The 57671-nt window shown below is 71.7% G+C and carries 42 protein-coding genes (1 of these 42 running past the window's edge); 28 read left to right on the forward strand and 14 right to left on the reverse strand.

All coding sequences use genetic code 11. The features are described from left to right. Nucleotides 1-534: 534 nt before the first annotated feature. Complete coding sequence (locus AQJ84_RS39440; RefSeq protein WP_107082776.1) at nt 535-2061, forward strand: FAD-dependent oxidoreductase; 1527 nt, start codon at nt 535-537, stop codon at nt 2059-2061. Here the strand turns inward: AQJ84_RS39440 and AQJ84_RS39445 are convergent. Continuing rightward, nucleotides 2051-2851 (reverse strand): AfsR/SARP family transcriptional regulator, encoded by an 801-nt coding sequence (locus AQJ84_RS39445; protein WP_030045471.1) that lies wholly within the window; start codon nt 2849-2851, stop codon nt 2051-2053. The two genes, AQJ84_RS39440 and AQJ84_RS39445, sit on opposite strands and share 11 nt — an antisense overlap. A gap of 985 nt (nt 2852-3836) precedes the next feature. Here AQJ84_RS39445 and AQJ84_RS39450 point away from each other — a divergent pair. Further along, nucleotides 3837-4751: a DUF4097 family beta strand repeat-containing protein gene (locus AQJ84_RS39450; RefSeq protein ID WP_051870308.1), complete on the forward strand. Its 915-nt coding sequence runs from the start codon at nt 3837-3839 to the stop codon at nt 4749-4751. Between the two features lie 114 nt (nt 4752-4865). Here AQJ84_RS39450 and AQJ84_RS43340 read toward each other — a convergent pair whose 3' ends face one another. Further along, nucleotides 4866-5156, reverse strand: a complete 291-nt coding sequence (locus AQJ84_RS43340) for a PqqD family protein (RefSeq protein ID WP_030045473.1) — start codon at nt 5154-5156, stop codon at nt 4866-4868. Continuing rightward, entirely contained in the window at nt 5153-5938 is a 786-nt protein-coding gene (locus tag AQJ84_RS43345; protein ID WP_157874994.1) for a hypothetical protein, read from the reverse strand. The genes AQJ84_RS43340 and AQJ84_RS43345 overlap by 4 nt, the downstream gene beginning before the upstream one ends. Before the next feature lie 642 nt (nt 5939-6580). Between AQJ84_RS43345 and asnB the strand changes: the two genes are divergently transcribed. From asnB to AQJ84_RS39475, 3 genes are read left to right on the forward strand one after another with little or no spacing between them, the layout of a single operon-like run. After that, complete coding sequence (gene asnB, locus AQJ84_RS39465) at nt 6581-8746, forward strand: asparagine synthase (glutamine-hydrolyzing) (RefSeq protein WP_051869646.1); 2166 nt, start codon at nt 6581-6583, stop codon at nt 8744-8746. Further along, a complete protein-coding gene (locus AQJ84_RS39470) occupies nt 8743-9924 on the forward strand; it encodes a diiron oxygenase (RefSeq protein WP_053192277.1) in 1182 nt (393 codons plus the stop codon). Before asnB ends, AQJ84_RS39470 begins: the two co-directional genes overlap by 4 nt. After that, complete coding sequence (locus tag AQJ84_RS39475) at nt 9921-11201, forward strand: MFS transporter (RefSeq protein ID WP_030038887.1); 1281 nt, start codon at nt 9921-9923, stop codon at nt 11199-11201. The genes AQJ84_RS39470 and AQJ84_RS39475 overlap by 4 nt, the downstream gene beginning before the upstream one ends. A gap of 134 nt (nt 11202-11335) precedes the next feature. Here AQJ84_RS39475 and AQJ84_RS39480 read toward each other — a convergent pair whose 3' ends face one another. Beyond that, a complete protein-coding gene (locus AQJ84_RS39480) occupies nt 11336-11863 on the reverse strand; it encodes a GNAT family N-acetyltransferase (RefSeq protein WP_030038886.1) in 528 nt (175 codons plus the stop codon). 215 nt (nt 11864-12078) lie between these two features. Here AQJ84_RS39480 and AQJ84_RS39485 point away from each other — a divergent pair, with 215 nt between their 5' ends. Continuing rightward, the gene (locus AQJ84_RS39485; protein ID WP_225889278.1) at nt 12079-12687 is read left to right on the forward strand and encodes an O-methyltransferase; all 609 of its coding nucleotides are present in this window, start codon (nt 12079-12081) and stop codon (nt 12685-12687) included. A 162-nt stretch (nt 12688-12849) separates the two neighbouring features. Here the strand turns inward: AQJ84_RS39485 and AQJ84_RS39490 are convergent, their stop codons facing one another. Continuing rightward, nucleotides 12850-14616, reverse strand: coding sequence for an FAD-dependent oxidoreductase (locus tag AQJ84_RS39490; protein WP_053192279.1), 1767 nt, complete (start codon nt 14614-14616; stop codon nt 12850-12852). An 881-nt stretch (nt 14617-15497) separates the two neighbouring features. Here AQJ84_RS39490 and AQJ84_RS39495 point away from each other — a divergent pair. The 14 genes from AQJ84_RS39495 to AQJ84_RS39560 all read left to right on the forward strand — a co-directional run bounded on the left by AQJ84_RS39495 (nt 15498) and on the right by AQJ84_RS39560 (nt 29615). Next, nucleotides 15498-17003, forward strand: a complete 1506-nt coding sequence (locus AQJ84_RS39495) for an FAD-binding oxidoreductase (protein ID WP_053192281.1) — start codon at nt 15498-15500, stop codon at nt 17001-17003. Next, a complete protein-coding gene (locus AQJ84_RS39500) occupies nt 16987-17979 on the forward strand; it encodes an aspartate/ornithine carbamoyltransferase family protein (RefSeq protein ID WP_053192283.1) in 993 nt (330 codons plus the stop codon). Before AQJ84_RS39495 ends, AQJ84_RS39500 begins: the two co-directional genes overlap by 17 nt. 29 nt (nt 17980-18008) lie before the next feature. Further along, nucleotides 18009-19253 (forward strand): acyl-CoA dehydrogenase family protein, encoded by a 1245-nt coding sequence (locus AQJ84_RS39505; protein WP_107082777.1) that lies wholly within the window; start codon nt 18009-18011, stop codon nt 19251-19253. Nucleotides 19254-19301: 48 nt separating this feature from the next. Further along, nucleotides 19302-20348, forward strand: a complete 1047-nt coding sequence (locus tag AQJ84_RS39510) for a phosphotransferase (RefSeq protein ID WP_030038878.1) — start codon at nt 19302-19304, stop codon at nt 20346-20348. Beyond that, nucleotides 20335-21150: a hypothetical protein gene (locus AQJ84_RS39515; protein WP_030038877.1), complete on the forward strand. Its 816-nt coding sequence runs from the start codon at nt 20335-20337 to the stop codon at nt 21148-21150. Before AQJ84_RS39510 ends, AQJ84_RS39515 begins: the two co-directional genes overlap by 14 nt. Before the next feature lie 76 nt (nt 21151-21226). Then, complete coding sequence (locus tag AQJ84_RS39520) at nt 21227-21505, forward strand: hypothetical protein (RefSeq protein ID WP_030038876.1); 279 nt, start codon at nt 21227-21229, stop codon at nt 21503-21505. A 25-nt stretch (nt 21506-21530) separates the two neighbouring features. Then, on the forward strand, nt 21531-23174 hold the full coding sequence (locus tag AQJ84_RS39525) for a carbamoyltransferase N-terminal domain-containing protein (RefSeq protein ID WP_030038875.1): 1644 nt from the start codon (nt 21531-21533) through the stop codon (nt 23172-23174). Between the two features lie 21 nt (nt 23175-23195). Continuing rightward, a complete protein-coding gene (locus AQJ84_RS39530; protein WP_030038874.1) occupies nt 23196-24254 on the forward strand; it encodes a pyruvate kinase in 1059 nt (352 codons plus the stop codon). A gap of 107 nt (nt 24255-24361) precedes the next feature. Further along, complete coding sequence (locus tag AQJ84_RS39535; protein ID WP_030038873.1) at nt 24362-25435, forward strand: pyruvate kinase; 1074 nt, start codon at nt 24362-24364, stop codon at nt 25433-25435. 2 nt (nt 25436-25437) lie between these two features. Continuing rightward, on the forward strand, nt 25438-25983 hold the full coding sequence (locus AQJ84_RS39540; protein WP_157874995.1) for an NUDIX hydrolase: 546 nt from the start codon (nt 25438-25440) through the stop codon (nt 25981-25983). 74 nt (nt 25984-26057) lie between these two features. Beyond that, nucleotides 26058-26792 (forward strand): hypothetical protein, encoded by a 735-nt coding sequence (locus tag AQJ84_RS43350; RefSeq protein ID WP_053192285.1) that lies wholly within the window; start codon nt 26058-26060, stop codon nt 26790-26792. Beyond that, on the forward strand, nt 26789-28132 hold the full coding sequence (locus AQJ84_RS39550; RefSeq protein WP_051869633.1) for a flavin-containing monooxygenase: 1344 nt from the start codon (nt 26789-26791) through the stop codon (nt 28130-28132). Before AQJ84_RS43350 ends, AQJ84_RS39550 begins: the two co-directional genes overlap by 4 nt. Before the next feature lie 8 nt (nt 28133-28140). Further along, nucleotides 28141-28833 carry a hypothetical protein gene (locus AQJ84_RS39555; RefSeq protein ID WP_030038869.1) on the forward strand — a complete coding sequence of 231 codons (693 nt, stop codon included), beginning with the start codon at nt 28141-28143 and terminating at the stop codon, nt 28831-28833. Between the two features lie 26 nt (nt 28834-28859). Beyond that, nucleotides 28860-29615 carry an aldo/keto reductase gene (locus tag AQJ84_RS39560; RefSeq protein ID WP_225877152.1) on the forward strand — a complete coding sequence of 252 codons (756 nt, stop codon included), beginning with the start codon at nt 28860-28862 and terminating at the stop codon, nt 29613-29615. Nucleotides 29616-29648: 33 nt separating this feature from the next. Here the strand turns inward: AQJ84_RS39560 and AQJ84_RS39565 are convergent, their stop codons facing one another. The 6 genes from AQJ84_RS39565 to AQJ84_RS39590 all read right to left on the reverse strand — a co-directional run bounded on the left by AQJ84_RS39565 (nt 29649) and on the right by AQJ84_RS39590 (nt 34990). Further along, on the reverse strand, nt 29649-30395 hold the full coding sequence (locus AQJ84_RS39565) for a response regulator transcription factor (RefSeq protein ID WP_030038867.1): 747 nt from the start codon (nt 30393-30395) through the stop codon (nt 29649-29651). Between the two features lie 91 nt (nt 30396-30486). After that, complete coding sequence (locus AQJ84_RS39570) at nt 30487-30750, reverse strand: hypothetical protein (protein ID WP_053192289.1); 264 nt, start codon at nt 30748-30750, stop codon at nt 30487-30489. Nucleotides 30751-30938: 188 nt separating this feature from the next. Then, on the reverse strand, nt 30939-31157 hold the full coding sequence (locus tag AQJ84_RS39575; protein ID WP_128092207.1) for a hypothetical protein: 219 nt from the start codon (nt 31155-31157) through the stop codon (nt 30939-30941). A 230-nt stretch (nt 31158-31387) separates the two neighbouring features. Further along, nucleotides 31388-32734, reverse strand: a complete 1347-nt coding sequence (locus tag AQJ84_RS39580) for a lysine N(6)-hydroxylase/L-ornithine N(5)-oxygenase family protein (RefSeq protein ID WP_030038865.1) — start codon at nt 32732-32734, stop codon at nt 31388-31390. 65 nt (nt 32735-32799) lie between these two features. Continuing rightward, entirely contained in the window at nt 32800-33636 is an 837-nt protein-coding gene (gene ddaH, locus AQJ84_RS39585; protein ID WP_030038864.1) for a dimethylargininase, read from the reverse strand. A 118-nt stretch (nt 33637-33754) separates the two neighbouring features. Beyond that, nucleotides 33755-34990 (reverse strand): arginine deiminase, encoded by a 1236-nt coding sequence (locus AQJ84_RS39590; RefSeq protein ID WP_030038863.1) that lies wholly within the window; start codon nt 34988-34990, stop codon nt 33755-33757. 218 nt (nt 34991-35208) lie between these two features. On the opposite strand from AQJ84_RS39590, the gene AQJ84_RS39595 reads away from it, so the two are divergent. Continuing rightward, a complete protein-coding gene (locus AQJ84_RS39595) occupies nt 35209-35862 on the forward strand; it encodes an FMN-binding negative transcriptional regulator (RefSeq protein WP_030038862.1) in 654 nt (217 codons plus the stop codon). A 155-nt stretch (nt 35863-36017) separates the two neighbouring features. On the opposite strand, the gene AQJ84_RS39600 is transcribed toward AQJ84_RS39595, so the two are convergent. The 3 genes from AQJ84_RS39600 to AQJ84_RS39610 all read right to left on the reverse strand — a co-directional run bounded on the left by AQJ84_RS39600 (nt 36018) and on the right by AQJ84_RS39610 (nt 39289). Beyond that, nucleotides 36018-37202, reverse strand: coding sequence for a serine hydrolase domain-containing protein (locus tag AQJ84_RS39600; protein WP_030038861.1), 1185 nt, complete (start codon nt 37200-37202; stop codon nt 36018-36020). Nucleotides 37203-37364: 162 nt separating this feature from the next. Beyond that, complete coding sequence (locus tag AQJ84_RS39605; protein ID WP_030038860.1) at nt 37365-38465, reverse strand: AfsR/SARP family transcriptional regulator; 1101 nt, start codon at nt 38463-38465, stop codon at nt 37365-37367. Nucleotides 38466-38542: 77 nt separating this feature from the next. After that, nucleotides 38543-39289, reverse strand: coding sequence for a thioesterase II family protein (locus tag AQJ84_RS39610; RefSeq protein ID WP_037802395.1), 747 nt, complete (start codon nt 39287-39289; stop codon nt 38543-38545). A gap of 557 nt (nt 39290-39846) precedes the next feature. On the opposite strand from AQJ84_RS39610, the gene AQJ84_RS39615 reads away from it, so the two are divergent. The 7 genes from AQJ84_RS39615 to AQJ84_RS39645 form a co-directional block, all read left to right on the forward strand. Then, complete coding sequence (locus tag AQJ84_RS39615; RefSeq protein ID WP_030038858.1) at nt 39847-40062, forward strand: MbtH family protein; 216 nt, start codon at nt 39847-39849, stop codon at nt 40060-40062. 430 nt (nt 40063-40492) lie between these two features. Beyond that, nucleotides 40493-41086, forward strand: coding sequence for an LmbU family transcriptional regulator (locus AQJ84_RS39620; RefSeq protein WP_225889282.1), 594 nt, complete (start codon nt 40493-40495; stop codon nt 41084-41086). A 300-nt stretch (nt 41087-41386) separates the two neighbouring features. Further along, nucleotides 41387-42973 (forward strand): amino acid adenylation domain-containing protein, encoded by a 1587-nt coding sequence (locus AQJ84_RS39625; protein WP_030038856.1) that lies wholly within the window; start codon nt 41387-41389, stop codon nt 42971-42973. A gap of 35 nt (nt 42974-43008) precedes the next feature. Continuing rightward, the gene (locus tag AQJ84_RS39630) at nt 43009-43245 is read left to right on the forward strand and encodes an acyl carrier protein (RefSeq protein WP_030038855.1); all 237 of its coding nucleotides are present in this window, start codon (nt 43009-43011) and stop codon (nt 43243-43245) included. A gap of 92 nt (nt 43246-43337) precedes the next feature. Next, the gene (locus tag AQJ84_RS39635; RefSeq protein ID WP_030038854.1) at nt 43338-44525 is read left to right on the forward strand and encodes an NAD(P)/FAD-dependent oxidoreductase; all 1188 of its coding nucleotides are present in this window, start codon (nt 43338-43340) and stop codon (nt 44523-44525) included. A gap of 40 nt (nt 44526-44565) precedes the next feature. Next, nucleotides 44566-52329, forward strand: a complete 7764-nt coding sequence (locus AQJ84_RS39640; RefSeq protein WP_030038853.1) for a non-ribosomal peptide synthetase — start codon at nt 44566-44568, stop codon at nt 52327-52329. 10 nt (nt 52330-52339) lie between these two features. After that, nucleotides 52340-57671, forward strand: partial view of a non-ribosomal peptide synthetase gene (locus AQJ84_RS39645; protein WP_053192291.1) — the 5' portion only. It continues 2462 nt past the right edge of the window; only the first 5332 of its 7794 coding nucleotides appear in the window; the start codon lies at nt 52340-52342; its stop codon lies beyond the right edge, outside the window.

Raw genomic sequence — 57671 nt, forward strand, 5'->3', positions numbered from 1 at the left:
ACACCGGCCCCACCACGGGGCCCCTCCACAACGGCCCCACCAGCGGCCGCGTACCGGCACGCCCCCTTACCTTGGCTGCCGGGCCAACCCACCCCGAACTGCGGGAGAACCCGCGCCACCCACACCACAAGGCGACCGTGCGATGCCGCCGCCCTCGCGCCCATTCCCCCGGCCCCCCATTCCCCGGCTCTCCTTTCCCCGGCGGCCTTTCCCGCCCGCGCATTTACCGCCGCTCCCGGCCAGGCGCACGCCCGCCGCCCCCGTCCTCACCGCCACCGTCACCGTCACCGTCACCGCGACGTCGCCCGTTCCTTTTGGCCGGTTGGCGGATAAGGGGGCCGGACGGCTGTCCTGTTGCCGGGACAGCCGTCCGCCCGTGCAGGCACCCGCACCATGCGGCCCGCGCGCAGAGGGACAGGACGCGGGCGAAGGCCCGGATATAGATGCCGTATAGATCCGGCTGCCACAGTGGTCGAACGGACCTGAAAGAAACCGGGCAGGTTCACAAATGAACACGGGAACCGAGGTGCTGACGTGCGTGCGAAGAGCCCCGAAAGGGTCGTGATCGTTGGCGGAGGCGTCACCGGCTGGATGACCGCCTCATATCTGAAAGCCGCGCTGGGCGACGACGTCGCCCTCACCCTGGTGGCCCCCGGCGAGACGGCCGCCCCACCGGACGAGACGAGCCTGGGCGATCTGGCACAGTTCTTCGACGTCCTGCAACGGGCCGAGGAGGACTGGATGCCCGCCTGCGACGCCACCTACAAACTGGCCGTCCGCTTCCAGGACTTCAGCCGCCCCCGACACCACTTCTACCTGCCCTTCGAGCAGATGCCGCAGGCCGACGGCTTCCCCCTGACCGAATGGTGGCTGCGCATGCAGCCCAGCGGGCGCTTCGACCGCGACTGCTTCGTCGCCGCCTGGCTGTGCGACGCCCAGCGCAGCCCCCGCCACACGCCCGGCCCCACCCCGGGCCAGGACGCGGCGCGGCCGCCCTACGGCTACCACCTCGACGCGCAGGCACTCACCCGCTACCTCACCGCCTACGCCGTCGAGCGCGGCGTGCACCACCTCACCGACGAGGTCCACGACGTGCGCCTGGACGCACGCGGCTGGATCGACCACGTGATGACCGCCCGGCACGGCGCCGTGGACGGCGACCTGTTCATCGACTGCACCGGCACCCGGGGACTGCTGCTGCGCCGGGCACTGAAGGTCCCCTTCGTCTCCTACCAGGACACCCTGCCGGGCGACAGCATGGTCACCCTGCGCGTGGACGCCGACATGAAGGCGCACGGCATCCCGCCCTACACCGCCATCACCGCGCAGGCCGCGGGCTGGACCTACAGCATCCCCCTCCTCACCCGCATCGCCACCGGCTACGTCTACGCACAGGAGTACTGCACCCCCCAGGAGGCCGAACGCACCCTGCGCGAGGCCGCCGGCCCGGAAGCGGCCGGCGCCCCCGCCACGCACACCACCCTGTCGTTCGGGCGCAGCCTGCACGCCTGGAAGCACAACTGCGTCGCCGTCGGAGCGGCCGCGGGCCGCGTCCAGCCGCTCCAGGCCACCGCGATCTCCTACGTCCACCACGCACTCCAACAGCTCGCACCGCTGGTGGCGCCGGTGGCGCAGGCCGTGCGCAGCGGCGGCCCGCACACCGACCTCCAGGAGCACTACAACACCGCCCTCGCCCAGGAACTGGACGCGGCACGGGACCTGTCGACCCTGCACTACCTGGGCGCCGCACGCCAGGACACACAGTTTTGGCGCGACGCCCAGACCTGCCCCCTGCCCGACGCGCTGGCGCAGGCGATCGAACGCTGGCGCGTCCGCCCCCCGGGCACCGAGCACCAGCCCGGCCCGAAAGGACTGCCGCAGCACGCGCACACCTCGATCCTGCTGGGCACCGGCGCCCTCGCACTGCCCCCCTCGACCGCCCTGTCCCCTCTCGACGACCGGGCCGCCCGCCAGGAGTTCGCGGCGCTCAAGCAAAGGGCACAGACCCTGGTCAAGACACTGCCCACCCAGTACGACTACTTCAGCCAGATCAGTGCCTGACCCCGGCCCCTGGGCCGTCACCGGCCCCGGCCCGCCACTGGCCAAGGGGGCGGTGCAGACAGGGATCCGAGGCGAGGACGGCGCGGTGGACATCACGCAGCAACGCACCCGGCTCGATGCCCAGTTCACCCACGAGAAGCCGCCGGCCCCGGTCGTAGACGGCTAGCGCCTCGGCCCGCCGGTCACACCGGTACAGCGCCGTCATCAACTGGGCGCGGAAACGTTCATGCACAGGGTGGCGGGCCACCAGCCGGGTCAGCGCCGGCACCAGCCGCGGATGCCGGCCCAGCGCCAGGTCCGCCTCCATCAGACCGGCCAGGACCGCCACCCGGGCCTCCTCCAGCGCAGGACCCTCCGCCCGGAGCAGGTGCTCCGAGACGTTGGCGAGCACCGGCCCCCGCCACAGCACCAGCGCGTCACGCAACAACCCTCCCGCCTGCCGGTAGTCGCCGGCACCGAGCGCCGACTGGCCGTGCGCGGCCAGCTGCTGGAACTCACCGAAATCCAGCCGGGCGGCACCGGTGCGCAGCCGGTAGCCCTGCGCACGGCGGGTGATGGCCACCTGCGCCCCCAGCCGGCGGCGCAACCGCGACACCTGGGTGTACAGCTGCGCGCTGAGCGTGGCGGGCGGATGATCCCCCCACAAAAACCAGCTCAGTTCGGTGTCCGCGAGGTACGAGTCCTCCGCCATCAGCAACGCCGCGAGCACGGTGCGCTGCTTCGCGCCCTGAAGCGGTATCTCCACTGCGCCGTCACGTACCTGTACGGGGCCCAGAATGCGGAACTCCATCGAAAACCTCGCAGATGTCCAGGACGAGAGGGGCAGGATCTCGCGGGCGCCGCACACCGTGGCCGGCCGCTGTCCCGTCGACGGGACGGGGCCCGCCACCACCCCAGCAGCAGGGGGGGCGGGCACGCTGCGGCTGCGTGACTGCGCCACCGGACGGACCGAAAAGCAAGAGACCTCGCCCGCCACCCACATACGGCCCCACACCGGCGACCTCGGCTCCCTCGACGACCTTCCGCGGCCTCAGCGACTTCCGCGGCCTCAGTGACTTCAGCGGCCTCCGGCGGCCTGGGCGACTTCGAAGACTTCGGCGACTGCGCGACCGGGGGAGCGGAGAGGCGGACGGCAGGGACGGCGTCGCCGGCATCCCCGCCGGGAAGGCCCCGTGCGCTTTCCGTGGACCGCCCGTGCGGCGCCTGCCTCGTCAGGGCCACTGCCGACACTACCGCCGCCACCCGCCCGCCGCCGTAGTGCACCGCGCCCGGGGGCCCACTGGCCCACGCCCTCCCCGCCGTCGCCGCAGCCGGCCTCCCGTCCACCGGCCTCCCGTCCACCGGCCTCCCGGCCTCCCGGCCCCCCGGCAGAGCCGCCCCCCGGCCCGCAGGACGGCCTAGCCCTGCCACAGCCCCGCGCATAGGAGGCGGACGGGTGGAGCGGCAACGGCGCCCGCGCCCCGGCCGGGGCTGACCCCCACACCACCGTCAGCGTGGGTCCCGCGGCGTGGCCCGACCGGCAGCTCAGGGCGCCTGCGCGCGGATACGGAACCGGCGCTACCACGGCGATAACGGGCCGATAGGCCGCCCTCGTAGCGTCGTGGCCGCAGCGAAGGAAGAGGCGAAAGCAGCCGTGCGAAGCAAGCCGTGCGAAGCAAGCGGCCGCGGTCTGCGCCAGGCCCCGGCCCGCTGCCCCCAGCACCTCCACTCACCCGCCCCCGCAGCCCGTGGCGCCCCCTGCGCGCGATGGGCTGCGCCATCCGTTGAGGCAGCCCATGCCGGTCTTCGACACACCCGAGCCGATCCTCGTCACCATCGAACTCGGCGTCGGCACCGTCCACGTCGTCGCGAGCGACCGCACCGACACGACCGTCCACGTGCGCCCCGGCGACCGCGCGGACTTCGGTGACGTGGTGACCGCGGCCGAAGCCGTCGTCGACTACGCGGACGGCGAACTGCTCGTGTCCGTGGGCAGACCGCAAGGCCTGCCCCGCGGCGGCGGAAGCGTGATCGTCGACATCGAGGTCCCGACCGGCTCCGGCGTGCAGGGCGACGCCCTCGCCGCGGACTTCTCCTGCGAGGGCCGGGTGGGGGAGTGCCACATCACCACGGCCTGCGGCCACCTGCGCTTCGCCCGGACGGGATCGCTGTATCTGAGCTCCCTGCTCGGCAACGTCACCGCACAGCACGTGTCCGGCGACGTCGAAGCGGTCACCGAGTGCGGCGACGTAACCCTCCACACGGTCGAGGGCACGGTACGGCTCACCAGGACCCTGGGCGCCACACACCTCGGCGAAGTCGCCGGCGCCACCCACGTGTCGGCGCACAGCGGCCAGGTCCGCATCGGCCGGGCGCACGCCGCGGTCGAGGCCCGCACCGTGCAGGGCGACATCCGTATCGACGAGGCCCTGCGGGGACCGCTGGCACTGGAGAGCGAGGCCGGCGGCCTCGATGTCGCCATCGCCGACGGCGCCGGCGCCCGCCTGGACCTCGACTCCGCCTCCGGGACCGTCTACCGCTCCCTCGACCTGCTCGACACCCTGGCCGCCGTCCCGCCCGCGGCCGCCACCCGGATGGTCGAGGTGCGGGCCCGCACCCGCACCGGCGACATCGTGCTGCGCCGGGCGGCCCTCGCCCCCGACGACGGCTCCCAGGCCTCCCAGCGCTTCCAGCACCCCTGGGGCTCCTAGAACTCCCGAAGCCTGCAGGGCTTGTGGGGCTTGGGGCTGGACGCAGCCGTACACCGCGCACCCGTGGGCGAACACCTCACGCAGGGGCCCTCACCGGCGGGCCGCCGCCGGGCGTCACGGCGAGAACTCGATGATCTTCTGGGCGGTCAGGTCGGCCAGGAAATCGCTGACATCGGCGAGGGCCTCCTCCTCCTCGATGCCGTACTCGTGCGCCAGCAGCCGCGCGAGGACGCCGACGCTGCGGGTGCCGTCGACAGCCCTGTAGATGAGTGCCCCGGCCCCCTCGAGAAGCAGGGCGTTGTCCTCGAAACCGAGCAGCACATCCTGGCCCGAACGCCGGATGCGGATACCGAGCACGCGACGGGGCACCTCGCACGGGGCCAGGACGGGCACCTGGTCGCTCACGGGGTCTCCACGCGCAGGGAGACGTCCTGGCACAGGGTGAGGACTTCCCTGATCCACGGTTTCGCGTCGGCGGCGTCGTAGCCTTGCATCGTCTCCAGCGCCCAGTACCGCTCGAAGGGCAAGAACGAGGGCGCCACGATCCGCAGCCGGTTGGGCCGCCACTTGGGCATGTGGCTGCCGAACTCGCCGTGGCTTTCCAGCAGCGCGTCCACCGCGTGGCCGAAGGCCCGCCGAGCGGACAGGGTCGCACTCTCCATGTCTCCCGCCTCCATCTGGCCCAGCGCGTCCTCGACGGCGTCGTCCGCCAGGTTCAGCGAGCGCACCACGAGAAACGACGTGAACGCGGAGTCGGCCAGACGCTTACGGCTGCCTTGCACCCAGTCCTCTCCCAGCAGGGTCAGACAGTTGGCGATGCGCCCCAGCGACACCTCCTCGCGCGGCGTCAGCGCCTCTCCGGCCAGACCGCGCTCGTACTCCTGCCAGGACACCTTCGACAGCAGCTGGTCGATCTGACGGTCCAGCCAGTACGTCACCTCCCAGCGCCGGCCGTCCTCGTGGAACGTCTCGCTGCGCACGCCGGGCGGGTCCAGGGGCACCGGGATCGGCCTGCTGGTGGAGGTGTCCCACGCACGCGTGGTGACGACGTACACGTCATGGTCGCTGCGCGCGTTGCTCCATCCCCGGGCAGCGGATCCGACGACCAACGCCGCCAGACAGTCCGCCGGTATCAATTCCCTCTGGCGCAAAGGCTCCAGCCATTCCTCAGTGCTGACCTGCCGCATCTCTCAAGCCTCCCCGAAATTCACTGCCCATGCCTTTCGCGGCGCCCGGCGCCACGGATTGCGCAGATCGTAGTCACACGCCCGCACCCGCCAAAGCCCTCCACCGCAGGCAGCGACGGAAGACAACCGGGCACCACAGCCGCCGAATCCCGATCGATAACGGATCGAAAAGAGACGCGACTAGTTTTTTCCTCAGCAGCACACACCCGGTGCTCACCCAAAGCCCCACCCAACAAAGGTGGTCGTCATGCAGAAGTACACCAAGCCCTCGGCGAAGAGCGTCAAGCCGGCTTCGGTCCTCAAGGGCCTGACCTGATCGGTCGCTCGTCCCACACCCCTACCAGACAAAGGTGGTTGTCATGCAGAAGTACATCAAGCCGTCGGCGAAGAGTGTCAAGCCGGCTTCGGTTCTCAAGGGTCTGACCTGATCGGTCGCTCGTCCCACACCCCTACCAGACAAAGGTGGTTGTCATGCAGAAGTACATCAAGCCGTCGGCGAAGAGCGTCAAGCCGGCTTCGGTCCTCAAGGGCCTCACCTGATCGACCTCTGTGGGTGGGCGGCCCCTTCGAAAGGGGCCGCCCACCCACAGCCATTTTTTTTCGCCGTTTTCACATAAGGCACCGGCAGGTTGAGGAGATTCCATGTGTGGCATTGCGTGCATAGCCCGGCTTGATGGCCGGGAGCTGGGGCCGGAGACGGACTTCGTGCTCCGTGAGATGGCGGACATCCTCGACCACCGGGGCCCCGACGACCGGGAGCTGATGCGGGAGGGCCCCGTCGGCATGGCCTTCACACGGCTCTCCCTCGTCGACCCGGCAGGCGGCGGCCAGCCGCTGGTCAGTGACGACGGCTCACTGGTCCTCATCGCCAACGGCGAGGTCTACAACCACAGGGAACTGGCCGCCAACCTGCCACGCCACGCCCGGCTGCGGACCGGATCGGACTGCGAGGTGCTGCTGCACCTCTACCAGCAGCACGGACTGGACTTCTTGCGGGACGTACGCGGCATGTTCGGTGTCATCCTGTGGGACCGGAAGAAGGGACAGCTGATCCTGGCCCGCGACCGGTTCGGCATCAAGCCTCTGTACTACCAGCGCGACCGTGAGCGGATCGTGCTGTCCTCGGAGATCAAGGGCCTGTACGCCGAGCCCGCCACCCCCTCCGGCTTCGACTGGGCGCGCTCCTTGTCGGTGGCGATGCTGCCGGCGTCCCCGCGCCTGGCGGAGCCCGAACTGTGCACGTGGTTCGAGGGCGTCGAGAGCGTCCCGGCCGCCACGGTCATGCGTATCGACCTGCGCGACGGCCACACCACCCGCCACCGCTACTGGCAACTGCCCACCGAACAGGACGAGTCGGCCGACGCGCGGGAACTGACCGGCCGCTACGGGGAACTGCTGGAGGCCTCGGTGGCCGAATGCGCCACCGCCGACACGGAACTGGGACTGTTCCTGTCCGGCGGCATCGACTCCGGCGCGGTGCTGGCACTGGCGGCCGGACGCCTGGACACCCTGCACACCTTCACCGCCCTGAGCGGCGGCACCCACGACAACGGCGACGCCCACAACGCGCAGTGGATCGCCCGCGAGCTCGGTGTGCCCAACCACCAGGTCGTCTTCCCGCCCGGCCACACACCGTCACCGCAGGAATGGCTGCGCCTCGTGTGGCTCACCGAGACACCGCTGTGCGGCCCCGAGGCCTACTACAAACACGAACTGCACCGCTTCGCCCGCCAGCAACGCCCGCACCTGCGCGGCATGCTCCTGGGCGCGGCCAGCGACGAGTTCAACGGCGGCTACTCACGCGACCTGTCCGGCGACGGCGACTGGGAGTCCTTCCTGGGCGCCCTGACCTACCTCGACCACCACACACGCCTGGAGCAGCATCCCGCACTGGCCCGGTGGTGGGCCGGCGGCGAGTCGCTGATCAGGCTGCCCGCCCTGGAGCGGGGGAGTGCAGCGGCGTCCCACGACGTGTACCGGGCATACGTCGAGTCCGAGTACCGCAAGGTGCAGCAGTACAACGTGTGGCACGAGGACCGCACGGCCGCCGGCAGCGGCATCGAGGCCCGGGTCCCCTTCCTCGACCACCGGCTGGTCGAGCTCGTCACGAGCGTTCCCCACCGGCTGCGCCCGAGCCTGCTGTGGGACAAGCGCATCCTGCGCGACGCCATGCGGGGGCGCATGCCCGCACGGATCGCCGAGCGCCCCAAGGGGCCCTTCTTCTACGGCACCGGCACCCGCCACGCCTACCGCATGATCGTCGGCATGCTGCGCGCCGACGGCCACCATCTCGTGGAACGCGCCCTGTCGGCCCCCGGCGCGGACGACTTCATCGACGCCGACGTCCTGCGGCGGCGGCTGGCCGCCCTGGGCGACGGCGACACCGACTCCCCGGACGTCGAGATCATCCTGCGGGTCGTCAACATGGGGCTGCTGGCCGAGATGGCGGCGAAACCGCCCCGGCTCGAAGACCTCCCCACCGGCCCGCCCCCCTCCTCGCTGCAGGGCCCGCCGGCCGACCACGTCCAGCTGTTCTCCCCGCGCCGTGACGTCGACACCAGCGGCGTCCTGCGCCTGGCCGACGACACGATGCTGCTCACCGACGAGGCGGGCGCATGGTTCCTGCTGCGGGAGGGCCAGATCGAGTACGTCTTCGACCAGGACACGCCGATCCTGCGCCTCCTGCGCCACCTGGACGGCCAGGCACCCCTGAGCGGCGCGCTCAGGGCCGCCGCCGCAGACCTGGACGAGGTCCGCACCGAGATGGACGAGCTCCTCACCCAGCGACTGCTCGGCTGGGCCTCATGAGCGCGGCGCACCGCGCGGCGGCACCCCTGCAGACCACCAACGTCCTGCCGCTGCCGACGGCGCCGGGCGGCCCCTACCAGCGGCTGGCGCGCGCCCAGCTGGTGCCCGCCACCCCCACGGCCCGGACCGTGCAGAGCACCTACGCCAGCCGCTTCGGCCGCTGGGACGACCTGGCCGGCGTGCGCCGCAAGCCCCAGCGCCGCCTGCTGGAAGCGGCCGACCTCTACTTCCCGCCCGAGCTGTATCCCGTGGTCGGCCACCCCCTCGTGGCCGCACGCGGACCGGCCGCCGTACGGACACTGCTGCTGAACCGCCTCTACGACTACCTCGACTTCACCACCGAACTGGAGAACCTCGCGGTCATCCCGGTGGCGTCGAAGATCGCCCGCGGCACCTCCGGACTCCTGCTGCCGCGCCAGATGCAGGCCGACGCCTTCAAGATCGTCACGGACGAGGCGTGGCACGCCCAGTTCTCCTTCGACTTCACCCAGGAGCTCGAACAGGTCACCGGCGTACCGCACGCAGCGGGCGGCGCCCCCGTGTTCGTGCAGCGCCTGGACGAGATAGCCGCCCAGCTTCCCCGCCAGGTCGCGGGCCTGGAGGCCCTGCTCTTCGCGATCGTCAGCGAGACGCTGATCTCCGGGCTGCTCTCACACCTCCCGCGGGACGAGAGGCTGCCTAGCCCGGTACGCGACCTGGTCCGCGACCACGCAGAGGACGAGGGACGCCACCACGTGTACTTCCGCTCCGTGCTGCGCCACCTGTGGCCGGCGCTGACCCTGCGCGAGCGGCATGCCGTCGGCCCGCAGATACCGGCGATCATCCAGGCGTTCCTCACCCCCGACCACGCACAGGTGGCGACCCGCCTGGCAGCCGTCGGACTGTCGAACGAGGAGATCCTCCAGGTCATCACCGAGAGCTGGCCCGAGCACGAACTGATGGGCGAGATAGCCCAGTCGGCGGCACCCGCCGTCCGGTACTTCACCGAAGTGGGAGCCCTCGACGACAGCCGCACACGGGACGCCTTCCTGGAGGCCGGCCTGCTCGCCCCCGCCCCCGACACCGATACGGGTGCGGGTGCGGGTGGGGGCTGCGCGGCCGGCCGGCCGGAGCACCTCACACCAGGGGCGCCGAAGACGCCACAGGACGCGAACACACCGGGGAGCACACGGCCATGACCGACGTCATCACCCCGGCGGCGACCCGCTCGCCCTCCCTGTTCTGGCGCTTTTGGACGGCGACGGCCATCAGCGGCGCCGGCTCGGCCGTCACCCTCGTCGCTCTGCCGCTGGTGGCGGTGAGCGTGCTCGACGCGTCGGTCACCCAGGTCAGTCTGCTCGCCGCCGCCGGACAGGTGGGCTGGCTCGTCCTGGGCCTGCCCGCGGGCGTCATCGCCCAGCGCTGCCCCCTGCGCACCCTCCAGGTCGCCACCGACCTCATCCGCCTGATCGCCCTCGCCTCCATCCCCCTGGCCTGGTGGCTGGCCCAGCTCACCTACGCGCACCTGGTCGTGGCGGCCCTGGCCGTCGGCCTGGCGACGGTGGTGTTCGACGTCGCCAACGCCACGTTCCTGCCGGCCATCATCGACACGAAGGACCTGACCGCCCGCAACGGCCTGATGTCGTCAACCCTCGCCGTGACCCAGACCGGCGGCCCCTCGCTGGGCGGCCTGCTGGTCCAGCTGTCCGGACCGGTGGGCGCCCTGTGCGTCGACGCCGTCAGCTACCTCCTGTCGGCGCTGACCCTGCGCACCCTGCCCCATGCGCCGCCCGTCGCCCCTGCCCCGACCGCCCGGGCGCCCTTCACCCGGCAGATCCGCGAGGGCTGGCAGTTCGTGGTCAGGCACCCGGTGATGATGCCGTGCATGTGGTGGGCGACCGCCACGAACTTCGCGGCCGGCGCGCTGCTGGCCCTGACACCCACCTACCTGGTGCGCGAGGCACACCTCTCGCCCTTCATGGTGGGGCTGCTGATCGCGGCCGACGGGCTCGGCGCACTGGCCGGCTCCCTCGCCGCGGCCCGGCTCGCCGCCCGCTTCGGCACCGCCCGCATCATGATCGCGGCCTCGCTGACCGGCGCCGTGCTGGCCCTGGCCATGCCGCTGACCGCGGGGCCCTCCAGTGCCGTCCTCTTCGCCGTGGGCAACGCCGGCTTCAACGCCGGAGTCGTCATCGGCAGCATCGTGACCCGCACACACCGCCAGACCCACACACCCCCGCACCTGCTGTCGCGGGTGATGGCCACCGTCCGCTTCGTGTCGTGGGGAGCCTCCCCCCTGGGCGCGGCGCTCAGCGGCCTGGCCGCGGCCACCGCGGGAGTGCGGCCCGCGCTGTGGCTGGTGTGCGCGTGCGCCTTCGCCGGGCCCGCCATCCTCCTGACGAGCCGGATCCGCGGCCTGCGGGACCTGTCGCAGCACACCGAGCCGCACCCCAAGGCCCCCGCCGCCGCCCACTGACCCGCCGCCGCCCACTGACCGGCCCGGCACCCACTGACCCGCACCCACTGACCCGCACTCACACCCACTGCCGTGCCCCGGCTGCCGTGCCCCGCCGGCGCGGGGCCCGCGGGCCGCTGCCTGGGGCCGCAGGGTCAGAGCGTGATCCAGTACCGCCGTTTCACACCGATCGGGGTGGTGCGCACGTCCTCCAGGACGCCGCCGTTCGCCTCGATCGTGCGGGCGGAGGGCGTGTTGCCGTCATCGCAGGTCAACAGGACCCGCTCAAGGCCCAGCCGGCGTGCCCGGGGCAGGACGCCGGCCAGCGCCCAGGTGGCGTGTCCCCGGCGGCGGGCCGAAGGGCGCACGCTGTAGCCGATGTTGCCTCCGCCCTCCAGGAGGAAGGCGTTGAGGTAGTGCCGGACGTCGATCGCCCCCAGATAGGTGTCGTCCTCGACGATCCACAGGTGCGTCGCGTGCACGCTGCCCTCCGGCATGGGCAGCGACCGGTCGGCCTGCGCCCGCAGGCGCTGCACCCACTCCTCGAAGCCCGCGACGCTGTCGAGATCCGTCCCTGCCAGCCGCAGCCCGCTGCCGTCCTGATGAGCGTCTGGGCCCCACTCCTGCCGTGCCTTCATCCAGGAGGCCCGTAAACGGGCGGTGGGCTCGATAAGTTGGAGCATGCCGAGGAGATTAACACCCCCCGCATTCCCCAAACAGGCCACTTCGGCCCGGCTCTTGATCCGGCCGGACGCAATATGACATGACTGTGGTGTCGTGAACGCCCGACCACGGGCGGCCGGGGGCTGATCAACACCCCGAGAGCGGTTCATTTCGAGAGAGGCCCACAGTCATGAGGCAAAGCACTCTTCTGATGTCGGCAGAACTGCACACGTACATGACGGCGCACAGCGTCCAGCCCGACGCCGTCCAGGAGCGCCTGGCCCGACAGACCCGCCGGTTCGCGGAGGTCGCCCACTGGCAGACCGCCCCCGAGCAGAGCCCGTTCCTGACGATGCTGGTCCAGACACTGGGCGTTCACAAGGCAGTTGAGGTCGGCACGTTCACCGGAATGTCGGCGCTCGCGATAGCCCGGGGCCTGCAGCCGGGCGGCACGCTGCTGTGCTGCGACGTCGACGACACCTGGACCCCCCTCGCCCGCCAGGCGTGGCAGGACGCCGGCGTCGAGGACCGTATCGAATTGCGCATCGCGCCCGCGCTGGAAACCCTGCGCCTGCTGCCGAATACCGCGGACGTGGATTTCTCATTCGTCGACGCGGAGAAGACCGGATACTGGGACTACTTCAACGAACTCGTCGTCCGCACCCGGCCCGGCGGTCTCCTGGTATTCGACAACGTCTTTCGCAAGGGGCGGGTCCTGCATCCCTCCAGTGAAGTCGACGACGCCATCATCGAATTCAACAAGCGGCTCGCCGGGGACGACCGCGTCGACGTCGTCATGCTGCCGATCGCCGACGGGATGACCATCGCGCGCCGCAAGCCGTAACACCCACCCCACCCGGGCCCGGCCGCGCCCCCACCCGGGCTCAACCCGCCCCCACGTGGCTCACCTCGCCCCCCGGCCCGGCTCGCCCCGCCCCCCACCCGGGCCCGGCCCGGCGTGGGGTGGCCGGGCTGCCGGGGCCGGGGCCGGGGCCCGGGGGTGGTGTCAGCGGTGCAAGACCGCCGCCAGGGCCCGGCCCAGCCCGGCGGTCGCGCGGCCCGGATCGTCCACCGGCGCCGCATGACGCCAGGCGATGACGCAGTCCGGGCGCACCAGCAGACAGCCCCGCTCGTCCAGGCCCTCACTCACCCGCTGCCAGGCACCGTAGACGTCGCGGGCGCCGTCCTCGTCGACGCGAACCACCCGCAACTCCACCCCGAACCGCGCCGCGCACACCCGTGCGGCCTCCACCCAGGCCTGCCCGGCGAGTCCCGTCACCACGCTGAAGCCTCCGCCGCCGACCAGGTCCAGGGTGGAGAGGCGATGCCCCGCGGTGTCGACGAGCCAGGCGTGGGGCAGTTTGGCGCCCGGCCGGGTGGAGGGCTGTGCGTACAGGTCGCGGTCGCGGCGCCACTCCTCCTCGCCCTCACCGTCGGCCAGCACGGCCGAGGAGAGGTAGCGCTGGTTCATCTCCACCCCGTGGGCGCTGAACTCGTAGTGCTTGAGCTGCATGGCGTCGGCCAGTTCCCGTCTGCGGCGGGCCCCCTCGGCCGTCGGCAGACGCCCGCGGCGCACTCCGGCCACGGCGTCCTCGCACGCCAGTCCATCGCCCAGGCCCAGCGCCTTGAAGAGCGGCACGAACTCGCCCGTGCTGCGGTTGGCGCGGGTGACGACCTGCTCGCCCACCGGGGCGCGTTCGGCGCTGTAGGTGTCAAGGAGCGCCGCTCCGGCCTGGCCGCGCAGGACCAGCGCCACCTTCCACGCCAGGTTGTAGGAGTCCTGGATCGAGGTGTTCGATCCCAGGCCGTTGGACGGCGGGTGGCGGTGGACCGCGTCACCGGCGCAGAAGACCCGGCCCCGCCCGTAGGAGGTGGCGTACATGTCGTTGACGGTCCACAGCGACGTCGACTCGATCCGCACGTCGACGTCCGCGTCCCCGAGCAGACCGCGCACGATGCGCAGCGCCTGCGCGTGGTCGAGCACCGGGCCGGGGCCGTTGATGTCGTAGCCCCACACCGCCATCCACTTGTTCCACGGCCGCACCATGCGCAGGGCGCCCATGCCGATGCCGCCGATCCCCTCGCCAGGGCGCAGCACCCAGTACAGGACGCCGGGGCGATGCTCGACGTAGCGGGTGAGGTCGGCCTCGAAGACGATGTTCATGCTGCCGCCCTTGCCCTCCTCGCCGACGAAGGGCAGGCCGATCTGCTCGGCGACCCGGCTGCGGCCGCCGTCCGCGCCGATCAGATAGCGGGCCCGCAGGGTGAACTCGTCCCCGCGCAGCCCGTCGCGCAGACGCGCCGTGACGCCCTCGCCGTCCTGCTCGAGGCTGAGGAACTCGGTGTCGAAGCGGACCTTGGCACCACGCCGGGCGGCGTTGCCGATCAGCACGGGCTCCAGATACGGCTGCGGCAGATCGAGCATCGGGGAGGGGCTCGCGGCCGCGTACTCCGTCAGCCGCTCGTCCTCCGTGCCCCAGGTGCGGATGCGGGCGATCTCCTCACCGGCCAGGCTGGTGCAGAACACGCTCTCACCCATCAACTGCTGCGGGGTGCCCACCGACAGGGCCTCGTCCTCCACCCGCAAATCCCGCAGCACCTCCATGGTCCTCTGGTTGGTGATGTGGGCGCGGGGACTGTCGGCGACCCAGCCGTACTTGCCGATGACCGTCGTGCGGACGCCGTAGGTGGCCAGCGCCAGCGCGGCGGCCCCGCCGGCCGGGCCACCGCCCACGACCAGGACGTCCGTGTCGAACGCGCCGTCACTTCGCATACGCTGCTCCCGTCGAGACGTGTGGATGCGCTGCGCATCCAGAAAAGCCGGAAAGCCAGAAAAGCCGGAAAGCCCGCAAAACCGGAATCCCGGAAGCCTGGAAGCCCGGAAAGCCGGAAGCTCGGAAGCCCGGAAAGCCGGAAGCCCGGAAGGCCGGAAGCCCGGGAAAGAGCGTCGGCGGCATTTTTCCCGCATACGCTTTCCCTGCGCGGACAATGCCGCAACAGACATGCCGGGGCGCGCGCCCCTGAACCCGTGAACACGTGCCGGGGCACAGTCCCCTCGCACCCCCGGGACGAGCCGGACCGCGTTGTCGCCGGCAGCCACTGCCTTTATCCGTGCCGTCCGGATCCGCATTGCGCCCCCGTCGACGGGACGTGGCGGCAAACCCGCCACACGTCCGTGCCCGCCCCGGCCGGCGCCTGCCCGGCGCTCGCCGCACCGCCCGCCCCTACCCGGCGGATGCCGGGTGGACGTGCCCGCAGGCGGGTGTTTTCCGGTTGTATCACGGCGTCAGGCGGCGGCGGCAGGAGCGGTGGGCCCGGCCGGGCGGGGTGCGATGGTGTCCCGTCGACAGGACACCGCCGCACCCCGCGCCAGGCTCAACACCGCATTACCGGCACGGAACTCGTCTCCATTCCTCGTCCCGGTTCCCCATTTCCCGGCGGCCCGGTATGTTCGGCAGCGGTCGGAACCTCGAAAAGAAACACAGAAGGACGTTCCCATGCCACCTTCCCTACCTCGCGAAAACACGGCCGGCTCCTCCGGCGGTTTTGCTGTGGAGCGATCGGTACTTGAATGGCTGCGCACGGAACTCGAAGATCCCGAAGTCGTCGGCTTCGGTCCTTTCCCGCAGCCGGCGCCGAACCATGGGCGCTGAGATGACGCGCGTCGCCTCGCCGGCTCCCGGCGCGGTGGACGAAGAGGTGTGGGCCGCCTGCCTGCGGGCGGCCGGCCCCCACCGGTGCCGTGTGGTCACCCCGCGCCACCACGACGGGAGGGCCGGCAGCGGCGCATTCCGTGACCGAGGCGCCCATATCGTGCTCTCACCCACCTCCGTCGACGAGGTCCGCTCGCTGCTGCCCGGCCTGGCCGCCCACGAGGGCCGGCACGGCGCGATCCATGTGCAGCCCTGCAGCACCGGCCTCAACTGGGGCTTCGGCGCCGACCAGCCGGCCGACGACGGCGGCGTCCTGATGCACCTGCGGGGCCTGAAAACCATCCGGCACCTGGACACGGACCACGGCATCGCGGTCGTCGAACCCGGCGTCAGCCAGGGGGCGCTGGCCGAAAGACTCCAGGGCAGCCCCTACCTGCTCAACGTCACCGCCTCCTCCGCCCACACCAGTGTCGTCGGCAACGCCCTGGACCGCGGCGTCGGCCTGCACCGCCAGCGCACCGAAGACGTCCTGGGCCTCGAAGTGGTCCTGGCCGACGGCACACTCCTGCACACCGGCCGCTGGCCCGGCCCGCGCACCGCGCCGGCCCCCTACGCCCACCAGGTCGGCCCCGGCCTGACGGACCTGTTCCTCCAGTCCGGCCTGGGAGTGGTCACCGCCGCCGCCCTGCGCCTGCTGCCGCGCCCCGAGACCTCCCGCGTGCTGCGCCTGGCCTTCGCCGCCGCCGACCTCGGCGAGGCGACCCGGTTCCTGGCCCGGGTGCACGCCGACCGGCTGTCATCCGCAGTGATCAAGGTGTACAGCGCGCAGGCGGCCGCCGCCTACGGCGGCACATCCGACACCGGCTACCTCGCCTACGTGCACCTCGCCGGCGCCCGGCCGATGGTCGAGTGCGCACGCGAGACGGTCACCGAACAGGCCGCCCGGGCAGGGGTGTTCGCACCACCCCGGGTCTTCGGGCCCGACGAGGAGGGCACGACCCTCGCGGAACACGCCACCCTGCGCGCCTACGCCGGTGACCCGAGCGCCAACGACGCCATGGTGCAGGACATCTTCCAGGTGCCCGTGGGACAGACCGAACTACGGGGCACGGCAGGCTGGCTGTTCTTCACCCCGGTCCTCCCGCTGGACGCCGCGGCCCTGCGCCAGGCGGCCGCACTGCTGGATGCGGCGGCCGCCGGCCTGGACGCCGGCATGGTCGTCGGCCACACCTTCAACCTGATGCCCGGCGGATGGGTCGACATGGTCGTGTCCCTGCGCTTCTCCCACGACGCCGACACCTCACGACGGGCCCACACCCTCCTGGACACCCTGCACGAGCGCTTCGCGCACGCCGGGTTCCTGCCCTACCGCCTCGACATCGACCACGCGGACGCGGCCGCCACGCTGCGCGACGAACCGGAGGTGGACCACCTGCTCGCCCGGCTCAAAGGCCTCCTTGACCCACACCACTTGATATCCCGGGGACGCTATGCAGCCCACCGATGACTTTCCCCGTCACCTCCTGGCCACCGCCGACCTGGCCACCACACACGTCGAGCAGCTGCTGGCGAAGGCCACGGCACTGCGCCACACGCCCGCGAAAGACACCCGAACCCTCCTGGACGGCGCGCTCGTCGCCACCCTGTTCTTCCAGCCCAGCACCCGCACCCGGCTCGGTTTCGAGGCGGCCGCGCTGCGCCTGGGCGCCCGCGTGACGGGCTTCGCCGACCCGAGCACCTCGCGTTCGGTCGACTACATCGGCGAGAGCCTGGAGGACACCGCCCGGGTCGTCTCCGAACTCAGCGACGCCCTCGTGCTGCGCCACTACGTCACCGGAGCCGCCCACCGGGCCGCCCACGCCGCCGTCTGCCCCGTCATCAACGGCGGTGACGGCTCCAACGAGCACCCCACGCAGGCGCTCAGCGACGTGTGGACGATGACCCGCCGCCTGGGCGGACTGAAAGGAGCCGTCGTCGCCCTGGTCGGCGACCCCGGCACCCGGGTACTGCGCTCGCTGGTGCACCTGCTCGCACGGCTGGAGGTGAAACGGCTGCTGTTCCTCGTTCCGCCCGCCGCACCCCTGATCATCGCGGGCGACGACGCCGTCACCCACACCTCCCTGCCGGCCGACCTCGCCGCCGTCCTGCACGAGTCGGCCACCGCCTACGAGTTCCGCTCCGACGTCGCCGAACTGCTCGCCGAGGCGGACGCCATCGAGATGATGCCGATCGACGTCCCCTCCCTGGAGAGCGACCCCGCCGACCTGAGCTCACACCTGTACGTGACCCCGGAGCGCTACCGGATCACCGCCGCCAAGATCCGCGCGGCCGGCTCCAAGGCGCTGATCCTGCACCCGGGACCACGCAAGGACGAACTGCACCCGGACGTGGACACCACCGAGGGCGGCCTGTACTTCGAACAGGTCAAGGACTCCCTGTACCTGCGGATGGCCGTCCTCACCCAGGTGGTGGGGGAGCGGTGACGACGACATGGACGACATGGGGGACGGACATGAGCACACCCACGATGCCCCGCCCGGACGCCGACCCGCTCGGCCCGGCCGGAACCGGCACAGCCGGAACCGGCACGGCCGGGATCGGTACGGACGGGCTGGGACTGCAGGAGATCCTCGGCCGGGTGCGTGCCCTGGCGCCGCGGATCACCGCCCGGTCCCAGGAGATCGAACAGGCCCGCCGCCTGCCGGGCGACCTGGTGGAGGCGCTGCGCCAGTGCGGCGTCTTCCGGGCGACGATGCCCGCCGAGTGGGGCGGACCCCAGCTCACCTCGATGGAGCAGATCGCGCTCATCGAGGAGGTCTCCGCCGCCGACGCCGCCGTCGGATGGTGCGTCATGATCGGTATGGACTCGGGCATCTACGCCGGACACCTCACGCCCCAGGCCGCCGCGGAGCTCTACCCCCGCCTCGACCTCGTCACCGCGGGCTGGGTCGCCCCGGCCGCGGTGGCCCACGAGACGGACGGCGGCTACCTCGTCGACGGGCACTGGCGCTTCGGCAGCGGCTGCACCCACGCGGACGTCATCGCCGGCGGCTGCACCGTCCACCGCGACGGCCGACCCCTGCTGGACGACACGGGCCGGCCCGTCACCCGGATCGTGCTGGCCCCCGCCGCCTCCTACACGGTCGCCGACACCTGGCACACCACCGGCCTTGCCGGCACCGGCAGTTGTGACTACACCGCCCAGAACCTGTTCGTACCCGCCCGCCACACCCTGTCCTTGGACGCACCCCTTCGTGACGAGCCGATGTACCGGCGCTCGGACACCATCGTCCGGAAGATGCCGGGCGTGCCCCTCGGTCTGGCCCGCTCCGCCCTCGACTACGTCCATGGCATCGTCGAGGGGCGAAGCGAGGCAGCCGGCGTCTCGTGGCGCTCCTCCCGCCATGTCCAGGCCGTGCTGGCCGAATGCGAAATGCAGCTCACCGCGGCCCGCTGCGCCGTCTACGCCACCGTCGAAACCGTGTGGGAGCGCCTGGCCGCCGACACCCAGCCCACGAAGAAGGAACGCGCCGACGCCGCCCTGGCCCGCTACCACGCCTTCCGCAGCGCCCGCACCATCGCCACCGCGCTCTACGACCTCGTCGGCGGTGACGCCACGCACCGTTCGACCACACCCCTGGACCGGGCCCTGCGCGACAGCACCACCGCCTGCCAGCACGTCGTGGGACAGCGCCGCATCCTCGAATGGAGCGGCCAGCTCCTGATCGGTGACGAACCCGCAGCCGCGTTCGTCTGACCGCAGCCGACCACTTCCGCGCCTCACGAACGAAGGAAAGCCGTGTCTTTGGACCGCAGACTGGCATCGATCGTGCACGCCCTGAACCCGGGCGCGTCGCCCCTGGTCGAGCCCTTCCCCGAAACCCCCACCGCGTGGGCCCAGGCCTACGCCCTGAGCTGGCCCGAACACCCCCAGCACCCCGAGCGCTACGTGGTGCGGCTGATCGACGCCGACGCCTTCGAAGACCAGGCCGTGCGCACCGAGTTCGGGGCCGCCCGGCTGCTGGGCGACCAGGGCATCGCCCCCGCCGTCCACCACGCCGACGCCGAAACCGGCGTCCTGGTGATGGACCGCGTCGAAGGCCATCCCGTCCGGCCCGCCACCCGCCGCCAGGCGTTGTCGGTGGCGGACCTGCTGGCCCGCCTGCACCGCCTGGACTGGCCCGACCCCACCAGGCTGTACGCCGACAAGCGCCGGGCCGCGGCCGACAGCGCGGCCCACCTCACCCAGCGCATTCCCCAACTCGCCCTCTTCGCCGAGGCCCTGGGCGAGTTCGACGCGCTGCGCGGGAAACTGCGCGACCTCGCCGTCCCGCAGACCCTGTGCCACAACGACCTCAACCCGGGCAACATACTCTTCGACGCCCGGCGCGCCTGGCTGATCGACTTCGATCACGTCGGCCCCGGCGACCCCCTCTTCGACGTCGCCACGGCCATCGACGCACTCGGCCTCACCCCCGCGGACGCCGACGCCTTCCTGACGCGCTACCTCGGCCGGCCGGCCACCGAGCACGAGAGGGCCCGCCTGGAACTGCTGGGCTGCCTGGCCCTGCTGCGCTACGCCGTCAGCGGCCTGTCCCTCGTCCCCGAGGACCTGCACCCCCACCTCGCCGCCTGGAGCGGCGACGTCGGTGAGGCGTGGGTGTTCCAGCGGGCCCCCCAGGAGGCGCTGGGACGATCCGTCCTGCGCCTGAGCCTGGGCTTCGCCACCGCCGGCCTCGCCCGCCTGCGCAGCCGGCCGGCCACCCGCGCCCTGCGCACACTCCACCTGACCCCACCCCCCGCGCCGCAGCGCGAGAGCGCACTGGTGGGGGCCGGCCATGCACAGCGATGACCCCAAACTGGCGGCCCAGCACATCGCCCCCCTGGTGCGGCCCTCGGACGTCCTGCTCGCGGTCGGCCCCGCCTACGACGGGCGCGACCCCTGCGCCCCGCCCCAACTGGTCCTGCTGGGCCCGGGCCGGCCGCCCCGGGGCGTCACCGCCACCACCGGCGCCATGCGCTGGGGCACCTACAGCGTCGGCGGCAACGCCCCGATCCGGCTGGGCTTTTGGACCAGCGGGGAACTGTCCGCGATCGCCGGCCAGGTCGAACGCCTCGAGTTGGCCGCCCACCTGCCCGCCGTCCAGGCACAACCGCCCCACCTCGACATCCAGACCCGCAAACTGCTGCACGACCTGCGCAGGGGAGAGGTCCTGGCCGGCGCCTCGCAGGCCCAGATCTGGCACGAGCGACTGCGCCTGGACCAACTGCACCACTACCTCACGGCCATCCACCTGCAGCGCTTCGCCGCCCGCCGCCGTCACCTGCTGGGCCTGCTGGAGCACGGGGACACCGAGGACGCCGCCTGGATGCTCACCGCATGCGCCGGCGAACTGCTGGCCGCCCTCCTCGCCACCGTCGGGGAGACCAACCCCAGGCGCCACTGGCATCCGCGGCTGCTGCGCCTGAACCAGGAGACGATCGGCGCCCACCACACGGCACGCGTCCTCGCCCTGCTGCGCACCCCCTGCGCGGCGGGCGGCGCCGGCGCGATCCACGACGCCCTGCACGACGCGGACCTCCTGCACACCCACATCCTGCACCGCCGCACCGCGCCGGCCGGCCCGTCCGCCCGCTACGACACCGTCGCCTGACCCTGGGCCACCACCGCCCCCGGCCACGCGAGCGCCCCGCACACCCCCCCCGCGCACCCCACACCAAGGAGACGCCATGCCCGCCATCGAGTTCATCGGCTACAGCCGCCAGGAGGCCGTCGAGCGGATGGAGCGATACATCCCGCTCTTCGCCCACCTCGACTGGGCCGACGACTTCATCTTCCAGATCGAGGCGGACAACAAGGTCATCGGCCTCAACCGCATCGAACAGCCGCTGGTCCGGGTGCGCTCGCGGTTTCCCGAACGCATCGAGATCACACGGGACATCCTGCGCGACCACGAGGACGTCGAGAGCTTCGTGATCGACTTCCGAGCCCGCCGCGTGCAGGACTGACCAGGAACCGCAAAGGAGACCACCGATGCTGATCTGCGGCGTCAAGACGACGCACGACGGCGGCGTCGCCCTCATCGAGGACGGCCGTCTCGTCTTCTCCACGGAGATGGAGAAACTCGGCAACAACCAGCGCTACGCGAAGATCAAGGACTTCTCCACCGTCTTCGAACTGCTGGCCGAACACGGCTACCGGCCCGAGGACGTCGACCACTTCGTCCTGGACGGCTGGTACAAGACCCACAAGATCCAGTCGTGGCACGGCCAGGAGTTCGAGACGGTCCTGGCCCCCTACCGGCGCGGCCTGCTCGACGACGACCTGCTGCGCCCCTACCCCGGCGCCATCCAGGACCTGCCCTACCTGAGCTTCACCCACTACGCCGGCCACGTCGCCTCCGGCTACTGCGCCAGCCCCTTCGCCCGCGCAGGACAGGGCTCCTACGTCCTGAGCTGGGACGGCTGGATGTTCCCCTTCCTCTACTACGTGGACGGGCCCAGCCGGAAGGTCACCAGCTGCGGACCGCTCATGCCGGTGATCGGCGACTCCTACCTGCAACTCGGGCAGCTCTTCGCACCGTTCGACGAGCCCATCGAGTACCCGCACATCCTGGGCCTGGCCGGCAAGATCATGGCCTACATCGCGCTGGGGGAGGTCCGTGAAGAGGCCGTCCGGCACATCGACCAGACCATCGACGCGGCCTTCGGCGAGGTGCTGGCCGGCCGGCCGGACGACGACCGGTTCTACCAGGTCGGCAACGGGATCGAGATCCTCAAGCGGATCAAGAAGAACGTGGCCCTGGACGGGGTGGAGCCCGCGGACATGCTCGCCTCGATCCACCACGCCCTGAGCGACAGGCTGGTCAAGGGGGTGCGGGACAAGGTCGCCACGGCCGGCTTCCCCGACCGCAACCTGGTGGTCGTCGGCGGCTGCGGACTCAACATCAAGTGGAACAGCGCCCTGCGCGACAGCCAGGTCTTCGACACCGTGTGGGTGCCGCCCTTCCCCAACGACTCCGGCAGCTCCATCGGGACCGCCTGCGCCGCCATGCTCACCCAGACCCCGCAGACGGCGCTGGAGTGGGACGTGTACTCCGGCCCGGCCCTGAAGGAGACCACCGTGCTGCCGGGCTGGCGCGAGGAGCCCTGCGACCTGCGGGAGCTGGCCCGGCTGCTGCACGACAACCAGGAACCCGTGGTCTTCCTCAACGGGCGGGCCGAGATCGGCCCCCGGGCGCTGGGCAACCGCAGCATCCTCGCCCCGGCCGGCCTCGGCAAGATGAAGGACCTCCTCAACGAGGTCAAGGACCGCGAGTTCTACCGGCCCGTCGCCCCGATCTGCCTGGAGGACTTCGCCCCCGACGTCTTCCTTCCGGGCACCCCCGACCCGTACATGCTCTTCGACCACGCGGTGCGCGACTCCTGGAAGGACCGCATCCCGGCGGTGTGCCACCTCGACAACACCGCCCGCCTCCAGACGGTCAACCGCGAGGAGAACGCGGACATCCACGAACTCCTGACGCACTATCACGAACTGAGCGGGATCCCGCTGCTGTGCAACACCAGCGCGAACCACAAGGGCTCCGGATTCTTCCCCGACGTCCGTTCCGCGATGGAATGGGGCCGCGTCCGCCTCATCTGGTCACACGGAACCCTCTTCACACGTGCTCACTGACGGCCCGGCAAGGACCACCACATGACAAGCCTGATCGCCACCATGGGCCCTGCCCTTTCCGCCCCCGCCACCCTGCACGACGCCATCGCCCGGGGCGTGTCGGCCCTGCGTTTCTCGGCGTCGAAGTTCACCGCCGACGAACTCGCCGCCCAGGCCCAGCGCACCGCCGGGATCGGCAAGGCGCTGGGCCGCCGGCTCGACCTGCTCCTGGACCTGCCGGGCGCCAAGACCCGGCTGACCAACGAGGACTGGTTCCCGCTGGCCGGGCTCGAACGCCTGCACGTCCGGTACTCGCCCGCCCCGGCCCGCCGCGAGGGGCCCATGCCGCAGATCGGCACGACGGGCATGGCGATCGCCCCCTACATCGAGCCCGGCGACGTCCTGGTCCTGGGGGACGGGGAGAACGCCCTGCGGGTCGAGTCGTGCACCGCCGACGGCTGCGTGACCCGCCCCCTCACCCACGGCGACGTCGGACGGCACAAGGGAATCAGCCTGCACGGCAAGCCGCAGGCCTACCAGGCCCTGGGCGACGCCGAGACCATCGCCCTGAAAGGGCTCAACGACAGCATCTTCTCGGGCGTCATCATCTCCTTCGTCGAAAGCCCCGACGCACTCGAGACGGCGCGCTCCCTCATCGGCCGGGCCCCCGCCGACGGCCGCCCGGCCCCCGCGGTCATCGCGAAGATCGAGACCAGGGCCGGCGCCGAACGGGCCGCCGAGGTGGCCCGCGCGGCCGACGGCGTCCTCCTGGGCCGCGGCGACCTCCTCCTGGACGCCGGGGAACTGGACTTCTACGACCTCGGCAAGAAGGTCATGAAGGAGACCCAGAAGGCCGCACGCCCTCTCATCGTCGGCACCCAGCTCCTGCCGAGCCTCTCCGAGGGCTGGCTGCCCAACCGGTCCGAACTCGCCTACCTCTGCCACCTCCTCGACAAGGAGGTGGACGGCCTGATGATGGCGACCGAGACCACCGTGGGCAGCGCACCCCTGCGCACCGTCGAACTGGTCAGCGCCCTGATTGAGCGGTACGGATCAGGCGCCGCCCCCGCCCCGCTCTTCGCAAGCCGCAGCGCCGCCTAGCCGACGCCACCCGGGGCGCGGCGGGGGAGGACCAGGCCCCGACACCCAGCCCCACCCACCCCCGTCCCTTCCCGCGAGCCCGCCCCCTGTGTCTGCTGAGAGGCCCCATGTCCCGCATCGTCGTCACCCTCGGTCCCGCGACACAAGAACCCGCGGTCCTCGAACAGGTCGTCAAGGCAGGGGCGGACTCCTTCCGCTTCCCGGCGTCCAAGGCGTCGGTCGCCTCCCTGGCCGACCTGGCCTCCCGCGTGGCCGCACTCGCCGCCGGGCTCGGCCAGAGCCCCGACCTGCTGCTCGACCTGCCGGGCGCCAAGACCCGCTTCACCAACGACGACCAGTTCTCCCTGGCGGGACTCTCCCGGGTGCGGGTGCACTTCACCCCGGTGCCCTCCGACGTCCACCGCGAGGTGCCCGTGCTGGGACTCACCGGCGCGGACATCTCCGGGCAGGTCGAGCCCGGTGACCTCATCCTCATCGGCGACGGCGAGGACGCCCTGCGGGTCGAACACGTCGCACCCGACCACTGCGTCACGATCCCCCTCAGCGGCGGATTCCTCGGCAAACGCCGGGGCGTGGCCCTGCCGGGCAAGAGCGTGCCCGCCTCCCGGCTCACCGACCAGGACCGGGCCGCGCTGCAGACCCTGCCCGGATCGATCTTCACCGCCGTGATCATCTCCTTCGTCGAGTCGGCCGACAGCGTCCGCGAGGCCCGCGACATCATGACGGCGTCAGCCGCCGGCCACCGGGTCCCCCCGGTGATCGCCAAGGTGGAGACGCGGGCCGGCGCGGCCGCCGCGCGGGAGATCGCCGCATGCGCCGACGCGGTGCTGCTGGGCCGCGGCGACCTGCTGCTCGACTCCGGCCCGCTGGAGTTCTTCGACCTGTGCGAGAACGTCCGCACTGCCACCGCCGACGCACACTGCCCTCTCATCGTCGGCACCCAGCTGCTGACCAGCCTGTCCGCCGGCTGGATGCCCCACCGCTCCGAACTCGCCTGCGTCAGCGAACTGCTGCGCGCCGGCACCGCCGCACTGATGCTCGCCGACGAGACGGCCGCCGGCACGGCCCCGGTGCGCACCGTCGAGCTGCTGCGCGAACTGCGCGAACGCTACAGCCCCCGCCCCGGCCCCGCCCCGCTGTTCGCCGCCCGTACCGCAGCGCCCGCCGGACAGGGGGCGTGAGCGTGGCCGGCCACATCCGGCTGCCGCAGGCCCTGCCCGACCTGGCGGCCGCCGCCGCGGCCGCGCACCGCGACCCCTACGGCGCCCGCGGCCTGCTGACGGCCTCCGCGAACGGCCACGCGGGACCCGACGGCGACGTGATCGTCGCCGGCTGGGTCTTCTCCCACGACTTCCACCACACACTCCTGGTCCGACACCACCGGTTCGGATGGCTCAGCCCCGGCGGACGACTGGAAGCGGGGGAGTCCCCCCTGGCCGGCGCCCGCCGCGAAGTGGCGGAGGAAACCGGACTGGACCTGCACCCGCTGCTGCCCGACCCGGTGGCACTGCTCGGCAACACCCCAGGGCGCCGCGAACGGGTCTACGGGCTGGCCTACGCCTTCGCCGCCGACCCCGCCACCGCGCTCACCCCGGAAACCGGCCAGCCCGCCGCCTGGTTCACCCTCGAGCGAATGCCGCCCTGCCCGGTGTTCCCCCTTGACGACCAGGTGCTGGCCCACACCGCCCGCGACCTCGCCCGCACCCCGCGCGAGCCGTCCTGGCCGTGACACCCCACCGGCCCACCCAGGCGCCCGTCAGGGCGCGCCGACCTCACACCGAGAGCCACGCTGGAGACGACGACATGGACACACCGCCCGTGCCCGGCATTCTCATAGAGGGTCACGAGTACAGCGGGAAAAGCACGTTGGCCCACCAGGTCGCCGACGGCCTGCGCCGCCGCGGACGGACGGCACGCGCCTCGCACGCCACCCTCACACCGGATCCCGTGGTGCGCTCGCTGCTGGACGAGGCACTGACCGTCTTCGCCGGCAGCGAGCACCACGACTTCCGCCACCCGCCCACCTGGCGCCGCTTCAACGCCTTGAGATCGGCCCAACTCATCCTGGACACCGAACTGTTCAGCCGGCCCGCAGCAGGCCCGCAGCCCGGCGAGATCCTCGTACAGGACCGCTACTGGCTCACGCAGTACGCCTTCAACCAGTACTTCACGCCCGCCGAGGGCTACCTCAGCAAGACATGGGTCGCCTCCCGGGTGCCGAGGTTCGCCGTGCAGGTCTACCTGACCTGCGACACCGAAAGCCGCCGCCGCCGGGCCGCCGCCCGCGACGGCAACAGCGCCAAACACCCGCTCAACGCGTTCCTGCGGCGCCACCTCGACGACGTCGCCGGCCTGGACCGCTTCACCGCCCGGCTCGTCCAGGACAACCCGCACTGGCTGGTGCTGCCCTCCGAGGGGCTCTCGCCCCAGGAGATGGCCGACGCCGTCCTCGAGCGGTTCGACTTCCTCTCACCCTCCCGGCCCGCCGAACCGGTGGCGGCCAGTGGGGGCCGTGCCCATCGGCGGTCCCAGGGGTGAGGCCGCCGACCGAACCGGCCGGCCCCCAGGACCGCACCGACCGCTGGTGCATCATCGGAGCGGGCCCGGCCGGCCTGGCCACCGCAAAGAACTTCCGTGACGCCGGCCTGCCCTTCGAGATCGTGGAACGCCACGACAGCCTCGGCGGGATCTGGCGCTACGGCCAACCCGGCAGCGCCGTGTACCGCTCCACCTGCATGATCTCCTCCAAGCGGCTCAGCGCCTTCCGCGGATTCCCGATGCCGGCCAGTGCGCAGGACTACCTCAGCCACCGTGAGGCGCTCGCCTACCTCACCGACTACGCACGCGCCCACGGCCTGCTCGACCACATCCGCTACCACCGCGCGGTCAGCCGCGTCGAGCGGCAGGGCACGACCTGGTCGGTGACGTTCGAGGACGGCGCCGTATGCCGCTACCGGGGCGTCGTCGTCGCGTCCGGACACCACTGGGACCCGAGGCCGGCCCGCTTCCCCGGACGCTTCGACGGCCGCATCCTGCACTCCAGCCAGTACCGCACCCCTCACCTGCTCGAGGGCCGGCGCGTACTGATCGTGGGAACCGGCAACTCCGGCACCGACATAGCGGTGGAGTCCTCACGGGTGGCCGCCCGCACCCTGCACTCGGTCCGCCAGGGCTGCCACTACCTGCCCAAGTACTTCCTGGGCCGGCCGATGGACGAGGTCATGGAGTGGTTCGTCCGCGTCCGGGCCCCGCGCTTCGTCCACCGGTTGATCCGGCGGGCGGCGATCTGGTGCGTGTTCGGCGACCCCACCAGATTCGGGCTGCCACGGCCCACCCGGCGCATCATGGACGGCCGGCTCATCCTCAACTCCGAACTGGTGCACCACGTCGCCCACGGCTCCGTCGTCTCCAAACCCGACGTGGCCGAACTACGCGGCGACCGCGTCCGCTTCACCGACGGCTCGGAGGAGGAGGTCGACGTCATCGTCCACGCCACCGGCTTCAACGCCACCCTCCCCTTCCTGTCCGCCGCCGACCTCCCGGTGCGCGCCCCGGGCCGCTACCCGGACCTCGCCCTGCACGTCTTCAACCCCGCACACGACGGCCTCTTCGTCGTCGGCATGATCCAGCCCGACAGCGGCGCCTGGTGGCTCTTCGACGACCAGGCCGCGACGGTCGCCGCCTACATCAACGCCGTCACCAGCAGTGAGAGCGCCGCCCGAAAGGCCCGCGTCCTCGTGCGCGCCCAGGCCGCCCGCAGATACCAGCCGCCGGGAACACCCGGCCCCCACGCCTCACTGCGCATCGAGCACGACCGCTACACCCGGATTCTGCGACGGCTGCGCCGGGACCTGACCTCGGCCGCCGAGAAAGCGTGAGGCAGACGATGACCACCGCGCGCACGACGACGCTCACCGGCGTACTCCTCGAAGGACTCAACTTCGCCGGCAAGTCGACCACGGCGACCCGGCTCACCACACTGCTGCGCTCCCGCGGCACCGAGGTCCACTCACGCCACTGCCACGTCTGCGACACCGACAGCACCCACACCCTGCAACGGCAGGCGAAGGCGTCCATCGGTGACAGCACCCACCGCCCCTTCCCCGACCCCGACCTGCTGCGCCCCTTCAACGCCACCAAGTCCGCCCAGATGCTGATCGACAGCGAACTCGCCGCCGACTCCCCCTACACCACCGGCTCCCACGGCCCCGTCCTCGTACAGGACCGGCACTGGTTCACGCAGTACTGCAACAACGCCTTCTTCAACCCCGGCGAGGGATACCTCAGCGACACCTGGGCCCGCACCCGCGCACCGCGCTTCACCCTCCAGGTGTATCTGACCTGTTCCCCGGCCGAACGGGCCCGCCGGGCCGGCACCCGCGAGGGCGACGCCCACGGACTGAACGCCTACCTGCGGGCACACCCGAAAGGCATCGCAGCGCTCGACACGTTCTGCATCGAACAGATCGTCGACGACTCGTCCTGGACCATCGTGGCCACCGACGGCCGTTCACAGGACGACATCGCGCAACAGCTCCTGGCCCTCTTCGACGCGCGACGCGACGCGGTGGCCGCATGACCTGCCCGCCCGGCGGATCACTCCTTGTGGCAGGCAAGACCGTCTCCCGTCTCGGCCTGGGCACGATGCGCCTGGCCGGCCCCGGCAACTGGGGAGCACCCCCCGACCCCGCCGCAGCCCTGCGCCTGCTGCGCACAGCCGTCGGCGAAGGCGGCGTCACCCACATCGACACCGCCGACGCCTACGGCCCGCACACCGTCGAAGAGCTCATCCGCCGGGCCCTGCACCCCTACGGCGACGATCTGCTCGTGGCCACGAAGGTCGGACTCATCCGCCCCGGCCCCGGCGTGTACGAGCCGCTGTGCCGTCCCGCCCACCTGCGCCACGCCGTCGAGGCGTCCCTGCGCCGGCTGGGGTGCGAGCGCCTGTCCCTGTGCTACCTGCACCGCGTGGACGCGGCCGTGCCGCTCGGCGACCAGCTGGGCGCCCTCACCGACCTGCGCGACGAGGGGAAGATCGCCCACATCGGGCTGTCCCGCGTCAGCGTCGAGGAGATCGACCGGGCCCGCGCCCTCACCCCGATCGCCGCGGTCCAAAACCCGATGAACCTGGCGCAGGCCCACGACGAGGCCCTGGAGCACTGCCGCCGTGCGCACATCCCCTACGTCGCCTACCGCCCGCTGGGCAAGGGGCGGCTGATCGGCGAGGGTCTGCCCCGTGTCCTGGGCCGGCTGCTGGACCTCGGCCCGCATGTCGCCCTCATCCCCGGCACGACGCGCGAGGACCACCTCCTGCAACTGGTGCGGGCGGCACGGGCGGCACGGCCCGCGCCGCCCGCGTGAGGCCGTGGCCGGAGCGCGCCGGGGGAGGGGAGGTCAGGCCGCGCTCGGCAGGCGGTACGGCGTCGGCTGCCTGGCACCGGGCACGGCGGCCGGCGCCTTGCCGGCCGACAGGTAGCGCAGCACGGCCAGGACCCGCCGGTTGTCACCGGGACCGGCGGCGATGCCGAGCTTGTCGAAGACCGCCGCGAGGCGCTTTTCCACCGTCCCCTGCGAGACGACGAGCCGTTGGGCTATCGCGCTGTTGGTGCGGCCCTGCGCCATCAGCGCCAAAACCTGCGACTCCCGTTCGCTGAGCGCCTCGAGCCCACCCCCGCGCCCCCCGTGTCCCTCGTGCCCCTCGCGGTGTTCGTGGGCGGTGGCCGCCGCCAGCGCCCTGACCATGCGGGGGTCGACGACCGTGCCGCCCGCCGCGACGCGGCCGAGCGCGTCCAGCAGGCTCTCACAGTCGGTCATACGGTCCTGGAGCAGGTAGCCAAGGCCCGCGCCCTCGCCCGCGAACAGGCGGGCGAGGTGGCCGGGTTCGGCGCTCGCCGAGAACAGCAGCACCCCGACGTCCGGGTACTGCCGACGCACCTGAACGGCAGCGGCCACCCCCGCGTCGCCCGCGGCCGGTGCGAGGCGGGCGTTGACGATGAGCACGTCGGGGCGGTGCACGTCGACCAGGGCGGGCAGCATGCGCGCGTCGTGGACGGGCGGGGCGAGCTGGTGGCCCTGGGCTTCGAGGACGTGTGCCAGGCCCGCCCTGAGGATCGCGGAACCTTCCGCGACGACCAGACGCATGGCCGCGGCACGCCCCCCGCCCGGGCCTGGAGGGGCGGGTGCCGGCCGCCCGAGGCGACCCGGCTGGATGAGAGAGGAGTGCAGGGACATCTCAGCCGCCGGAGCTCTCGGCGCACCGCTGCCAAGGCGCCGTCACCAGCCGTGTGGCGGCCCGCCGAGTACCGTCCTCGCGGCGCCTGTCACCGCCGCGGACGGGCTCGAACGGCACGCCGAGCGCCTCCGCCCACACCTCCGCCAGCCCGCGTTCGCCCCCTCCCGCGCTCCGGTGGCCTGCTGCCGCCGCCGGGCCGGTGTCCTCGTGGCCCCGCGCGGCCTCGGCCCGGCCGCAGGACGGGTACTGCTCGTCGCCGGTCATCTGCGTCGCCTCCCCTTTTTTTTTGGGTGTGCGCTCCACCGCGGACCCCGACGGCCCGCACCTGTGGCTGTGGACACGACGCTAGAGACCGGCCTTATCGGCGGGATATCACCCCGCCGCGGCGGGCAGAGCCCACGACGGCGCCACGACGCCCGCCGGCCCTCTCTCCGGGGAGCCGGGCGCCGGGCTCAGTCCACACCCTCGAGAAGCCGCTGCAGCGCGGTGACCCGCCGGCCCAGCTCGGCCAGCTCCCCGCGCACCTCCTCCTGCTGCCGGGCCGCGGCACGGTCCGCGACGTGCCGCTCCCGCTGCCGGGCCGATGTGACCCAGACCAGCCCCGTGGCGAGCAGGGCCGTCGTGCTCAGCATCACCGAGCCGGCGACCATCGCGCCTGCCATGGAATCCATTTGTGCCGCCTCCCTCTGCACCCTTTTCGACCCCCTCGACAAATGCGGGTCACCATCGAAAGTACGCGGCGGCGGATGCGCGCACCATGGGGGAAATCCTCCACGTCAAAACCGTTCCTCCGCGGCACCACATGCTTGAGAAAAGCCTTTTCCGGGCATGCCCGTGGGCCCCGGGACGGCAATGTCCGGGGGCCTACGGGAAGGCACGTCGAAAGACGGGTTGCGGCCGCTCAGGCCGACTTGTCCGCGGTCTGCAGAACCTGGGCCGCCGCCGCTGCCAGTTCGCGCTCCGTGCGCCCCTTGATGACGGCATCGGCTATTTCACCGCTGCGCACGGCGATATTCGAAAGGAGCGACGACGTCAGACCGTGCGTGTGCTCCGTGCCGCCCTGGAGATAGATGCCGCAGGTGAGTTCGGGCGTGGTCACAAGCCGGTAGTCGCGGGTCACCCGGTGGTGTCCCGACTCGTCGCGCAGGCAGTAGCGGTCGAGGTCGCCCAGCAGGTGGGTGGGGTCCATGGTGGCGTAGCCGGTGGCGAAGACGATCGCGTCGACGCCCAGTTCCCGCTGCGCGCCGTCCAGCCGCTCCAGCAGCACGCGGGCGGTGTGCCCGTCGGCTGTCACGGACTTCACCTTGGTCTGGTTGTGGAAGTGCAGCCGCTTGGTGTGGGAGACGTCCTCGTCGTAGGCGATCTGGTAGAGCGCCCGGATGTCGGCGTTGTCCACCACCCCGTAGTTGGTGTTGCGGTGGTAGCGCCAGAACGCCTCGCGGGTCGGGTCGTCGCCGTAGTAGTAGTCGTCCACCGCGGCGGCGTCGAAGATCTGGTTGGCGAAGGGCGTGTCGTCGGCGATGGAGTAGCCGTAGGACGGGAAGACGGCGTGCACCTGCGCGTGCGGGAGCTGGGTGTGGAAGAACTTGGTGATCTCCGCCGCGCTCTGCCCGGCACCCACCACCGCGACGCTCTTGAGCTGCGCGGGCTGCGCCCGGTGGTACTGCGCCAAAAACTCCGAGCTGTGCCAGACCCGTTCGCCGCGCACCACGCCGTCCGGCATGCGCGGCTCCAGGCCCGTGGAGATGACGACGTTGTGCGCGTTCACCCGCCGGGTGCTTCCGTCGGTGGTGTCGCGGACCTCGATCTGCACGCAGTCGGGTGCCTCCGCGCCCGGCGGGGGCCGGCGTATCGCGGTGACGGACGAGTTGTAGGTGACCACGTTGGTCATGCTCGACTCCGCCCATTCCAGGTACTGGTGGAATTCCTGGCGGGTGGGGAAGAAGTCCTTGCGGTTCACGAACTGGGCGAGCCGGCCCTGCGCGTGCAGGAACGACACGAAGCTGAACCGTGACACCGGATTGCGGAAGGTGACCAGGTCCTTCAGGAAGGAGATCTGCATGGTCGCCGACGGCAGCAGCATGTTGCGGTGCCAGCCGAACTGCGGCTGCCGCTCGAAGAACGCGGACGTCACCGGGTTGGTCAGGACATTGGCGTGATGCTCCTCCAAGGAGATGGCGAGCGACAGATTGGACGGGCCGAAGCCGATGCCGACCACATCGTAGGTGTCGTTGTTGCGAGCACTCATGGATATTCTCCCGCTGGCGTTGCTCAGACGTGGACAGGACTCGGCGCCCGCGTCGATGGATGGGGTCAGGCCTGGGCCTGGTGGCGGATCTCCAACGTGCAGCACTTCACACTGCCGCCCGCCTTGAGCAGTTCGGACAGGTCCACACCGACCGGCTCGAAGCCGCGCTCGCGCAGCTGACCGGCCAGCCCGGTCGCGGTGTCGGGCAGGAACACGTGCAGCCCGTCGGAGACCGCGTTGAGGCCGAACGCCACCGCGTCCGCCTCCTCGACCACGACCGCGTCGGGGAACAGCGCGCGCAGGGTGGCGAGGCTGTCCGGGCAGAAGGCGCCGGGGTAGTACATGACTTCGGTGTCGGAGAGCACGGCCAGCGCCGTGTCCAGGTGGTAGAAGCGCGGGTCGGTCAGGGTGAGGGTGACGACCGGGCGGCCGAGGGCCGCCTGCAGCTCGGCGTGGGCGCGCGGGTCGGTGCGAAAGCCGGTGCCCGCCAGGATCGTGGCGCCCACCACCATGTAGTCGCCCTCCGCCTCGTTGACGTTGGTGGCCAGGTGGACCTCGCGGTAGCCGCCGGCCGTGAACCACTCCCGGTAGGCCGGCGCCTCGGCGGCCCGCTGCGGATGGCGGAACCTGGCGACCAGGACCCGGTCGTCCACGACGGTCGCCCCGTTGGCGGCGAAGACCATGTCCGGCAGGCCCTCCACGGGCTCGATGAGATCGACGGTGTGTCCGTGGTCCTGATAGAGCCGTCTCAGACCCTCCCACTGCGCGATCGCCAGACCGGTGTCGACCGGCTTGCCGGGATCCATCCACGGGTTGATCGCGTAGGTGACGTCGAAGTACGTGGGACGGCACATCAGGTAGTGGCGGCGGGTGGCCTGACGGACGGCCAGGGTCTGGGACATGGCGGTGCTTCCTCTCGGTCGGTGCAACTCGGGTGGCGCCAGGGGCCGGCGGCCGCGGCGCCTCGCGGTGAGCCCGCGGCCCTCGCGGCTGTCGCCGTCGGGGGCCGGGCGGCGGGAGTCAGACGGCGTCGCGCTCGATGGGGCAGCTCATGCAGCGCGGGCCGCCGCGGCCCCGGCCGAGCTGGTCGCCCCTGATCCGCAGCACCTCGATGCCGTTGTCCTCGAGCATCCGGTTGCTGTGCTCGTTGACCTCGTAGGCGATGACGCTGCCGGGAGCGACGGCCAGGAGGTTGCAGCCGTCGTTCCACTGCTCGCGCCGGGCGCTGAAGGTGTCCTGCTCGGCCTGCAGGACGCGGACCCTGTCCAGGCCGAGCGCGGCGGCGATGGCGGCGAACAGATCCGTGTTCTCGCAGACGTCGGGGACCTGACGGGCCCCGGGGGTCAGCGTCCACGACCGCAGCCCGGCACGGTCCAGGCCGGTGAAGAGGGTGAAGGCGTCCCTGTCCACCATGGTCATCACCGTGTCCAGGTGCATGAACGCACGGGCCTTGGGCAGCTCCACGGCGATCACACGCCGGGCCGAACCGGCCTCGAAGAGGCGGCGGGCCAGGATCTCCACACCGGCGGGCGTGGTGCGCTCCCCGAGCCCGACCAGGACGGTGCCGTTGCCGATCACCTCGACGTCACCGCCCTCGATCACGGCCGGCGCCATCGCCTCGCCGTCGATCCAGCGCTGCGCACCGCTCTCCGCGAACATCGGGTGGAAGTTGTAGATCGCCTCGTAGTTGACCGTCTCGCGCCGGCGCCCGGCCTTGCGCATCGGGTTGACGCAGACACCGTCGTAGACCCAGCAGCTGGTGTCACGGGTGAACAGCGAGTTGGGCAGCGGCGGCAGGACGAAATCGTCGTCGGCCAGCAGGTCCAGGGCGAACGAACGGCTCGGGCCGCGGCGCTCTCCCAGCGCCTCCGACAGCTCGCGCTTGCTCAGGCCGCCCAGCAGGTGCGTGGCCAGGTCACCCGGCCCCATCGCGGTCAGCACCTGCCGCGCCGCCCCGGCCAGCGCGGCACCCAGGTGCGGCTGACGGTCGTCCAGGACGCGGTCCAGGACGAAGGCCACCGCCTCCTCGGTCTTGACCGTCTCGGCGAGCAGGTCGTGCAGGAGATGCACCGTCACTCCCCGCTCGCGCAGGAGCTGCTGGAAAGCCCGGTGCTCCTCCTTCGCCCGGGAGACCCAGACGACGTCGTCGAAGAGCAGCTCGTCCTTGTTGTCCGGGGTCAGCCGCTCGAAATCCAGACCGGGCTCGTGCAGGATGACGTGCTTCAGCGCACCGACCTCAGAATTTACATGGAACATGCTCTCGCCTCACTTCGATCCTGGGCAGTTACTGCACGCTCGATGAAGGCGAAGTTATCCGCGCCGATTTCTCTTTCGTTATCGAACTCATTTCGGCCAACGGCGGATCCATCACACCCTCGACAGTGAAGTCCGATCGATAACGACTCGAATAGAGACGTGGCTAGTTTTCGCGTCCATGAAGCAAGCCACAGTCCACGTCGAAGGGGTGGTGTGAGATGTTCGTTCCCCCGCCGTACCGGGAACCGGACGGTTCCTGGATGGCCGACCTGATCCGCGGCAACCCGCTGGCGCTCCTGGTGGGCAACGGCCCGGACGCCGACGGCCCGTTCGCCACCCACCTGCCCGTGATCCCGGATCCCGAGGCGAGCGGTGCATGGTCCGCCGACCTGTCGGGTGCCGTCCTGCTCGGACACATGAACCGGGCGAATCCGCACTGGGCCGCGCTGGAGTCGGGGGCCACCGCGGTGCTGGCCTTCACCGGCCCGCACGCCTACGTGTCACCGACGCTCTACGAGGTGACCCCGGCCGCGCCCACCTGGAACTTCACCTCGGTGCACGTGCGTGGCACGGTCGAGAGGATCGACGAGAGGGCGTCGGCCGAGGCGGCACTGCAGGTGGTGCAGGCCACCGTGCGGGCCTTCGAGGGCCGGTTCGGCACCGGCTGGGACATGTCCGCCTCCCTCGACTACTTCCGCCAGATCCTGCCGGCCGTGGGCGCCTTCCGGTTCACCGTCCTGGGCGCCGACGGCATGTTCAAACTCAGCCAGGAACAGTCCGCCCCCGTCCGGGAGCGCGTACAGCACTCGTTCGGTCAGCGCGCCTGCAGCCGCCATCGCGCCACCGCCGCACTCATGGAGAAGCTGCCCTGACGAACCGAAACCGCACCCCCGTCCCTCTTCCGTCTCTCCCCTGAAAACGAAAATACCGGATCACGGGTTTGTTCTTGACCTGTGCACGGCGGCCGGCGGGCCCCCAGGACCCGCCGGCGCCGGCAGTGCGGCCTTCCGGGCGTTCTCGCCCCGCCTCAGTGTGCGCGCGAGGGCGTGGCGCAGTACTCGGCGCTCAGGGTGGGCAGGATGTCGTCCGCCCGCCAGTCGCTGTTGTAGTTGAACGTGAGCTGGTGGCGGCCGTCCTCGGTGACGGCGGCCAGCGAGAGCCACCCCACCGTGCCTCCGTCGCGATACCAGATGGTGGTGCCGCAGCCCAGCGTCAGCCGCTCGATGCCCAGCCCGTAGGACGAGATGGGGAAGTCGGGGTTGACGACGGTCGTCTTCATCGCCTTCAGCTGCTGCGGCGCCAGCAGCTTGCCGCGCATCAAAGCCCCGTAGAAGCGGTTCAGGTCGGCCGCGCTGGAGATGATGTCGCCGTTGCCCCAGCCCTGCGAGCCGTTCACCTCGGTGACGTCGTCGATCCGGTCCGGCTGGGTGAGGAAGAAGAGCTTGGAGTAGCCGCGGCTGCTGGGCTTAGGCAGGCTGACGCCGTCGCCGGGGTGGGACGTCGCCTTGAGCCCCAGGGGTTCGATGATGCGCTTGCGCACCTCGTCCTCGTAGGGCCTGCCGCCGACCTTCTCCACGATCAGCGCGGCCAGGATGTCGTTGGTGTTGGAGAACCCGTGCCTGGCCCCGGGCTTGAACACCGGCGCGTGGGCCAGCGCCACCTCCACCCGCCTGGTGGGCGCCATGGTGTCGTAGCGGTGCTGGAGGTAACCGTCGCCCAGGACGTAGGTGTCGACGTACGCGCTGTCGGCGAAGTAGTCGAACAGGCCGCTGGTGTGGTTGAGGAGCTGCCGTACGGTGATCAGGCGGCCGTCGTTGCCGTTGCCCGTCACCAGGCCGGGCAGATGGCGCTCCACGGGGTCGTCGAGAGTGAGTTTCTTCTCCGCCTCCATCTGCAGGAGGACCGTCGCCACGAAGGTGCTGGTGATGTGCCCGACGCGGAACCGGTCGTTCTTGCCGCGCGGCGCCCCCGACGTCATGTCGCCCACGCCCGCCGCCGCCTTCCACACCCCCTGGTCATCCCGTGCCTCGGCGGTGACGCCGGGGATACCGGCCGCGACGGCCGCGTCGATCGCGGCCTGCGTCGCCTGGTGACCGGCCGCCGTGGGGGACGTGTCCCGCGATGCCTGGGCGGGAGCCGTGAAAGCGGTGGCCGTGAACGCGATGGCCGCCAAACCCACCACGCCGGCCCTTGGTCTCTTGCCTAGCGTCATTTCCCGCTCCTGAGAGTCGTCTGAATGTGGCTGATGCCGTACTTGTGCGGTCCGTCGGCGGCAGAGTAGGCCACCGGGCGGGGCGGGCGGCCCGTTCCGAAAGACCCCCGACGGCGACGCCACGGCCCGGCCGTGCGGAACACCCGCCCGGCCCGCCACCCGCTAGAGGAGCCCCGAGCCGGCCGACACCCGCCGCGTCGTGCTCGCCGTCAACTCGTTGAAACGGCGCAGCAGTTGGTTCTGCTCCTGCTGCAGACGCTCGATGCGGCACTGCAGGCGGGCGATCTCCTCGCCGAGCGGGAGCACCGCGTCGTCGGCCCTCACCTCCGCCTGCGCGGACCCCGCCTCACCCCACGGCGCCTGCGCCCAGGACGCCTTGGCGGCCCATGATGCCTCGGACCGGGACGCGGCGGCCCGGGGCGGGCCGGGCGGGCGGGTAAGGGGCGCCGCGGCGAGGGCCGGGTCGTGGTGGAGGATCGCCTCCATCAGGCCGCGCAGAGCGGGGCCCGGCTCCACACCGAGTTCCCGCACCATGTGACTGCGCGCCCGGTCGTACACGCCCAGCGCCTCCGCCTGCCGGCCACAGCGGTAGAGGGCGACCATCAGCAGGTCGTGGAACCGCTCCCGCAGGGGGTGATCGACGGTGAGCTCCACCAGCTCGCCGGTGATCTCACCGTGGCGCCCGGTGCGCAGATGCGCGTCATACAGCAACTCCAGCGCACTGAGGCGGTGTTCCTCCAGCTGGGCGGCTTTGCCCGCGCAGATGTCGCCGAGCACGCTGCCCTCCAGCGCCGGGCCGCGCCACAACGACAGGGCCCGGCGCAGCAGTTCACCGGCCTGCCCCGGGTCCTCGGGCAGGACCCGCCGGGCCTTGTCGGTCAGCTGCTGGAAACATGCGGCGTCCGTCTCCACGGGGGCGAGCTGCAGGGTGTAGCCGCGCGAGGTGGTCACGATCCACGGCCGCGGCACGGGCTGCACGGACTGCGTGTGCTGCGTGTGCTGCGCGGGCTGTTCGATGTCCTGGTACTTCAGGCCGGACAGCAGGCGGCGCAGCCGGGCCACATGGACCTGCAGCGCGTTCGCGGCGTTGGCGGGCGGGTGTTCGCCCCACAGCTCGTCGATGAGCCGCTGCCCGGAGACGTTGTGCCCGGCCTTCACCACCAGTGCCCCCAGCAGCGCACGCTGCTTGGCACCGGTGGGAAGGATCCGCAGACCGCTCTGTTCGTCCCGGACTTCCACAAGCCCCAGCATGCGGAACTGCATCTCTTCCCCTCACACAGGCTGACATCCCCGTCAGTTGCAGGCGTTTGGCGGCCGCGTGCCGGCGGCGCGCCGGAGGTTCACCAGGAGCGGGTCGCGCCCGCCGCGTCGAGCGCGGTCGTCGCGTCCTGTTCGATCTGCCGCAGCAGCGGCCCGGGATCGTCCTGGAAGTAGAAGTGCCCGCCGTCGAAGACCCGCAGGCCCACAAAGCGCTCGGTGTGCTGTGCCCAGCCGCTCATCCGCGCCGGAGAGGCGGAGTGATCCTCGCCGCCCGCGTAGGCGGACAGCGCCACGGGCAGGGCAGGGGCACCGGGAGCGGGGCGCCAGGTCTCCACCAGGCGCAGGTCGGTCCGGATGACCGGCTGGAACAGGGCCCACAGGTCGGGGTCGTCGAAGACCTCGTCCGGCGTGCCGCCCAGCAGCCGCAGCCGGGTCCGCAGCTCCGCGTCGGGCAGCTGGTGGTAGCCCTGGCCCGGGGGCGCGGGCTGCGGCGCGGAGCGTGCGGAGACGCCCACCCACACCGGCAGCGGCAGGCCCCGGTCGATGACCCTGCGGGTGATCTCGTACGTCACCAGGGCGCCCATGCTGTGCCCGAACAGGGCGTAGGGGCAGTCCAGTTCGGGCTCGATGCTGTGCAGCAGGAAGTCGGCGAGGCGGCCGGCGTCGCTGATCTGCGGCAGGTCCAGGAGGAGGCCGTGGCCCGGGGCGTCCAGCAGCCGCACGTCCCACGTGCGCGGCAGCGCGGTGGGCCAGTGGCGGTACAGCAGGTGTGAGCCCCCGGCGTGGTGCAGGACGAACAGGCGCAGGGCAGGTGGTGTGCTGTCCATCGCTCTCCCTCAAATCGGGCCGCACGGTCTCGGATCGGTCGACGGTGTCCGGCCCACCGCGGGCGGGCACCGGGCGGGCCCGGCCGCTGGTGCGGCAGGTCTTGAGTGGTCCTCAGGTGGCGCGCGGCGCGGACAGGGGCGGCGGACATCGGAAGGAAGCGAGCGCACCTGGGGGATGTGCCCCGGCAGTCCGGCGCGTGAGGGTGGTGAGGCCCGTGCGGGCCCCCTGTGGCTCGCCCCCGTCAGCGGCGAAGCCCGCCAAAGGTTATCGGAGAACGGGCCTGGCCTGGGAAAGGCGGCGCACCGAGCGCCTGGGGGAGCGGGCCGGCGACCGGGAGCCGTTGAGCCTTTTGCCCTTGTAGCACTGACGGTCGAGTCCTTACGGTGACGGGCAACGCCGGGGTCGCCACCGATGCCGGGTGTCCTGTCGACCGGACGCCCGGGTGTCCTGTCGACCGGACAACGCCGACCGGCCGACCCGCGCCCGGTGCCCTCTCGCACCCGGCCCGGCGATCTCGCATCCCGAGTCACCCCATGACGGTTAAGGACGGTGCCTGTTGAGCACGAACCCCTTCGACGACGAGGACGGCCGCTTCTACGTGGTGGCCAACGACGAGGACCAGCACTCCCTGTGGCCGGTGTTCTCCGAGGTGCCCGCGGGCTGGCGGGTGGTCTTCGGCGAGGCGGCCAGGGCCGAGTGCCTGGAGTACGTCGAGCGGAACTGGACCGACCTGCGCCCCAGGAGCCTGCGGGAGGCCATGGCGGCCGGCTGAACCCGGCCCGTCCCACGCCGACTTGATGCGGCGCGACCCGTCCGGTGATGCGCTGCGGCCCGTCCGGTGGTGCGGCGTGACCCGCCCGCACCACGCGGGTCGCGGCCCGCCGACGGGCTCGCGGACCTGACCGGGACGCCGCTGCCCACCGCTTCGCGGGCCCGCCCCCCCCACGTCTCGCCGGCGCCCGCGCGGCACCTGAAGAGGCCGGCCGAAGGGGAACGACACCGACCGCCGCCCGGGTGCGGCCCGGGCGTGCTCGGTCCACGCCCGAAAAGACACTCTGAGTTGGGAGATGAAGGCTTTGACGGGCGCTGTGAGAACCGCGAGCAGATACAAGGCGAGGTCGGGGGACAACAGCGGTGAGCCGGCGCAGCGCGATGTGGTCCTGTCCTTCGTGGGGACACAGGCCACAGTGCAGAAGTCGGGGATGATCTTTCCGCAGAACCTGCCGGAGCGGTCCTGGGAGCGGATCGGGACCAACCTGCGCGAGCTGATGGACTCCTCGGCGTGGTGGCTCGCCGACTGGCTGATCTACGGGGAGACCACCTACGGGTGGCGGCGCTACAAGGAGGCGATCGAGCGGACCGGGCTCGACTACCAGACGCTGCGCAACTACGCGTGGGTGGCCCGGCGGTTCGAGCACCACCGCAGGCGCGACAGCCTCAGCTTCGCCCACCACGCCGAGGTGACCCGCCTGTCGCCGCCGGAGCAGGACTACTGGCTGCGCAAGGCCGAACAGCAGAAGTGGTCGCGCAACGAACTGCGCAAGGCGGTCCGCGCCAGCCTGGCCGTGCAGAGCGACACCGCCGAGGTCGCTGCGGGCGGCGGCGAGAAGCAGGAGGTGCCCCGGCTGGCGGAGCCGGTGGCCGCCGACAAGCGCCCGCAGAAGGTCACCACCCTCACCATCGAGCTGTCCGCGGGCCAACTGGAGTACTACTCGAAGGCCGCTGCCGCGCACGGTCTGCCCGTCGACAAGTGGGTGACCCAGGTCCTCGAGACCGCCGACCGGCAATCCGCCTGAAGGCGCGCACCGCCCCAAGGCGCACCGCTCCACCCACCGCCCCGAGGCGCATCACCCCGAGGCGCACCACGCCGAAGCGCCCCCTCCCCAGGCGCAGCACCTTCAGGCGCATCACCCGCACCCTCAGGCGCATCACCCGCACCCTCAGCGCGCGCCCGCAGCCACACCACACCGACGCATACCGAGGCGCACCGGGGCGCACCGGGGCGCCGCGCCCCGACACGCCGGCCAGCCCCCTCCGCTCCCGGGTGGTGCGCGGCGGCCCGCCCGACCGGACACCTCTCACATCGGAGTCAGTTGATGATCCTTCAGGGAAAGCGGGTCGCCCTGCCCTCGGCACCCGTCGTCCACCGCCGGTTCGAGGCGCACGCGCGGGCCACCCCCGACGCCGTCGCCGTCTTCCACGCCGGCCGGCAGGTGACGTACGCGGAGCTGGACGTGCAGGCGAATCGTTTCGCGCACTTCCTCGCCGCGCGCGGACACGGCCCGGGCGCAAAGGTCGGCGTCTGTCTCGACTACTCCGTCGACATGCTCGTGGCCATCCTCGGCACGCTGAAGGCCGGCGCGGCCTACGTCCCCTTCGACCCGGCCTACCCGGCGGCCCGGCTCCAGCTGCTGCTGGGCCAGGTCCCCGATCTCGCCCTGATCGTGGCCTCCCCGGCGACGGCCTCACTCATCGAGTCGGCAGCCGTCGACGTCATCGACCTCCAGAAGCTGTCCGGCCACCTGGCAGACCTTTCCGCGACCTGTCCCGACGTCACGGTCACCGGCGACGACATCTGCTACGCGGTCTTCACCTCCGGTTCGACCGGGACACCGAAGCTGACCGCGGTGCGCCACGAGGGCTGGTTCAACCTGATGAACTGGCTGAGGCTCGAGTACGGCCTCGACCGGCGATCCCACAACCTGGTCGTCAGCGCCTTCGGGTTCGACCTCTCCCAACGCGCCCTGATGACACCGCTGTTCTGCGGCGCCACCCAGTACCTGATGGCGAGCCGCAACTTCGACGCCATGCTGGCCTACCGCATGCTGCGCGAGCACGACATCCGCATCGTGCACTGCGCGTCGAGCACCCTGTACCTGCTGGTGGACTGGGAGAGCGCACGGGGCGGTGACGCGCTCGCCCGGCTCGACTACGTGCTCTTCGGCGGAGAGCCCCTGAAGACCGAACGCATCACCGACTGGGCGCGGCGCGAGGACAACACGTGCACCCTCCTGCACCAGTACGGCGTCGCCGAGTGCACGGACGTCGCCACGTCCTTTGACCTCGCCCACTACCGGCCCGGCGAACACGACATCGCACCGGTCGGCACGCCCGCCCACAACACCGACATCCACCTCCTCGACGAGCACCTGCACGCCGTCGCGGCGGGGGAGTACGGCGAGATCTGCATCTCCGGGGCCAGCGTCGGCGCGGGCTACCTCAACGGCACCGGCCCCGAGAACGAGAAGTTCACGGCGATCGACGTCGACGGCACACCGTGCAGGCTGTACCGCACGGGCGACCGCGGCTACGTGAACGAGGCCGGCAACCTCGTCGTCCTGGGCAGGATCGACGCGCAGGTCAAGGTGCGCGGCATGCGCATCGACCCCACCGACATCGAGCGCGCGCTCGGCCGGCTGGCCGGCGTCAGGGAAGCCGCCGTGGTGATCACCTACACCGCCTCGGGCGAGGCGGAGCTGAACGCGTTCGTCGTCCCGGCGGGCGACGACCTCGCCGAGGACGACCTGCGCACCCGCCTCCTGCAGACGCTGCCACGGAACATGGTTCCGTCCAGGTTCCGAAACATTCTGCGAATTCCGCTCAGCCCGCACGGAAAAGTGGACCGCGCGGCACTCGCCGACGCCTGCCGCAGCGAATACGCCGACAGCACCACGACGGCATAACCGACCGGACCTTGATGACAACCGAAAGGACTGTGATGATTGCCGACAGCGTGCACGCCATCTGGTGCCGGGAACTCGAACGCGACGACATCGCGGCCGACGACGACTTCTTCGCCCTCGGCGGCGAATCCGTGATCATGGCCAGGATCCAGGGCGCCTTCATCGAGGAGCTGGGCGTCGAGGTCCCGATGGACCAGATGTTCCTCAACTCGACGGTCACGTCGATCTCCGCCCACATCGAATCCCTCGGTGCGGTGACCGGCAGCGTCTGATGTCGTCCGCCGCGTCGGCGCAGCGCTTTACCCATGGAATTTCCGGCTACGGCCGCATTGTGTGAAAAAAACTACCTGGTAAGAGAGGCGCCATGTACGACGTGATTGTCATAGGTGCCCGTTGTGCGGGTTCGCCGACGGCCATGCTTTTCGCGCGGCAGGGTTATCGCGTCCTGCTCCTGGAGAAAGCGCGCTTCCCGCAGGACACCCTGTCCTCGCACTACATCCACCAGCAGGGTGTGGCGCTGCTCAACCGGTGGGGGCTGCTCGACAGGCTCCGCGACGCGGGCTGCCGGCCGATCACCCGCCAGAGCTACGAGGCGCCCGGTGTCCGCGTCGACGGCTTCTCCCTGCCGATCGACGGCCTGCGCACCACCTACGCGCCCCGGCGCTACGTCCTCGACCCGATCCTCGCGGACGGCGCGGTGGCCGCCGGGGTGGAGTTCAGGGAGTCCTGCGCGGTCAACGACCTGCTCTTCGAGGACGACCGGGTCGTCGGGGTGCGCTACACGACACCCGGCGGCGCCGAGGCCACCGACCGGGCACGCCTGGTCGTCGGCGCGGACGGCATGCGCTCGCTGGTGGCCCGCAAGGCCGGCGCGCCCAACGTCATCGAACACCCGCGGATGACCTGCACCTACTACAGCTACTGGGCCGGCGTCCCCGCACACTTCGAGCTGTACGAGCAGCCGGGGCGCTGGATCGGGGTCCTTCCCACCAACGACGACCTCACGCTGCTGATGGCGTACTTCCCCCAGGAGGACTTCTCCCACGTCCGCAAGGCGGTCGAACCCGCCTACCTCGACGCCTTCCGCACCACCGCGCCCGAACTGTACGAGCGGATGTCGGCCGGCGAGCGCGTGGAGCAGCTGTACGGCACCGGCCATCAGGAGAACTACTTCCGCAAGGCCTACGGGCCCGGGTGGGCGCTGGTCGGTGACGCGGTCAACCACAAGGACTCCATCACCGCCCGCGGCATCACCGAAGCCTTCGTCCAGGCCCAGTCGCTCACCGACCACATCGGGCAGCGCCTGCACGACGACGACGCGCTCAAGACGGCGCTGCGCCGCTACGAGAACGACCTGGGCGACGAGGCCCTCAACCACTACCAGGGCGCCCTCAACGTGGCCGAGCTCAAGCCCGCCGGACGCGCGGGGATGCTGCAGAAACTCGTCGGCCACCAGGACCTGATCGACCGGTACTTCTCGACGCTGTCGGGGGCGTGCTCCATCGACGACTTCTACAACGACGAACTGCTGACCCTGCTCGACCAGAGCTGAGTGACGACCTGCTCCCTGGTTTGCCGATATTGGAGACACAATGATCCCGTTGTCGTTCGCGCAGCGCCGGCTGTGGTTCGTGGACCGGTTCGAAGGCCCGTCGCCGACCTACAACGGCGCGTTCGCCCTGCGGCTGACCGGTGAGCTGGACGTGGCCGCGCTCAAGGCGGCACTGCACGATGTCGTCGACAGGCACGAGGTCCTGCGCACGGTGATCGTCGAGGACAACGACGGCGTCCCGCACCAGCAGGTGCTGGCCTCCACCCGCCGGCCCTTCCCCCTGCCCCTGGTCGAGGTCACCGAGCCCGAGCGGGCGGCGGCCGTCGACCAGGCGGCCACCGAGACCTTCGACCTGGCCGCCGACGTCCCGATCCGCGCCACCCTGCTGCGCACCGCGGCACGCGAGCACACCCTGGTCCTGGTGGTGCACCACATCGCCCTGGACGGCGAATCCCTCGGACCGCTGCTGCGCGACCTCACCACCGCCTACTCCGCCCGCAGCCAGGGCGGCGCCCCGCAGTGGCAGCCGCTGCCGGTGCAGTACGCGGACTACACGCTGTGGCAGCAGGACGTCCTGGGCGACGAGAGTGACCCGGACAGCCTGGCGGCCAGGCAACTGGCCTACTGGCGCGAGGCCCTGGCCGACCTGGCGCAGCCGCTGGCCCTGCCCACCGACCGCCCGCGGCCGCGGGCGATGAGCCCCCGCGGCGACCTGGTGAAGTTCCCCATCCACCCCGACCTGCTCACGGACGTGCAGAAGCTGGCCGCCCAGCAGGACACCACGGTGTCCATGGTCATGCAGTCGGCGCTGGCGGTACTCCTGCACCACCTCGGGTGCGGTGACGACGTGCCGCTCGGCGCGCCCATCGCCGGCCGCACCGACGAGGAACTGCGCGACCTCGTCGGGTTCTTCGTCAACACCTGGGTGCTGCGCGTCGACCTCTCCGGCAACCCGACCTTCCTCCAGCTGCTGCAGCGGGTGCGGGAGCGGGCCCTTGCCGCCTACGACCACCAGGACATGCCCTTCGAGCGGCTGGTGGAGCGGCTCAACCCGGACCGCTCCACCGCCTACCACCCGTTCTTCCAGGTGATGCTCGCCTGGCAGGAACCCCTGGGAGAACTCGAGTTCGCCGGCCTCGACGTCACCTCCGAGACCCTCGAGACCAAGACGGCCAAGTTCGACCTGTTCTTCAACATGATCCCCGACGGCTCAGGCGGGGCGGGCGTGCGCCTGGAGTACGCCACCGACCTGTTCGACCGGTCCACGGTCGAGACCCTCGCCCGGCGCTTCGTGCGCGTGCTGAGCGAGCTCGTGGCCGACTCCCAACGCCGTATCGGCGCCGTGGACGTCCTGGACGCGGACGAGCGGGAGCGTCTGCTCACCCGGTTCAACGACACCACCCAGGCGGTGCCCCAGCTGACGATCCCGCAGCTGTTCGAAAGCCAGGCGGCCGCGACACCCGACGCCCCGGCCGTCGTGTGCGACCAGCGGACGCTGACCTACCGGGAACTCGACGAGCGGGCCAACCAGATCGCCTGGGAACTGATCCGGCGCGGCGCCGGCCCGGAGGACCTGGTGGTGCTGGCGCTGCCGCGCACCGAAAACCTGGTGGCCGGCCTGCTCGGGATCCTCAAGTCCGGTGCCGGATACCTGCCGATGGACCCGCAGTACCTCGGCGCACGGGCGCAGAGCGTGCTGGCCGAAGCCCGGCCGCGGTTCGCGCTCACCGACACCGCCACCGCGCAGGACCTGCCGCCCCACGACATGTCGAGCATCAACCTCGACGACCGCACGCACTGGGACACACCCCCGGCGGCACCCAGGGACGCGGACCGCGTCTCACCCCTGCGTCCGGACCACCTGGCGTACGTGATGTACACCTCCGGCTCCACGGGCACCCCGAAGGGCGCGGCGATCACCCACCGCAACGTCGTCAACGGCGTGCAGGAACTGGTACGCGTCCTGGACGCGCCGCCCGGATGGCGGATGCTGGCCGGCACCTCGGTCAACTTCGACGTCTCGGTCTTCGAACTGCTGAGCACCCTGTCCACCGGCGGCAGCGCCGAAGTCGTGGCCAACGCACTCGCGCTGGGCGAGCGGGAGGGCTGGGACGGCCACGTGATCAGCGGCGTCCCCTCGGTCCTCGGGGAACTGGTGGGCCACCTGGACAAGACGAGTGACGTACGCACCGTCGTCTTCGCGGGCGACGTGCTGCCGGCCCGCCTGGTACGCCAGGTCCGCGAGGCCCTGCCCGGCGTGCAGATCGTCAACTCCTACGGACAGAGCGAGAGTTTCTACGCCACCACCTTCTCCCTGCCCGCCTCCCGGCAGTGGGAACACAGCGACGTCGCACCCATCGGCACCCCGCTGGGCAACATGCGTACCTACGTGCTGGGCCCCGGACTCCTCCCGGTCCCGCAGGGCGTGATCGGCGAACTGTACGTCGTCGGCACCTGCCTGGGCCGCGGCTACCACGGCCACCCGGCCCTGACCGCCGAGCGCTACGTGGCCAGCCCCTTCGGCCCCGCGGGCGAGCGGATGTACCGCACGGGAGACCTGGCCCGCTGGAACGCCGACGGCCGGCTGGAGTGCGTCGGCCGCGGCGACGGCCAGGTCAAGGTGCGCGGCTTCCGCATCGAGACGGCCGAGGTCGAAGCGGCCGTCACCCGCCACCCCGGCATCAGCGAGGCCGTCGTCATCAGCCGCGAAGCGCCCTCCGGCGGGCGGCAACTGGTCGCCTACGTGGTGCACACCGGTGAGGGAGCCGTCGGAGACGACGGCGCCGGCGGCATCGGCGACGTGGACGTGCAGTCCGGAGCCTCGGCCGCCGAACTGCGCAAGTTCGTCGCCGCACGGCTGCCCGACTACATGGTGCCCTCCGCCTTCGTCGCCCTGGGCCGGCTGCCGCTGGGACCGACCGGCAAGCTGGACCGCTCGCAGCTGCCCGAACCGGAGTTCGCGGGCGAGGCCTACCGCCCGCCGCGCACCGACGCCGAGAAGACCGTCACCGCGGTGTACGCGGACGTCCTGGGTGTGGAACGGGTCGGCATCGACGACGACTTCTTCGCGGTGGGCGGGGACAGCCTGCGCTCCATCCAGGTGGTGGCCCGCGCCAGAGCGAAGGGCCTGAACCTCACCACCCGCGAGATCTTCGAGTGCCGCACGGCGGCCCGGCTGGCCGAGGTGGCCTCCGCCCGCCGGGAGCGGGTGCCCGCACTCGCCGAGGAGGAGGGCGGCGGCGTCGGCCCGATGCCGCTGCAGCCGGTCGCCCGGCACGTCTTCGAGCACGGCGGCACAACGGACCGCTTCGCCATGTCCATCGTCCTGGAACTGCCCGCGGACATCGACGCGAGCGGCCTGGCCGCCACCCTGGACGCCGTCCTGGACCGCCACGACCTGCTGCGCGCCCGGCTGGTACCCGGCGAGGAGCTCTCCCTCACCGTGCGCCCCACGGGCAGCGTGCGGGCGGCCGACCTGATCCGCCGGGTGCCCTGCGAGGGCCGGTGGCAGGATCCGGACGCGCTCCAGGCGGCGAAGGCGGAACTGGACGACGCGGTCGGCCGCCTCGACCCGCAGGCCGGGACCATGGCGGACTTCGTCTGGTTCGCCCCCGACTCGGGCGCCGGCCGGCTGCTGGTGGTACTGCACCACCTGGTGGTGGACGGCGTCTCCTGGCGCATCCTCATGTCGGACCTCGCCGAGGCCTGGCAGCAGGTCCGATCCGGCCGCACCCCGAAGCTGCCCGCGGTCGGCACCTCCGCCCGCCGCTGGGCGTCGGCGCTCGACAACGAGGCGTTCTCCCCGCAGCGGGAAGCGGAACTGGCGTACTGGCGCGACCTGCTCGAAGCGCCCAACCCCCCGCTGGGCAGCCGGGCGTTCGACCCGGCCCTCGACACGATGTCCACCCTCGACACCGTGCGCGTGCAACTGCCCGCCGAAGTCACCGAGGCCGTGCTGACCCGGCTACCCGCCGCGTTCAAGGCAACCGGCACCGACGTGCTGCTCGCCGCGCTCGCCCTGGCCGTCGACCGATGGCGCGGCAGCGGCCGCTCGACCCTCGTGCGGCTTGAAGGACACGGCCGCGAGGAGGACGTCGTACCCGGCGCCGACCTCTCCCGCACCGTCGGCTGGTTCACCAGCATGTACCCGGCCCGCATCGACGTGCAGGACGTGGACGCGGCCGACGTGCTGGCGGGCGGCCCCGCGGCCGCCACGGCGATCAAACGGGTCAAGGAACAGCTGCGCCAGGTCCCCGACAAGGGCATCGGCTACGGACTGCTGCGCTACCTCAACCCGGAGACCGCCGAACAGCTCGCCCCCTACCCGGCGCCCCAGATCGGGTTCAACTACCTCGGCCGGATCTCCGACACCGACGTGCCCGAACACCTGCGCGCCGACGGGTGGGGGCCGGCGTCCTGGTCCGCCGAACTGATCCCGGCACCCGACCCGGACCTGCCCGCACTGTCCGCGCTGGAGGTCAACTCCGTCGTCACCGACACCGCCGACGGCCCCCGCCTGCAGACCGTGTTCATGTTCCCCACCGGCGTGCTCTCCCGCGAACGGACCTCCGAACTGGCCGCGCTGTGGGTCGAGATGCTGCACGGCATGGCCGCGCACGCCGCCCGACCGCTGATCGGCGGGCTCACCCCCTCCGACGCCCCGCTGGTCACGGTGCGCCAGCACGAGATCGACGACTGGGAGGAGCGCTACGGCCGGCTGGTCCAGGTGTGGCCGCAGGCCCCGGGACAGTCCGGCATCCAGTTCCAGGCCGCGCTCGCCGACGGCACCTTCGACGTCTACCACATGCAGTTCGTACTGCACCTGTCCGGACACGTGGACCCGCAGCGCATGCGGGCGGCCGGACAGGCGCTCCTTGAGCGCTATCCGAACCTGCGCTCCGCGTTCCTCGCCGGAGCCGACGGCGATCCCCTCCAGATCGTCGCCGACCACGTCAAGCTGCCCTGGCGCCACACCGACCTGACCGGCCGCAGCGAAGCCGAGCAGAACACGGCACTCGACACCGCCCTCGCCCAGGACCGGGCCGACCAACTCGACCCCACCCGGCCGCCGCTGCTCCGCCTGGCCCTGCTCACCTGCGGGCCGCAGCACGCCAAACTCGTCATCACAGCCCACCACACCCTCTTCGACGGCTGGTCCTCCCCGCTGGTGATCAAGGACCTGGTCCGCCTGTACGCCGGCGAGGAGCCGGCCCCGGTCCGCAGCTACGGCGACTACCTGGCCTGGCTGTCCGGACAGGACCGTGAGGCGTCGGCCGCCCGGTGGAAGGACGAACTCGCCGGATTCGACCAGCCGACCCTCCTGGCCGCCGGCCGTGCCCAGAAGGGGGAGGCCTCCCGCCTCGGACGGGTCGAGGTGCCGCTCTCCATCGACCAGGGCCGCGAACTCGCCCGGCGCGCCGCGGAACTCGGCGTCACCCTGAACACGCTCCTGCAGGGCGCGTGGGCGGTCCTGCTCTCCAAGCTGACCGGGCAGCACGACGTGGTCTTCGGCGCCGCCGTCAACGGCCGCCCCGCCGACCTGGTCGGCTCCGACGAGATGGTCGGCCTGTTCATCAACACCCTGCCGACCAGGGTGGGGTGCCGGCCGAACCAGACCGTGGGCGAGGTCATCACCGATCTGCAGGACCGGCAGATCTCCCTGCTCGACCACCACTCCTACGGCCTGGCCGACATCCAGCGCGGCGTCGGGCTGCCCGCCCTGTTCGACACGATCGTCGTGTTCGAGAACTATCCGATCGACCGCGAGGGCATCGTCGAGGCGAACGACTCGGCGGGCTTCAGCATCGACGCCATCCGGCCGTTCGCGGGCTCGCACTACCCGCTCACCCTCAACTCCTCCGACCCCTACCTGCGCCTGTCCCTCGACTACCAGACCAACCTCTTCGAACGCGACGCGGCCCAGGAGATCGCCGCCCGCCTCGTGCGGGTCCTGGAACAGGTCCTCAAGGACCCCAAGACACCGGTCGGCGCCATCCAGGTGCTCTCCGAGCACGAACGCCGGTGGCTGGTGCGGGGCGTCAACGACACGGCACATCCGCTGCCGGCGGGCACCCTGCCGGACGCGTTCGAGGCACAGGCCGCGCGCGAGCCCGACCGCGTCGCGCTGATCGGCGAACAGCAGACGCTGACCTACGGGGAGTTCAACCAGCGCGCCAACCGGCTGGCGCACTGGCTGATCGAGCAGGGCGCCGGGCCCGAGCGGCTGGTCGCCGTGCGCATCCCCCGCTCCGTCGACCTGATGGTGGCGATCTACGCGGTGGTGAAGGCCGGCGCCGCCTACCTGCCGATCGACACCGAACTGCCCCAAGACCGCGTACGGCACGTACTGGACAGCGCCAAGCCCCTGCTGGTCCTCGACGGACAACTGCCCGACACGGGCGGCTACCCGACAACCAACCCCGAGCGGACCCTGTCGCCGGACAACGCCGCCTACGTCATCTACACCTCCGGCTCCACCGGCGGCCCCAAGGGCGTCCAGGTGGCACACCGGTCGGTCATGAACCGGCTCACGTGGGGCCTGGCGCACTTCGACGTCCACGCCGGCGACCGGGTGCTGCTGAGCACCACGGCGAGCTTCGACGTGTCGGTACCGGAACTGTTCGCGCCACTGCAGGCCGGCGCCGCCGTCGTCATCGCCCGCCCCGACGGACGCCGGGACCCCGCCTACCTCGCCGACCTGATCCGGCGCGAGCAGGTGACCGGCGCCGACTTCGTGCCCTCCCTGCTGGAGGCCTTCCTCGCCGAACCCTCGGCCAGGCAGTGCACCGCCCTGCGCTGGATCGAGGTCGCCGGCGAGGCGTTCCCGGCCGCCCTGGCCAACAGGGCCACCGACCTGCTGCCCGGCTGCTCGGTGCACAACCTCTACGGCCCCACCGAGGCATCGGTGGAGGTCACCGCCTGGCAGCACGTGCCGGGCGCCGACCGGGTGCCGATCGGCGCACCCGTGTGGAACACCCAGGTGTACGTCCTGGACGCGGCACTGCGCCCGGTCGCCCCCGGCGTCGCCGGCGAGCTGTACCTGGCCGGCACCCAACTGGCCCGCGGCTACCTCGGGCAGAGCGCACTGACCGCGAACCGGTTCGTCGCCTGCCCCTTCGGCGAGCCGGGAGCACGGATGTACCGCACCGGCGACGTCGTGCGCTGGAACGAGGACGGCCAGGTCGAATACATCGGCCGCTCCGACTTCCAGGTGAAGATCCGCGGGTTCCGCATCGAACTGGGAGAGATCGAGCAGGCGCTGAGCGCGCACCCGGGCGTCGACAGCGCGGTGGCCGTGGTCCGCGAGGACCGCGCAGGCGACCAGCGGCTGGTCGCCTACGTGGTGCCGGGGGGCGGCACCACGGATGTGGCCGGGCTGGATGTGACGGCCCTGACCGACCTGGCCCGCGAGCACCTGCCGAAGTACATGGTCCCCTCGGCGATCGTGCCGCTCACCACACTGCCCACCACCCCCAGCGGCAAGCTCGACCGCAACGCGCTGCCCGCACCCGAGCACACCGAAACCGAACCGGGACGCGGGCCGCGCAACCCCAACGAGGAAGTCCTGTGCCGGCTGTTCGCCGAACTGCTCGGGGTGCAGGAGGTCGGCATCGACGTCGACTTCTTCAACCACGGTGGGCATTCGCTGCTGGCCACCCGGCTGATCGGCCGCATCCGCAACGAACTCAACGTCGACGTGAAGGTCACCACCGTCTTCCGCTCTCCGACCGTCGCCCAGCTGGCGGCCCGGATCGAGAAGCTCGCCACGTCGAACCGCCCCCAGCTGCGCCCGATGAACGTGTAGGAGTGCGTTGATGATCCCGTTGTCCTTCGCCCAGCGCCGGCTGTGGTTCCTCCACCGTCTGCAAGGCCCGTCCGCGACCTACAACATCCCCTTCGTGCTGCGCCTGGACGGGCCGCTGGACACGACGGCCCTGGCCGCGGCGGTGACGGACGTCGTCACCCGGCACGAGAGCCTGCGCACCCTCGTCGTCGAGAACGCGGACGGCACCCCGCACCAGCGGATCCTGCCGCCCCAGGAGGCCGAACCCGCCTTCCGCATCCTCGACGTGACCGCCGACGCGGTGGACGCCGCCACCCACGACGCGGCCTGCGAGGGCTTCGACCTGGAGGCACAACTGCCCCTGCGCACCACCGTTTTGCGCATCTCCGAACAGGAGCATGTGCTGGTGTTCGTCTTCCACCACATCGCCGCGGACGGGGCGTCGATGGCGCCGTTCCTGCGGGACGTGCTGTCGGCGTACGCGGCTCGCCACCAGGGCGGCGCCCCGCAGTGGGCTCCGCTCGCGGTCCAGTACAAGGACTACACGCTGTGGCAGCGCGAGGTGCTGGGCGACGAGGAGGACCCCGACAGCGTCGCCGCGGCGCAGCTGGAGTACTGGCGTGAACAACTGGCCGGGGTGCCGCAGCCGGTGCAGCTGCCGCTGGACCGGCCGCGGCCCACGACGGCCGGCCACCACGGCGGCCATGTCGACTTCGAGCTGGACGCCGAACTGCTCGCCGGGATCGGGAAGCTGGCCGCCGAACGCGGTGCCACCGCCCCGATGGTCGCCCAGGCCGTGCTCGCGGTGCTCCTGCACCACCTGGGCGCCGGCAACGACCTGACGATCGGCAGCCCCATCGAGGGCCGCGCCGACGAGCAACTCGACGATCTCATCGGGTTCTTCGCCAACACCTGGGTGCTGCGCGTCGACCTGTCGGACAACCCCTCCTTCGGTGACCTGCTGGAACAGGTCCGCGAGCGGGCCCTGGCCGCCTACGACCACCAGGACGTTCCCTTCGAACGCCTGGTGGAGCTGCTGAGCCCGGGCCGCACCACCGCCTACCAGCCGCTGTTCCAGGTGATGCTGGCCTGGCAGTTCGCCTGGTCACCCATCGACATACCGGGCCTGCGCGTCACCCCCGTCCCGGCCGGCACCGGCACCGCGAAGTTCGACCTGTTCTTCAACATCGTCCCGGCCCCCTCCGGGGGCGCCTACGGGCGGCTGGAGTACGCCACGCAGCTGTTCGACCACTCCACGGCCGAGGGCCTCGTCGACCGCTACCTGCGCGTGCTGCGGCAGGTGGTCGCCGACTCCGGGACACGGCTGGGCGCCCTCGACGTGCTCACCGACGCCGAACACACCTGGCTGACCCGGCTGAACGAGACGACGGCACCGGTGCCCGAACCGACACTGCCCGAGCTCATCGCCGCCCAGGTGGCGGCCACCCCCGACGCGCCGGCCGTGGTGTGCGCACAGCACACACTCTCCTACCGGGAGCTGGACGCCCGGGCCGGCCGGCTGGCCGCCGTACTACGCGACCGCGGGGTGGGCCCCGACGTCCTGGTCGCCGTGGCCCTGCCCCGCTCCACGGACCTGGTGGTCGCCCTGCTGGGCGTCCTCAAGGCCGGCGGCGCCTACCTGCCGATCGACCCCCACTACCCGGCCGCACGCGTCGACCTCCTGCTCGACACCGCCGACCCGGCACTCGTCCTGACCGACTACGCGACAGCGGCGGCCGTCGCCACCTCCCGACGCCCCCTGCTCCACCTCGACGACCTGAGCCTCCAGGGCCCCCCGCGCGACATCCCGAAGGTCCCCCTCGCCCCCGACAACCTCGCCTACGTGATGTTCACCTCCGGCTCGACCGGCACCCCCAAGGGCGTCGCCGTCACCCAGGCCGGCGTGGTCAACGGCGTGCGCGACCTGCGCCGCATCACCCGCGTCGAGGCCGGGTCGCGGATGCTCGCCGCGACCTCGGTGAACTTCGACGTCTCCGTCTTCGAGATCTTCACCGCGCTCACCAGCGGAGCCAGCGTCGACCTCGTGCGCGACGTACTCGAACTCGCCGAACGCGGCAGCTGGTCGGGCACCACCATCAGCGCCGTACCCGCCGTGTTCGCCGCGCTCCTCAACCAGCTCGCCACCCAGGCCCCCGACCGTCTCGAACTCGACGTGGACACCGTCGTCTTCGCCGGCGAAGCACTCTCCGCCGACCTGGTGCGCACCGTGCGACACGCCCTGCCCAAGGCGCGTGTCATCAACGCCTACGGACAGACCGAAAGCTTCTACGCCGCCACCTACACGCTCCCGCAGCAGCAGGACGGCACCGGCGCCACACCCATCGGACAGCCCCTGGCCAACATGCGCGCCTACGTACTGGGCCCGCAGCTCACTCCGGTGGCACCCGGCGTGATCGGCGAACTGTACGTCGGCGGCCTCGTCGCCCGCGGCTACCACCGAAGCGGCGCGGCCACCGCCCAGCGGTTCGTCGCCTGCCCCTTCGGCCCGCCCGGCGCGCGCATGTACCGCACCGGCGACCTGGCCCGGTGGGACGCCCACGGCCAACTGACCTACGCCGGACGCGCCGACACCCAGGTGAAGGTGAACGGCATCCGCCTGGAGCCGACCGAGATCGAGACCGTCCTCGCCCGGCATCCCACCATCGGCCAGGCAGCGGTCACGGTACGCGAGGACCACACCGGCGCCGCCCGGCTCGTCGGCTATGTGGCGCCGGCGGCCACCCCCGGCGGCGAACCGGGCCCCGCGGCCAGTGTCTCGGTGACGGACGTGCGGCGCTACGTGGCCGAGCGGCTGCCCGACTACATGGTGCCCGCCCTGTTCGTGGTGCTGGGGCGGCTGCCGCTGACCGCCAACGGAAAGCTGGACCGGGCCGCGCTGCCCGAGCCGGAACTCGCCGGCGACCAGTACCGGGCGCCGCGCAGCCACGCCGAGCGGGTCCTGGCCGAGGTGTACGCGGACGTGCTCGGCGCCGGACAGGTGGGCATCGACGACGACTTCTTCACCCGCGGCGGGGACAGCATCCGCTCCATCCAGGTCGTCGCGCGGGCCAAGACACGCGGCGTGCTGATCAGCACACGGGAGGTCTTCGAGCACCGCACGGTCGCCCGCCTCGCGGAACTGGCCGCCGGCCGCGACGACGCCGAGCGGGTGAGCCTGGCCGAGCTGCCGGGCGGCGGCGTGGGCTGGGCCCCGCTCACCCCGACGGCGGCCCACGTCCTCGCCCTGGGAGGCGGCATCGGCCGCTTCTGCATGTCCGCGATGCTGACCCTGCCCGAGGACATCGACACCGCGGGCCTGCTCGCGACGGTGCAGGCCGTGCTGGACCGGCACGACGTGCTGCGTTCCCGGCTCGACCGGACCCAGCCGGGCCTGTGGACCCAGCCCGCCGGCCACGTCGACGCCCGCCCGCTGATCCGGGAGGTCCCCTACGACGGCGCCGACGTGCAGGCCGAACTGGACGCCGCCGCGGGCCGGCTGGACCCGGACGCGGGCGTCATGGCGCAGTTCGTGCACTTCACCCGCGACCCGGACACGGACACGGACACGGACCGGCTGCTGATCGTGCTGCACCACCTGGTCGTCGACGGGGTCTCATGGCGGATCCTGGTGCCGGACCTGGTGTCCGCCTGGCAACGCGTCCGCGACGGCCTCACCCCCCAGCCCGCCGGGACGGGCACCTCGCTGCGACGGTGGGCGCACGCGCTGGCCGAGGAGGCGGCCACCCCCGAGCGGGTGGCCCAACTGCCCGTATGGCAGGAGATCCTGCGCGCACCCGAGCCGCCGCTGGGCGCACGGGAACTGGATGCGGCCCTCGACGTCACGGCCACCGTGGACACGGTGCGCGTGACGGTGCCCGCAGACGTCACACACACCCTGCTGGACACCCTGCCCGCGGTCTTCCGCGGCGGCGTCGACGACGGGCTGCTGGCCGCCCTGGCCCTGGCACTGGCCCGCCACCACCAGACACGGGGCGTGAGCGCGTCCTCGACGCTGGTGCGGCTGGAAGGACACGGCCGGGAAGAACACCTGGTGCCCGGCGCGGACCTGTCGGGCACACTCGGCTGGTTCACCGCGATGTTCCCGGTACGCCTGGACCTGACGGGCATCGACGTGGCCGACGCCTTCGCCGGCGGCCCGGCCGCCGGACAGGCGATCAAGGCCGTCAAGGAACAGCTGCGGGCCCTGCCCGAGGGCGGCATGGGCTACGGCCTGCTGCGCCACCTCAACCCGCGGACCGCCGCCACGCTGGCCCCGCACCGCCAGCCGCGCATCGGCTTCAACTACCTGGGCCGCTCCTCCGCGGCGGACATCCCCGAAGACCTGCGCGGCCTGGGCTGGACACCCGACACCACCCGGCCCGACCTGATCGCCGCACCCGACCCGGACATGCCGGTGCTGTCGGCACTGGAGATCAACGCGGTCGCCACCCACACCCCCGCCGGCGAGGAACTGAGCGCCTACTTCGGCTTCCCGACCGGCATCCTGTCCCGCGACGAGGTGAACGAGCTGGCCGGATGGTGGGTCGAGGCACTGACCGCCCTGGCCCGCCACGCCACCACCCCCGACGCCGGCGGACTGACCCCCAGCGACGCGCCCCTGGTCGAGGTGCGCCAGGAGGAGATCGACACCTGGGAGGCCCGCCTGGGCACCCTGGCCCAGGCCTGGCCCACGACACCGGTGCAGTCCGGGATGCTCTTCCACACCATGCTGGCCGGCTCCACCTTCGACGCCTACCACATGCAACTGGCCTTCCACCTCTCCGGCGACGTCGACCCCCAGCGGATGCACCGCGCCGGACAGGCCCTGCTGGAACGCCACGCCAGCCTCCGCGCCGCGTTCGTCGACCGGGCCGACGGCGATGTGGTGCAGGTGGTGCCCCAGACCGTCACCCTGCCCTGGCAGCACCTCGACCTGACCGCCCTCGCCGAACCGGAACGGACCGTACGCTACGAGCAGTTCCTCGCCCAGGACCGGGCCACCCACTTCGACGTGGGCACCCCGCCGCTGATCCGGCTGGCCCTGGTCGTCCTGGAGCCCGGCCGCGCCGAACTCGTCCTGACCGCCCACCACGTGCTGCTCGACGGCTGGTCCACCCCCCTGCTGATGCGCGACCTGCTGCTGCTCTACGCCTCCGCAGGCGAGCCGGCCACCCTGCCCGCCCCCCGCGACTTCGGCGAGTTCCTGTCCTGGCGCGCCCGGCAGGACGAAACGGAGTCCGCCCGGGTGTGGGCGGCCGAACTCGACGGCATCCAGGAACCCACCCTGCTCGCACCCGGCTCCGAAGGCGTGGGCGAGCGGGGCGTCGACCACGTCGACGTCGCGCTCCCGCTCAACGAGGCCC

This window comes from Streptomyces resistomycificus (genome assembly GCF_001514265.1).
Lineage (GTDB): Bacteria > Actinomycetota > Actinomycetes > Streptomycetales > Streptomycetaceae > Streptomyces > Streptomyces resistomycificus.

Excerpts from the sequence above, each read along its gene's own strand:
- AQJ84_RS39445 (WP_030045471.1), bottom strand. The coding sequence starts at position 2,851 with ATGGAGTTCCGCATTCTGGGCCCCGTACAGGTACGTGACGGCGCAGTG.
- AQJ84_RS39450 (WP_051870308.1), top strand. The coding sequence starts at position 3,837 with ATGCCGGTCTTCGACACACCCGAGCCGATCCTCGTCACCATCGAACTC.
- AQJ84_RS43345 (WP_157874994.1), bottom strand. The coding sequence starts at position 5,938 with ATGCGGCAGGTCAGCACTGAGGAATGGCTGGAGCCTTTGCGCCAGAGG.
- asnB (WP_051869646.1), top strand. The coding sequence starts at position 6,581 with ATGTGTGGCATTGCGTGCATAGCCCGGCTTGATGGCCGGGAGCTGGGG.
- AQJ84_RS39470 (WP_053192277.1), top strand. The coding sequence starts at position 8,743 with ATGAGCGCGGCGCACCGCGCGGCGGCACCCCTGCAGACCACCAACGTC.
- AQJ84_RS39475 (WP_030038887.1), top strand. The coding sequence starts at position 9,921 with ATGACCGACGTCATCACCCCGGCGGCGACCCGCTCGCCCTCCCTGTTC.
- AQJ84_RS39480 (WP_030038886.1), bottom strand. The coding sequence starts at position 11,863 with ATGCTCCAACTTATCGAGCCCACCGCCCGTTTACGGGCCTCCTGGATG.
- AQJ84_RS39485 (WP_225889278.1), top strand. The coding sequence starts at position 12,079 with ATGACGGCGCACAGCGTCCAGCCCGACGCCGTCCAGGAGCGCCTGGCC.
- AQJ84_RS39490 (WP_053192279.1), bottom strand. The coding sequence starts at position 14,616 with ATGCGAAGTGACGGCGCGTTCGACACGGACGTCCTGGTCGTGGGCGGT.
- AQJ84_RS39495 (WP_053192281.1), top strand. The coding sequence starts at position 15,498 with ATGACGCGCGTCGCCTCGCCGGCTCCCGGCGCGGTGGACGAAGAGGTG.
- AQJ84_RS39500 (WP_053192283.1), top strand. The coding sequence starts at position 16,987 with ATGCAGCCCACCGATGACTTTCCCCGTCACCTCCTGGCCACCGCCGAC.
- AQJ84_RS39505 (WP_107082777.1), top strand. The coding sequence starts at position 18,009 with ATGAGCACACCCACGATGCCCCGCCCGGACGCCGACCCGCTCGGCCCG.
- AQJ84_RS39515 (WP_030038877.1), top strand. The coding sequence starts at position 20,335 with ATGCACAGCGATGACCCCAAACTGGCGGCCCAGCACATCGCCCCCCTG.
- AQJ84_RS39520 (WP_030038876.1), top strand. The coding sequence starts at position 21,227 with ATGCCCGCCATCGAGTTCATCGGCTACAGCCGCCAGGAGGCCGTCGAG.
- AQJ84_RS39525 (WP_030038875.1), top strand. The coding sequence starts at position 21,531 with ATGCTGATCTGCGGCGTCAAGACGACGCACGACGGCGGCGTCGCCCTC.
- AQJ84_RS39530 (WP_030038874.1), top strand. The coding sequence starts at position 23,196 with ATGACAAGCCTGATCGCCACCATGGGCCCTGCCCTTTCCGCCCCCGCC.
- AQJ84_RS39535 (WP_030038873.1), top strand. The coding sequence starts at position 24,362 with ATGTCCCGCATCGTCGTCACCCTCGGTCCCGCGACACAAGAACCCGCG.
- AQJ84_RS43350 (WP_053192285.1), top strand. The coding sequence starts at position 26,058 with ATGGACACACCGCCCGTGCCCGGCATTCTCATAGAGGGTCACGAGTAC.
- AQJ84_RS39555 (WP_030038869.1), top strand. The coding sequence starts at position 28,141 with ATGACCACCGCGCGCACGACGACGCTCACCGGCGTACTCCTCGAAGGA.
- AQJ84_RS39565 (WP_030038867.1), bottom strand. The coding sequence starts at position 30,395 with ATGCGTCTGGTCGTCGCGGAAGGTTCCGCGATCCTCAGGGCGGGCCTG.
- AQJ84_RS39570 (WP_053192289.1), bottom strand. The coding sequence starts at position 30,750 with ATGACCGGCGACGAGCAGTACCCGTCCTGCGGCCGGGCCGAGGCCGCG.
- AQJ84_RS39575 (WP_128092207.1), bottom strand. The coding sequence starts at position 31,157 with ATGGATTCCATGGCAGGCGCGATGGTCGCCGGCTCGGTGATGCTGAGC.
- AQJ84_RS39580 (WP_030038865.1), bottom strand. The coding sequence starts at position 32,734 with ATGAGTGCTCGCAACAACGACACCTACGATGTGGTCGGCATCGGCTTC.
- ddaH (WP_030038864.1), bottom strand. The coding sequence starts at position 33,636 with ATGTCCCAGACCCTGGCCGTCCGTCAGGCCACCCGCCGCCACTACCTG.
- AQJ84_RS39590 (WP_030038863.1), bottom strand. The coding sequence starts at position 34,990 with ATGTTCCATGTAAATTCTGAGGTCGGTGCGCTGAAGCACGTCATCCTG.
- AQJ84_RS39595 (WP_030038862.1), top strand. The coding sequence starts at position 35,209 with ATGTTCGTTCCCCCGCCGTACCGGGAACCGGACGGTTCCTGGATGGCC.
- AQJ84_RS39600 (WP_030038861.1), bottom strand. The coding sequence starts at position 37,202 with ATGACGCTAGGCAAGAGACCAAGGGCCGGCGTGGTGGGTTTGGCGGCC.
- AQJ84_RS39605 (WP_030038860.1), bottom strand. The coding sequence starts at position 38,465 with ATGCAGTTCCGCATGCTGGGGCTTGTGGAAGTCCGGGACGAACAGAGC.
- AQJ84_RS39610 (WP_037802395.1), bottom strand. The coding sequence starts at position 39,289 with ATGGACAGCACACCACCTGCCCTGCGCCTGTTCGTCCTGCACCACGCC.
- AQJ84_RS39620 (WP_225889282.1), top strand. The coding sequence starts at position 40,493 with ATGATCTTTCCGCAGAACCTGCCGGAGCGGTCCTGGGAGCGGATCGGG.
- AQJ84_RS39625 (WP_030038856.1), top strand. The coding sequence starts at position 41,387 with ATGATCCTTCAGGGAAAGCGGGTCGCCCTGCCCTCGGCACCCGTCGTC.
- AQJ84_RS39630 (WP_030038855.1), top strand. The coding sequence starts at position 43,009 with ATGATTGCCGACAGCGTGCACGCCATCTGGTGCCGGGAACTCGAACGC.
- AQJ84_RS39635 (WP_030038854.1), top strand. The coding sequence starts at position 43,338 with ATGTACGACGTGATTGTCATAGGTGCCCGTTGTGCGGGTTCGCCGACG.
- AQJ84_RS39640 (WP_030038853.1), top strand. The coding sequence starts at position 44,566 with ATGATCCCGTTGTCGTTCGCGCAGCGCCGGCTGTGGTTCGTGGACCGG.